Source organism: Desulfobacula sp., assembly GCF_030145145.1.
Lineage (GTDB): Bacteria > Desulfobacterota > Desulfobacteria > Desulfobacterales > Desulfobacteraceae > Desulfobacula.
Genome location: NZ_JAQYWD010000032.1, coordinates 1 through 57,671, shown reverse-complemented (window position 1 = coordinate 57,671; position 57,671 = coordinate 1). Strand labels below are relative to the sequence as shown.

The 57,671-nt window shown below is 45.6% G+C and carries 42 protein-coding genes and 1 riboswitch (1 of these 43 running past the window's edge); of the genes, 20 read left to right on the top strand and 22 right to left on the bottom strand.

The window, feature by feature from the left end; all coding sequences use genetic code 11:
- Positions 1-780: the 3' end of a tetratricopeptide repeat protein gene (locus Q1Q15_RS17840; protein ID WP_300462991.1), read on the top strand. 1,563 nt of this gene lie to the left of the window's left edge; the window shows 780 of its 2,343 coding nt (coding positions 1,564-2,343); its start codon lies beyond the left edge, outside the window; its stop codon occupies positions 778-780.
- A 38-nt stretch (positions 781-818) separates the two neighbouring features.
- Here Q1Q15_RS17840 and Q1Q15_RS17835 read toward each other — a convergent pair whose 3' ends face one another.
- From Q1Q15_RS17835 to tilS, 10 genes are all read right to left on the bottom strand, one after another.
- Positions 819-2,162, bottom strand: a complete 1,344-nt coding sequence (locus Q1Q15_RS17835; RefSeq protein WP_300462988.1) for an MATE family efflux transporter — start codon at positions 2,160-2,162, stop codon at positions 819-821.
- Entirely contained in the window at positions 2,155-2,391 is a 237-nt protein-coding gene (locus Q1Q15_RS17830) for a hypothetical protein (RefSeq protein ID WP_300462985.1), read from the bottom strand. Before Q1Q15_RS17830 ends, Q1Q15_RS17835 begins: the two co-directional genes overlap by 8 nt.
- Positions 2,367-3,077, bottom strand: a complete 711-nt coding sequence (locus Q1Q15_RS17825) for a nitroreductase family protein (RefSeq protein ID WP_300462984.1) — start codon at positions 3,075-3,077, stop codon at positions 2,367-2,369. The genes Q1Q15_RS17830 and Q1Q15_RS17825 overlap by 25 nt, the downstream gene beginning before the upstream one ends.
- A gap of 130 nt (positions 3,078-3,207) precedes the next feature.
- Entirely contained in the window at positions 3,208-5,148 is a 1,941-nt protein-coding gene (locus Q1Q15_RS17820) for a patatin-like phospholipase family protein (RefSeq protein ID WP_300462982.1), read from the bottom strand.
- Entirely contained in the window at positions 5,145-6,395 is a 1,251-nt protein-coding gene (locus tag Q1Q15_RS17815) for a TIGR03790 family protein (protein WP_300462980.1), read from the bottom strand. The genes Q1Q15_RS17820 and Q1Q15_RS17815 overlap by 4 nt, the downstream gene beginning before the upstream one ends.
- Positions 6,396-6,405: 10 nt before the next feature.
- Entirely contained in the window at positions 6,406-7,182 is a 777-nt protein-coding gene (locus tag Q1Q15_RS17810) for a type III pantothenate kinase (RefSeq protein WP_300462978.1), read from the bottom strand.
- 11 nt (positions 7,183-7,193) lie between these two features.
- Entirely contained in the window at positions 7,194-8,132 is a 939-nt protein-coding gene (locus Q1Q15_RS17805; RefSeq protein ID WP_300462976.1) for a CdaR family protein, read from the bottom strand.
- Positions 8,125-8,997 (bottom strand): dihydropteroate synthase, encoded by an 873-nt coding sequence (gene folP, locus Q1Q15_RS17800; RefSeq protein WP_300462974.1) that lies wholly within the window; start codon positions 8,995-8,997, stop codon positions 8,125-8,127. The genes Q1Q15_RS17805 and folP overlap by 8 nt, the downstream gene beginning before the upstream one ends.
- Positions 8,998-9,007: 10 nt before the next feature.
- Complete coding sequence (ftsH, locus tag Q1Q15_RS17795) at positions 9,008-10,999, bottom strand: ATP-dependent zinc metalloprotease FtsH (RefSeq protein ID WP_300462971.1); 1,992 nt, start codon at positions 10,997-10,999, stop codon at positions 9,008-9,010.
- A 156-nt stretch (positions 11,000-11,155) separates the two neighbouring features.
- Positions 11,156-12,274 (bottom strand): tRNA lysidine(34) synthetase TilS, encoded by a 1,119-nt coding sequence (tilS, locus tag Q1Q15_RS17790; protein ID WP_300462968.1) that lies wholly within the window; start codon positions 12,272-12,274, stop codon positions 11,156-11,158.
- Between the two features lie 141 nt (positions 12,275-12,415).
- On the opposite strand from tilS, the gene uvrA reads away from it, so the two are divergent.
- The 3 genes from uvrA (at position 12,416) to Q1Q15_RS17775 (ending at position 17,531) form a co-directional block, all read left to right on the top strand.
- A complete protein-coding gene (uvrA, locus tag Q1Q15_RS17785; protein ID WP_300462966.1) occupies positions 12,416-15,358 on the top strand; it encodes an excinuclease ABC subunit UvrA in 2,943 nt (980 codons plus the stop codon).
- Positions 15,359-15,364: 6 nt separating this feature from the next.
- A complete protein-coding gene (locus tag Q1Q15_RS17780) occupies positions 15,365-16,123 on the top strand; it encodes a phytochelatin synthase family protein (protein ID WP_300462963.1) in 759 nt (252 codons plus the stop codon).
- Between the two features lie 127 nt (positions 16,124-16,250).
- Positions 16,251-17,531, top strand: coding sequence for an FAD-binding oxidoreductase (locus Q1Q15_RS17775; RefSeq protein WP_300462960.1), 1,281 nt, complete (start codon positions 16,251-16,253; stop codon positions 17,529-17,531).
- A 27-nt stretch (positions 17,532-17,558) separates the two neighbouring features.
- On the opposite strand, the gene Q1Q15_RS17770 is transcribed toward Q1Q15_RS17775, so the two are convergent.
- Positions 17,559-18,719 carry an MFS transporter gene (locus tag Q1Q15_RS17770; RefSeq protein ID WP_300462958.1) on the bottom strand — a complete coding sequence of 387 codons (1,161 nt, stop codon included), beginning with the start codon at positions 18,717-18,719 and terminating at the stop codon, positions 17,559-17,561.
- A gap of 116 nt (positions 18,720-18,835) precedes the next feature.
- Between Q1Q15_RS17770 and Q1Q15_RS17765 the strand changes: the two genes are divergently transcribed.
- The 15 genes from Q1Q15_RS17765 (at position 18,836) to tnpB (ending at position 38,809) form a co-directional block, all read left to right on the top strand.
- Positions 18,836-19,222, top strand: coding sequence for a 4-oxalocrotonate tautomerase family protein (locus Q1Q15_RS17765; RefSeq protein ID WP_300462955.1), 387 nt, complete (start codon positions 18,836-18,838; stop codon positions 19,220-19,222).
- Positions 19,223-19,719: 497 nt separating this feature from the next.
- On the top strand, positions 19,720-20,913 hold the full coding sequence (locus tag Q1Q15_RS17760) for a hypothetical protein (protein ID WP_300462953.1): 1,194 nt from the start codon (positions 19,720-19,722) through the stop codon (positions 20,911-20,913).
- A 520-nt stretch (positions 20,914-21,433) separates the two neighbouring features.
- Complete coding sequence (locus Q1Q15_RS17755; protein ID WP_300462950.1) at positions 21,434-21,631, top strand: hypothetical protein; 198 nt, start codon at positions 21,434-21,436, stop codon at positions 21,629-21,631.
- A 730-nt stretch (positions 21,632-22,361) separates the two neighbouring features.
- Positions 22,362-22,739: a hypothetical protein gene (locus Q1Q15_RS17750; RefSeq protein ID WP_300462948.1), complete on the top strand. Its 378-nt coding sequence runs from the start codon at positions 22,362-22,364 to the stop codon at positions 22,737-22,739.
- A gap of 345 nt (positions 22,740-23,084) precedes the next feature.
- A complete protein-coding gene (locus tag Q1Q15_RS17745; protein ID WP_300462945.1) occupies positions 23,085-30,359 on the top strand; it encodes a type I polyketide synthase in 7,275 nt (2,424 codons plus the stop codon).
- Positions 30,356-30,550, top strand: a complete 195-nt coding sequence (locus Q1Q15_RS17740; RefSeq protein WP_300462941.1) for a polyketide synthase dehydratase domain-containing protein — start codon at positions 30,356-30,358, stop codon at positions 30,548-30,550. The genes Q1Q15_RS17745 and Q1Q15_RS17740 overlap by 4 nt, the downstream gene beginning before the upstream one ends.
- A complete protein-coding gene (locus Q1Q15_RS17735) occupies positions 30,547-30,768 on the top strand; it encodes a hypothetical protein (protein WP_300462938.1) in 222 nt (73 codons plus the stop codon). Before Q1Q15_RS17740 ends, Q1Q15_RS17735 begins: the two co-directional genes overlap by 4 nt.
- On the top strand, positions 30,752-31,051 hold the full coding sequence (locus tag Q1Q15_RS17730; protein WP_300462935.1) for an acyl carrier protein: 300 nt from the start codon (positions 30,752-30,754) through the stop codon (positions 31,049-31,051). The genes Q1Q15_RS17735 and Q1Q15_RS17730 overlap by 17 nt, the downstream gene beginning before the upstream one ends.
- A gap of 53 nt (positions 31,052-31,104) precedes the next feature.
- The gene (locus tag Q1Q15_RS17725; protein WP_300462931.1) at positions 31,105-32,715 is read left to right on the top strand and encodes an alkaline phosphatase family protein; all 1,611 of its coding nucleotides are present in this window, start codon (positions 31,105-31,107) and stop codon (positions 32,713-32,715) included.
- 23 nt (positions 32,716-32,738) lie between these two features.
- Positions 32,739-33,545, top strand: a complete 807-nt coding sequence (locus Q1Q15_RS17720) for an alpha/beta hydrolase (RefSeq protein WP_300462928.1) — start codon at positions 32,739-32,741, stop codon at positions 33,543-33,545.
- 122 nt (positions 33,546-33,667) lie between these two features.
- Positions 33,668-34,558, top strand: coding sequence for an SDR family oxidoreductase (locus tag Q1Q15_RS17715; RefSeq protein ID WP_300462926.1), 891 nt, complete (start codon positions 33,668-33,670; stop codon positions 34,556-34,558).
- A gap of 81 nt (positions 34,559-34,639) precedes the next feature.
- Positions 34,640-36,118: an MFS transporter gene (locus Q1Q15_RS17710; RefSeq protein WP_300462923.1), complete on the top strand. Its 1,479-nt coding sequence runs from the start codon at positions 34,640-34,642 to the stop codon at positions 36,116-36,118.
- A 106-nt stretch (positions 36,119-36,224) separates the two neighbouring features.
- Entirely contained in the window at positions 36,225-37,991 is a 1,767-nt protein-coding gene (locus tag Q1Q15_RS17705) for a fatty acyl-AMP ligase (protein WP_300462921.1), read from the top strand.
- Between the two features lie 103 nt (positions 37,992-38,094).
- The gene (locus tag Q1Q15_RS17700; RefSeq protein WP_300462918.1) at positions 38,095-38,667 is read left to right on the top strand and encodes a sulfotransferase domain-containing protein; all 573 of its coding nucleotides are present in this window, start codon (positions 38,095-38,097) and stop codon (positions 38,665-38,667) included.
- A 7-nt stretch (positions 38,668-38,674) separates the two neighbouring features.
- Entirely contained in the window at positions 38,675-38,809 is a 135-nt protein-coding gene (gene tnpB / locus Q1Q15_RS25525) for an IS66 family insertion sequence element accessory protein TnpB (RefSeq protein WP_363321014.1), read from the top strand.
- On the opposite strand, the gene Q1Q15_RS17695 is transcribed toward tnpB, so the two are convergent.
- The 10 genes from Q1Q15_RS17695 to Q1Q15_RS17650 form a co-directional block, all read right to left on the bottom strand.
- A complete protein-coding gene (locus Q1Q15_RS17695; RefSeq protein WP_300462915.1) occupies positions 38,789-38,983 on the bottom strand; it encodes a hypothetical protein in 195 nt (64 codons plus the stop codon). The genes tnpB and Q1Q15_RS17695 overlap by 21 nt on opposite strands.
- Positions 38,984-39,099: 116 nt before the next feature.
- A riboswitch (cyclic di-GMP riboswitch) is annotated at positions 39,100-39,183 on the bottom strand.
- Between the two features lie 19 nt (positions 39,184-39,202).
- The gene (locus Q1Q15_RS17690) at positions 39,203-39,772 is read right to left on the bottom strand and encodes a cohesin domain-containing protein (RefSeq protein ID WP_300462913.1); all 570 of its coding nucleotides are present in this window, start codon (positions 39,770-39,772) and stop codon (positions 39,203-39,205) included.
- A 112-nt stretch (positions 39,773-39,884) separates the two neighbouring features.
- Positions 39,885-42,902 (bottom strand): alpha/beta hydrolase, encoded by a 3,018-nt coding sequence (locus Q1Q15_RS17685; RefSeq protein ID WP_300462911.1) that lies wholly within the window; start codon positions 42,900-42,902, stop codon positions 39,885-39,887.
- Between the two features lie 771 nt (positions 42,903-43,673).
- Entirely contained in the window at positions 43,674-44,681 is a 1,008-nt protein-coding gene (locus Q1Q15_RS17680; RefSeq protein ID WP_300462908.1) for a sulfotransferase, read from the bottom strand.
- A gap of 100 nt (positions 44,682-44,781) precedes the next feature.
- The gene (locus Q1Q15_RS17675; protein WP_300462905.1) at positions 44,782-45,504 is read right to left on the bottom strand and encodes a nucleotidyltransferase family protein; all 723 of its coding nucleotides are present in this window, start codon (positions 45,502-45,504) and stop codon (positions 44,782-44,784) included.
- Positions 45,505-45,536: 32 nt separating this feature from the next.
- Positions 45,537-46,856 (bottom strand): nucleotide disphospho-sugar-binding domain-containing protein, encoded by a 1,320-nt coding sequence (locus tag Q1Q15_RS17670; protein ID WP_300462902.1) that lies wholly within the window; start codon positions 46,854-46,856, stop codon positions 45,537-45,539.
- A 56-nt stretch (positions 46,857-46,912) separates the two neighbouring features.
- Positions 46,913-47,953: a radical SAM protein gene (locus Q1Q15_RS17665; protein ID WP_300462900.1), complete on the bottom strand. Its 1,041-nt coding sequence runs from the start codon at positions 47,951-47,953 to the stop codon at positions 46,913-46,915.
- A gap of 131 nt (positions 47,954-48,084) precedes the next feature.
- Positions 48,085-48,264 carry a hypothetical protein gene (locus Q1Q15_RS17660; protein WP_300462897.1) on the bottom strand — a complete coding sequence of 60 codons (180 nt, stop codon included), beginning with the start codon at positions 48,262-48,264 and terminating at the stop codon, positions 48,085-48,087.
- Between the two features lie 64 nt (positions 48,265-48,328).
- Positions 48,329-53,926, bottom strand: a complete 5,598-nt coding sequence (locus Q1Q15_RS17655; RefSeq protein ID WP_300462894.1) for a type I polyketide synthase — start codon at positions 53,924-53,926, stop codon at positions 48,329-48,331.
- 27 nt (positions 53,927-53,953) lie between these two features.
- The gene (locus Q1Q15_RS17650) at positions 53,954-54,151 is read right to left on the bottom strand and encodes a hypothetical protein (protein ID WP_300462891.1); all 198 of its coding nucleotides are present in this window, start codon (positions 54,149-54,151) and stop codon (positions 53,954-53,956) included.
- Between the two features lie 257 nt (positions 54,152-54,408).
- Between Q1Q15_RS17650 and Q1Q15_RS17645 the strand changes: the two genes are divergently transcribed.
- Complete coding sequence (locus Q1Q15_RS17645; RefSeq protein ID WP_300462889.1) at positions 54,409-54,543, top strand: hypothetical protein; 135 nt, start codon at positions 54,409-54,411, stop codon at positions 54,541-54,543.
- Between the two features lie 1,257 nt (positions 54,544-55,800).
- Here the strand turns inward: Q1Q15_RS17645 and Q1Q15_RS17640 are convergent.
- On the bottom strand, positions 55,801-57,258 hold the full coding sequence (locus Q1Q15_RS17640) for a transposase (protein ID WP_300462886.1): 1,458 nt from the start codon (positions 57,256-57,258) through the stop codon (positions 55,801-55,803).
- Between the last annotated feature and the right edge of the window lie 413 nt (positions 57,259-57,671).

Here is a 57,671-nt window from a genome sequence, read left to right as displayed (position 1 = left end):
TTGGATCATGGCCCCGTCCAAGTGGAAATTGTGAAAATCATGACAGATATGTATATGTCAGAAAAAAAATATACACCGGCCCTGGAGTTGTTAAATAAATATTCGGCAGCGGCAAGTCCTGACACAGCCTCTTTTTTTGAAAATGTGAAAGGCGAAATTTATTTAAAAATGAACAAACCCAGTGTTGCCCTGGGGCATTTTGCAACGGCCAAACAATTAAAACCGGATTATATAAAACCCGCCATGCACATTGCCAATTTCCTGAACAAAGACAAACAATTTGACAAGGCGATTGAAGAATATCAGCGGGTGGAACACCTCAATCCGTCTTATCTCCCGGCACTGGTTGCCCTGGGGTTTATGTTTGACATCCAGGGCAATCTTCCCGAGGCAGAAGCGTATTATCGAAAAGTGCTCAAGATCAATCCGCATCATCCAAATGCAGCGAATAACCTTGCGTTTATCCTTTCTGAAAAACCGAACCAGCTGGAAGAGGCGTTCAACCTTGCTAAAATAGCCCGGGAAAAAGCACCCAAAGACCCCAATGTATTGGATACCATGGGATGGGTCTATTACCAGAAAGGCAGCTATCTGAACGCCATATCAGAGTTTGAAGACAGCCTGAACCTGAACCCTGGGAGTGCATTGGCCTGTTATCATTATGGTATGGCCTTGTACCGGACAAAAGCGTTTGAAAAAGCAAGGGATTATTTTAAAAAGGCCCTGGAAATTGATCCGCACTTTAAGGATGCCGCAATTGCCAGAAAAATGCTGAAATAGCCTTTATCGCCAAGGGAAAATCATGTTGATTCACATCGTTATGATATTTTTTCAATATCGATGGAATGCCTGGTTTTTGTATGGAACCGAAGCATCATGAACAGTCCGGAGGCTGTCAGGCTGATGAGAAGCCCGTACCATACCCCATAGATGCCCATGTTGACCTTAAATGCCAGAACGTATCCTGATGGAAGACCGATCAGCCAATAGGCAACAAGGGTGATCAGGGTCGGGATTTTCATGTCGGTGATACCCCTTAAAATGCCAAGACCCACGGTCTGGGTGCCGTCGGAGATCTGGAAAAAGGCCACAATCACCAGCAATGAGGCACTGATATCAATGACCGCTTGTTCAGCGATATAGAGGGTGGGCAAAAAAAACCGGAACAGGATGAACACCACACCGGCAGCGGCCATGAACCCGGCACACAAGATGGCCGCAGAAAATCCAGCGATCCTTGTCCCCGGGAGATCTTTTTTCCCCACGGCATTGCTGACACGAATGGTGCCGGCAGAAGCGATGCCCATGGCCACCATGAAAGAAATGGAGGCCAGGTTCAAGGCAATCTGGTGGGCAGCCAGGGCCACCGTTCCCATCCAGCCGATCATGATGGATGAGGCGGCAAAAGCACTGACCTCAAAAAAATACTGGCATCCTGCGGGGATGCCAATGGCCAGAAGGCGCCGGATCATGGGAAAATCAATTTTTTGGTAATTCAGGGTGGGGTCAAATCGGCGCATCTGGGGAGATCTTCTGATGACCACCATCAGCGCAATGGCCATAAATGTCCGGGAGCTGATGGTGGCCATACCGGCACCGGTCAGGCCCAGGGGGGGCACACCCAGATGGCCGTATATGAACGTCCAGTTGGCCAGGATATTCACGATATTGGCCAGGAGGGTGATGATCATGGCCGGTTTCAGGTAGCTCAGCCCTTCGGCAAACTGCCGGTAGCTTTGAAACAGCATCATCGGCAGCAGGGAAACGCCCAATACTTTCATGTAAAGGGATGCCGGGCCCACAATCTCTTTGGGCTGGTTTAAAAATTGAATGCACTCTGAAAGAATAAAGGTGACACCGCACAACAGGAGACCGAAAAAAAGGTTGACGATAATGCCCTGTCTCAGGATAATGCCGCATTCCTTGTCTTTGCCGGCGCCAAAGGCGATGGCAGTGAGAGGGGTGACCGCCACGGACAGCCCGAATCCCACAACCATGACCAGGAGAAACAGGGCGCTTGCCAGGGAGGCGGCTGCCAGGGGCTGGACACCCACTTTCCCCACCATGATCGTATCCACCACCGACATGAGCATCTGCCCCAGCTGACCCACAACAATGGGCAGAGACAACAGGAGGGTCTGTTTTATATCGTTTTTATACATGATCCCTCATCATTTGTTTTGCCTGTTTTTTGGCGGGGGTTACCATCTGAGCGATTTTTTCCGACTGCACTGCTTCAAAAAATTCATCTCCCAACACCTTGCTTTGCTCAACCACCATTTGCCATAGGGCCTTTCGTTCAGCATCTTTGCCTTTGAAAGTTATAAAATCTTTTCTATCCGGGATTTTGCCAAGGGGAAGCGATTTTACAAATTTATTTGATGGGGCCACTGGCCGGCCGCATAGTTGACATACCCGGCCCAGCAACTGCCAAGGCCAAAGGCGGGCAAGGCAAGTTCCAGGTAGGCAAGGGCCGTATGGCAATCTGCAGCCCCGCTGCCCTGTTCATCCGATCCATAGGCAAATACCAGCTGGGGGGCATCCCTGCAAATCCGGTCGATTCCATTATCCCATTGAGAGATCAACGTTTCTATGTTCATTGTCTGGGCAATCTTGGGATGGTTTTGTACCACATATCGCATCCAGTCAATCACATGACCGGCAATTTTCTGGACATCTGCCCGGCTATCGATGATTAGCCATTTGACGGTTTGCCGGTTACTGCCTGTGGGAGCACAGCAGGCAATTGACAGGGCCCGTTTAAATAATTCCCTTGGAATAGCCTTTTCCCTGTATCGCCGGATAGACCGGCGGGACCGTAAAAAATGCTCGGTGTGATCCACCGTGAGCATGCGTTCCTTTTGGATGGGCATACATTGGTCAGGCGCTAAAAAATTCAGACTGAAGGCCCCTTTGGGACAGATGGCCACACAATGACCGCACTTGATGCAGATCTCCTGGGCATTGGCTGCTGGAACCGGTCCTGCTTCGGTCATTTCAATAATATGGGCAGGGCATTCAATGGCACAAATCCCGTCTTTATCACATTTTTTTGTATCAACCGTGAATAAACTCATTTATTCTTTCCTCTTGTGTTAAAAGTCATCAAAATACCATGCCCGTTTTTGAAAGAAAACACCCAAGGCTAAGCCCCCTGGCAAAAGAGGCGCTGGGGCTTAGCCTTGGCAGGATCCGCCTGAATCTGGGTTATAGGATAAGGGTTTTGATATCGTCCAGCACTTCCTGGCAAGCCTGGATGCCCCGTTGCATCAGGACCTCTCCTTTATGAAAATCATCCCAGGCAAACCCCTGGACATCCGGATAGATGACCACATCGGATTTTTCAACAAAGCCGCTGGTGGCCCGGGAATGAACAATACTGATGGTTCGCGAGATCACCTCCATGATGCCGGGGGATCGGGTGACGGGGGGGGATGTTGACCGCTGGTTTTCCACACACACGGCAATGATTTTATCCGCCCCTTTTTGTTCCAGGATATTAACGGGTACCGGGTTTAAAAGTCCCCCATCCACCATCCACCGCCCCATGTGTCTGAACGGGGCAAACACTGCCGGCAGGGAAAGGCTGGACCTCACGGCCTTTGCAACGTCACCGGTTTCAAAGAGAATTTCCTCTCCTTTCCGGATATCAACCCCCACCAGAAAGGTGGGAATCAAAAGATCCATGAAATCCGCATGATCGATGGCGTCTGCCACGAGATTCATTGCTTTTCTCCCCTTTAACAATCCCTGGAAGGGAAGCGTATAGTCAAATATTTTTTTCCGGGCCTGGTGCCGTGTGGAAAACCGGTCGATGGTATGACGTCTTAACTGATCCACAGATCCCTTAGACGCAAAAATCGCCCCCACAAGTGCCCCCATGCTCGTGCCTGCAATCATGTCAATAGGTATGCCATTTTCCTGGAGCACCTTTAACACCCCAATATGGGACCATCCCCGGGCGGCACCGGCCCCTAATGCCAGCCCGATTCTGACACCCGCTATTTCCCTGGCAACGGCTCTGGCCCCCTTGATGGGAAATTGTTTTTGGGTATCAATTTGATCCTTTAAGGCTTTATCGGATCTGTCCACCCATATTTGAGGGGTTTCAGAAAGATTGAGGGCCTGTTTAAGATCTGCCCTTGCAATGCCGATGGACCCGCAAAGATGACTGACCCCGACCCGAATCCGGTCAAGTCCCTTACCCGTTTTTTCTTCCAGCCGGGCAAGCGTCTGTTTTACCCTTGGCAGTGCTTGTTTTGTGTTATTGATCAGCAACAGATTTTTATCGCAGAGTCTGACGGCCTGTTGTTCAAGTCGACCAGAATAGTGGGCAAGGCTGAAAATAACCAGGTCATACCGGGATTTGAAACTTTCCATCAAAAGGGGCAACACCGGCACCAGACCGTCATTAAACCCTTTGTTGACCTGTAAAACGGAAAAACCTGATGAATGATGGAACCATTTAAAATCACGGGGGGTATAGACGTTCGCCGGCAGCAGGCCAAACAGTGTTTCGTCCGGGCAGGGAATGATGTCAAGATCGAATTTTTGCATGATGCTGTCAAGTTCAAGATGGGGCTCCACGACCAGGACTTTCTGGGGGGACTCGGTTGAAATATGATAGGACATGGAATACAGGAAATGGGCGAGACCCAGGCCCGGATCAGTGGCGGAAAGGGTATAAAAAAAAGGCTTGGGTCGAATGGTCTCATTTTCAAAATTCATGGATAACCGCCGGGCATAGAGGCGGCTTAAATATAATCCAACATGTTTGTTTTTAGATAAATGCGTTTCAAAATCATTTTTTTTCAAATAGAAGAGGCTGGCATCCAGACTTGCGGTGACAGTTGCATTCCTTGGCAGATCGGACAATAATGCCATTTCACCAAAGAAATCTCCCCGTCTGAGTTCGGTTTGAAACAAGATCTCATTGTCCTTTTCAGAATGGATGAGAACAGCCCCGGAACGGATGATATACATGGCATCGCTTAAGTCTCCCTGCTGGAAAACAATGACATCTTTTTTAAATTCGGCAAAATGGAAGCATGCGGCGATGTCACTGATTTGTGAATCCGGGATGGAAGAAAACAGGGGAACCTTTTTTAGAAAATACTCAAGGTCTATTTGTTGGTCCGGGGTCTTCATGGGTTTAGATTTAACCTGTATAAGGGGTCACCAATCAGCACCATTTTCCAGGACAGGTAAGGCAGGCTGATGAGATAGGATTCAGCCAGCGTAAGATACCCTTCCGTTAAATAGTGAAAGAAAATTTCCGGTACGGGAAAGGATTGGACATAGGGTTCTCCCACAGGACCGATGGTGGCGGCAATGCCCTTATCCAGCATTCGTTTACACCAGACCTGGCTGGTTTCTCCCTTTAATGTGGCACATTCTGAACTGGCAATATGAAATCCCACGGACCCCTTTGCCCAGGAAAAGGCATCAATGTATCTGGCCAGGCTGTACCATCCGCAATAGAGTGCTGCATCAGGGCATTCGCCTTTCTGGAACAGGGTCGTATCGTCATTCAGGACAACCGTCATCTGATTTTTACGGGCCAGCCATTGGGATGCCTGATGAATGGATTTGTCGTAAAAGCCATATCCTGAAACGTTGCGTTCCCCTGGATCTTTCCACCGGGCATCAAAATACGCGGATCCGTTTAAGCCGGTTTTTTCAGCTTCAATACTATCGTTTATGATCCGTTTCACGATGGTCTCATCGGCACCGTCAAGACGGCTTGTCATCAAGACATCTGCTTTCTTTATTGCGGTTTTTTGGTTTTTGAAGCCCAGGTAATAGGGATTGGGCAGCCACATATTAAGGTCATAGGGGTCTTTTTTAATCAGGGATAATTCAGAATCAAATGAAGCCAGCTTGTCAATTTTCCGCAGGAACTCGGCCCTGTTTTTTTTCAGGGCTGATAATTCTTTCTGCTTTTCCCGTCTGGCGGTTGCATCCGTGAAGGAGGTGTCGTTCAACTGATCTTCCATGGTTTTTTTTTTCAATTCCATCTGCTGCAATTCTGCTTGTTCCCCGGGTGTTTTCCCTGGAGAAGAAATTTTTAACGGGACACCAAAGAGGGTGACCAAGGCCCGGATATCGGTGTTTTGATGGAGAAACCGCCGGATGGGCGGCAGGGCTTTTCGTTCATATTCGTCCCGTGTGCAGGTCTCTTTATCCGTCATGAACACTAACACCAGATTTTTTTTAGGGATCTGCCTTTTTTCCATGTAATAGAGTGCCAGTCCTTTGCTCTTGGCTGCATTCAAGTTGGCAATGACTAGGACCTCTTTTGGATCAAGGGCAAAGGCCCGGGGACACCCATAAAAAAACAGGAGGACAGTGAAAAGGATCAGCGTGTTCAGATATCGGTGTGGTATTGTGCGCATACTGGAACTATTACCCCATTTGGATTTTATTGCTGATGATTTTTAACCCTTCAAGGGTAAGGGATTGTTCCACGGCTTCAATGGTTTTGGATAATCCCGATATCAATGGTGCCAGGCCCCCCGTGGCCAGTATCCGGGGAGAAGCCTTCATCTCACTTGTCATCCGTTCCACCATCCCGTCCACCATTGCCGCATTGCCATAAATGATGCCGGACTTGATGCTGTCAAGGGTGTTTTTGCCGATGACCTTTTCCGGGGCCTTGAATATTTCGACCCGGGGCAGCCTGGACGCTTTTTGAGAAAGCGCCTCCGCAGAAATCATGACCCCGGGTACGATGGCGCCGCCAAGGTATTCACCTTTTTCGGAAATCACATCAAATGTGGTGGCTGTCCCGAAATCAATAATAATCAGACAGGTCTGATACTTTTTATAGGCAGCCACTGCATTGACAATCCGGTCTGCTCCCACTTCGTCGGGGTTATGATAGAGAATGGGCATCAGCTGCTTTACCGAATCGGCATTTATCCATAAGGGAGTCAAGTTGAGATATTTTTCACAAAAGGCATTCAAGATAGGCACGGCAGACGGAACAACCGATGAAATAACGGTTTTTTCAATGTCTGACCGAATGACGCCCTTGTCGGAAAAAAGGGCGTTGGCCAGCACGTTGAATTCATCTGCTGTGGAATCCCGGATGGTTCTTATCCGCCAGTCATATTTGAGGACATCACCGTCATAAATACCAATGACGGTATTGGTGTTTCCTACGTCAATCACGAGAAGCATGGGGGTCTCCTTTATTCTATTTTTACGGTAAATACTTGTGGAACTGCATCGGTCATCATCAGACCCACGGGTATGTTAATATGGGCATGCCGGGCATATACCCCCTTTTTCAAACCGTTAAGGTTGATAAACGAATAGATTTGATCCATGGTTTCCTTATGGTTCAACGTTTCAAAGGGGCCCTTGACCCGAATGGTTATATGGGACGGCTCGATGGTGACCCTGAAGGGTGAATTCCATACCTGGATGGGAATATTTTCAATGGATTTTGACACCAGCTGCTGCTGAATCGGGATGGTGACAATAATAATCGGATCTGATGAGGAAATGAGGGATGGGTTGTCCAGATCCAAAGGGATCTCTTTTTTGAAATTTTCATTGGCATTTGTAAGATCAATGGGTTTTGTCTTTAACTCCCTGATGGCCTCAATCAAGGGGGCAGCGCCGGTTAATTCGACACTGGAGGGCTCTGTGGCCGCATCCAGTGCGATATAGCCTTTGGCGGGTACGCCAATGTAAGGAACGGATATCTTAAAGGATTTTTTCATTTTTCGTTCAAGTTGAACACTCAGGTAAGAGGGGGTTATTGTCAGAATTTTTATGGCAGGGTTCATGGGAATTCGTTTCTCTTCCACCGGAATCAGATATGCACCGGGCTCAATGGAGTCGGAATCGCCTGCCGGATCAAATTCAAGGTCTGTATAGAGATCCACCGGGTAGCGGGTATTTTCTTTGTTCATGAGGTCTATGGATTTTGGGTTTGCCTGGATTCTGATTTCAATTTTATCGGTGTTGAAGTTGGTCAACACCATATGTTCCGGTACATTGGAAAAATCCACAGGCAGTAAAAGATCGGTCTCAACCGGCTCTGTGGTGCAGCCGGCGAGACAAAAAAGAAGGGGGATGAACAAGAGAATATATATGGCGCCACAAAGCGGAAGCTTATGCATTCCTGATCGAATCTAGGATACGGGTAAAAGCGGTCAAGCGCTCAACATCATGGACCCTGACAATGTGCGCCCCGTTCAGAATGGAAACGGCAACAGCCGCCAACGTACCGTATTCCACCTTGATATTATCCGGACCCACTGGGGCGGGATCTTCCTGGGTCAGGATATGCTGAATAAAAGATTTTCGAGACGGCCCCAGGAGAACCGGATAGCCCAGGGAGCAAATTTTATCCAGATGATTGATGAGAACCAGATTATGTTCAATGGTTTTTCCGAAACCGATTCCCGGATCAAGAATGATATTTTTTTTCTGGATACCCTTTTCCATGGCATAGGCGGCCCGTAGCGAAAGATAGCGGGTGATTTCCAACATTAAATCATCATAATCCGGGCTCACCTGCATGGTTTCAGGGGTCCCTTTCATGTGCATCAGCACCACGGGCACATCCTTTTGTGCGGCAAGATCCGCCATGGCCGGATCTTTTTCAAAGGCAGTGATGTCATTGATGATGGCAGCACCGGCATTGAGCGCCTCCCGGGCCACATTGGATTTTACCGTATCAATGGAAATGGGCACATCAATCCGTTTTGAAAGCGTTTCAATGACCGGTATGACCCGGTCCAGTTCTTCCTGCTCCGAGACGGGACTTGAAAATGGCCGTGATGATTCGCCACCAATATCAAGAATATGGGCACCCTCTTCAACCAGTTTTATCCCCTGGGCGACGGCTGTTTCATAGGTGTCGAATCTGCCACCATCGGAAAAAGAATCCGGTGTTGCATTTAAAATGCCCATAATGCAGGTTTGAGACCCCAGTTCCAGTTGGAATTTGTCAAATTCAAGTGTGTATGGCTGTATCGGCATGAGGAACCCCCTACTCAGATTTCCGGGTATCTGTGTCATCCGATGGTTGATCCTCTGCTTCAGAAGACGCTTGATTGTCTGAATTTTCATCTTCGTCAACACTGTCAACGCTGTCGTTGTCGTCTCCCCCGGATGCGGTTTGATTTTCGGGTTCAACCGGGGGTTTAGGCGTTGTAAAGACATTTTTTTTGCCGAAAAAATCAAAATTAGGTCGCAGGGAGGTGATGATAGCATCCAGTTCATGTCCTAAAATCGTTTCTTTTTCAATCAGCAGAACGGATAATTCATGAAGAATGTCGATGTTTTCTTCTAACGTCTTTTTCGCGGTTTGATATGCCCGGTCAATGATCAGGGAAACCTCAGCATCAATTTTTCTGGCGGTTTCTTCGGAATAGGCTTTGGCCTGGGTCATTTCACGTCCGATGAAAATGTTTTCATCATGGTTTTCATAGGAAAGGGGGGACAGATTATCACTCATGCCAAAGGTTCTGATCATACTGTTGGCCAGCTTGGTCGCCTGTTTAATATCATTGGATGCACCCGTACTGATTCGTTTGAAAATGAGGTCTTCAGCCACACGGCCACCAAAGGCAATGGCCAACTCATTTTCAAGCTGGTCCTTATATTTAAAGTCCCCTTCTTCAGGCAGAAACCAGGTGACCCCGGCAGCCCTTCCCCGGGGAATAATGGTGATTTTATTGATCGCATCTGTATAGGGCAGAAACCTTGCCACAAGGGCATGGCCGGCTTCGTGATACGCGGTGGTTTTTTTGTCTTCTTCCTTGATCACCTTGGATTTTCTTTCAAGCCCCATATACACTTTGTCTTTTGAGTCTTCAAAATCCTTCATGCTCAATTTTTCATGGTCACGCTTGGCTGCCAGGAGTGCTGCTTCGTTCACAAGGTTTTCAAGATCCGCACCGGAAAACCCGGGGGTGCCTTTGGCCAGGATCACCGGATCCACATCATTGGCCAGGGGCGTTTTTTTCATGTGAACCCGCAAAATACCTTCCCGTCCCTTAATATCGGGCATGTCCACCACGACCTGACGGTCAAATCGTCCCGGGCGAAGCAGAGCAGGGTCCAGAACATCCGGCCGGTTTGTCGCGGCCATAAGGATCACCCCTTCATTGGATTCAAATCCGTCCATTTCCACCAGCAGCTGGTTCAGGGTCTGTTCTCTTTCATCATGTCCTCCGCCCATGCCCGCGCCTCTCTGACGTCCCACCGCATCAATTTCATCGATAAATATGATACAGGGGGCATTTTTTTTGCCCTGGGCAAAAAGATCCCTCACCCTTGAGGCACCGACTCCCACAAACATTTCAACAAAATCAGACCCGCTGATGGTAAAAAACGGGACCCCTGCTTCTCCGGCAACCGCTCTTGACAAGAGGGTTTTTCCAGTTCCCGGATTTCCCACCAGCAACACCCCTTTGGGAATTCGTCCGCCCAGGCGTGTATATTTTGTTGGGTTTTTCAGAAAATCAACCACCTCGGTCAATTCTGCTTTGGCCTCATCAATCCCCTCGACATTGGCAAAGGTGACTTTTTCTCCCTTATCATCCAGGAGCCGTGCCCGGCTTTTTCCAAAAGACATGGCCTTACCGCCGCCGGCCCCTCCCTGCATCTGGCGCATAAAAAAGATCCACACACCAATGAGGACAATCATGGGCAGCCAGGAGACGATGATGGACATGAACCAGGAGTTTTCAGACGGTGGTTTGGCTTTAATTGCCACCCCTTTGGAACGTAGGATACCGATCAGTTCAGCATCATCCGGAGCAAAACTTTTATACCGGGCACCACTGGCATCGGTGAGATATAAATCCTTACCCTGGATCACGACACTCTGGACCCGGCCTTCCTCGACCATTGCAAGGAATTCCGAATACCCGACATCCGGTTGTCCGGTTTGCTGCTGATTAAAGATATTGTACAGCATGACCATCATCAGAACAATCACCAGCCAAAGGGAAATGTTTTTATAAAATTGATTCAAGGCTTTTCCTTTCCTTTTTTTTTAGAAATCCGAGCATTGTAAGGTTATCAGTACACGTGGGTTTGGTTTGCAAATTCCGACGATAAACTGATATCTGTTATATTTTTAAAACTACATAATATATAAACATAAAATTTGAATATACAAGAAAAAGTTTTACTGGTCTCTGGTTTGTTTTTTCCGGGTTATCTGCCTTGATTGCTTCTCTTTTCTTCCGATTTCCCTTAAGGGACGGTCCTCTTTTTTAATGATGATGACCTCTTTTTGTTTGTAAATTCTTATCTGGCCGGGCAGGTCCAGGCTGGTACCGGTGGAAGCATGAAAACAAAATTGCACCAGGTCATTGATATGGGTCAGGGAAATGCGCTTTAAATTATGTTTAACCTTTTCAATGGCCTTTCTGAATATCCGGTTTAAAAGGGCAGGATGAAGGGCGGCCATCCGGGGTTTTGAAAAGACAATGGCAGAGGTTTCTGTTTTAATCAAACACCGGTTAAATTGTTTGTCGGTTTCCGTGTTCCAAAACGCTTCTTCCTGTCTGAGGATATGGCTCAGTCTGTCAAGGGCATCAATGATTTTTGGATTGTATTCCGACTGGAGATGGGGTATCAGGGCGTACCGGATTTTATTTCTTAAATACGCCATGTCGGTATTGGACGAATCAAACACGTAGGCATGGTTTTCGACTGTTAAGAAATCCAGGATCTGGTTTTTTGTAACCCGGATCAAGGGCCGGATATATTTGCCGTCCCTCAGGGTCGGGATTCCGGAAAGCCCTTTGGGGCCGGCTCCCCTTAACAGGTTCATCAATACCAGCTCGGCATTGTCATCTTTGTTGTGACCTGTGGCGATTTTTGTGTATCCATGACGGTCTGCAACCTGTTCAAAGAAACGGTACCTGACGTCCCGGCCAGCCTCTTCAAGGGATAGTCGATGTGTTTTGGCATATGCCTTGACGTTAACTCGTTCACCGTGAAACGGCAGGTCCAGTTTGTCGGCAAGGGCTTGTACAAAGGTGTTGTCCCTCAGGGATTCTTCGCCCCGAAGCCGGTGGTTCATATGGGCAATACCAATGGTTAAGGCATATTTTTCCTTGAAGGCCAAAAGGGACAATACCAGGGCAACAGAATCCGGACCACCGGATACGGCAGCCAAAACCCTGTCCCCGGGTGCCAGCAGATGGAATTCCAGAATGGTTCGGCCAATGGCCTTGAAAATAGCGGTATCATTGGGGCAGCTTGAATTGGCCAGGCAGTCTGTCTGATTTGGTTTCATTGTGTTAATAGTATCAAATGCAGCACCCTAAAAGCAATTTGATTTTTACGATTCAGTAACTTTACTTTTATCCCTGCCATGCTTATTGTTTTGTGTCACGATAAGGATTAGAACCGGCAGGTCAGGAGTGTAAAAAGGCGTATGAAAAATGGCAGTTCAGTGTGTGTCTCAATGGTGGAAACAGCAGGTGACGGCGATGTCAGGACAGGGTCAATGTCCAGGGAACTTGACAGGATTATTGTCAAGGGTGCCAGGGAACATAACCTTAAAAATATTGATATCGATATCCCCAAGAAAAAGATGGTGATTTTTACCGGGGTATCCGGGTCCGGGAAGTCAAGTCTCGCCTTTGATACGATTTTTGCTGAAGGTCAGCGCCGGTATGTTGAGTCGCTTTCTTCCTATGCCCGGCAGTTTATCGGTCAGATGGAAAAGCCCAAATATGACACCATCCGGGGGCTTTCCCCCACCATTGCCATTGAACAGAAAGCCGCCAGCAAGAACCCCAGGTCCACTGTGGGAACCATTACGGAAATTTATGATTATCTGAGGGTGTTGTTTGCCCGGGTCGGCACCCAGTATTGCTATCATTGCGGGGAAAAGGTCGGCCGGGGCAATGCCCAGAGCATGGTGTCCCAGATCCTGACCCTTCCGCAAGCGTCTAAAATCCTGGTCCTTGCCCCCATTGTGGAAAACCGGAAGGGCGAGCATCGAGAAAGACTTGAAGAGTTGAAAAAACAGGGGTATGCCAGGGTCCGGGTGGATGGGGTTGTCCAGGACCTTGAAAATGTCCAGGCCCTTGCCAGAAACAAAAAACACCATATCGAAGTGGTGGTGGACCGTCTGAAGATTATCCATACCCCGGAATTTGCGGTGCGGCTGACCGATTCAGTGGAGGGTGCCCTCACCCTTGGCAGCGGGCAGATCATTGTCCATGTGCTGGGCAGAGAAGACCTTAAAATGAGCGAGGCAAGATCCTGCTGCGGGGTGGCATACCCGGAACTGGGCCCCCAGATTTTTTCGTTTAATTCACCCCTGGGCATGTGCCCGGACTGCAATGGGATTGGCACCCTGCTGTCCATGGATCCGGATAAGATTGTTCCCAAAACGGCATTGACGATCCGACAGGGAGCCGTTATCCCGTGGAAGAATTATTTTATCAAGCATCCCCGGTATCCGAATAACAATTCCTGGGGAATGAGCCAGCTCACGGCCATGGAGAAACAATGGGGCATCAACTTTGATGTTCCCTGGAAAGAATTACCCCAAAAAGACCGGGATCTGCTTCTGTATGGCTCAAAAGATCGAGAGATGACCGTCAACTGGCATTCCGTCAAGATCCAGGGGGAATTTACCCGAACCCATGAAGGGTTGATTCATACGTTGATGCGGCGATACCGGGAGACCCAGTCTGAAGGACAGAAAAAATACTATTCTGCATTCATGACCGCCAGCACATGTCCTGCCTGCCAGGGCAGACGTCTGAAAAAGGAAGTGCTCCATGTTCACATCCATGAACAATCCATTATTGATGTGACCGCCATGACCGTAAGGGAGGCCTTTGATTTTATCAATGGACTGCACCTGACGGGAAATAAACGGCTGATTGCTGAAGAATTGCTCAAGGAAATCTCAGACCGGCTTGGGTTCCTGGTAAATGTGGGGCTGGATTACCTGTCCCTGGACAGGAGCGGCCCGACCCTTTCCGGCGGGGAATCCCAGAGAATTCGGCTTGCCTCCCAGGTGGGATCAGAGCTTACCGGGGTCCTTTATATCCTGGATGAACCGTCCATTGGACTGCATCAGCGGGATAATATCAAATTGCTGAAGACCCTTCACCATCTAAGGGATATCGGCAATACCCTGATCATTGTAGAACATGACCAGGAAACCATGGAGGAGTCCGACTGGATCGTGGATATCGGTCCCGGGGCAGGCCATCTTGGCGGTCAGATTGTGGCCCAGGGAACGCCGGATCAGATTAAACAAAACCCCCTGTCCATCACCGGTAAGTTTTTAACCGGTAAAGAGCGAATAGACATTCCTGAAAAAAGGAAACGTCCGGCCAGTCAGGGGAACAAATGGGTCACCATTGTCAATGCCCATGAAAATAACCTGAAACATATTTCAGTGAAAATCCCCCTGGGACTCCTGGTGGCTGTTACCGGTGTGTCAGGTGCTGGAAAATCAACCCTGATCAACCAGATCCTGTATCCCGCCCTGGCGGTGAAACTGCATGATTCACAAATGACCGTGGGGCGGCATGGCACCATTAAAGGGCTCTCCCATTTGAACAAGATTATTAACATTGACCAGAAACCCATTGGTCGAACCCCCCGCAGCAACCCGGCCACCTATACCAAGGTGTTTGACCATGTTCGGGATTTTTTCGCCCTGCTGCCGGAATCAAAGGCCCGGGGATATAAGAAAGGAAGATATTCTTTTAATGTCAAGGGTGGCAGGTGCGAGGCCTGTAAAGGGGATGGTTATATCAAGGTGGAAATGCATTTTTTAGCGGATGTGTTTGTGCCGTGTGACCTCTGTCATGGAAAACGCTTTAACCGGGCCACCCTTGAAATCGTGTATAAGGATCATTCCATTTCCGATATTCTTGACCTGTCTGTTCTCCAGGCAAGGGAATTGTTTGCCAGCCATCCGAAAATTACAAATATCCTGGATACCTTAATGGATGTGGGGCTGTCTTATATCAAACTCGGACAGGCCGCCACCACCCTTTCCGGGGGAGAGGCCCAGAGAATCAAGCTTGCCCGGGAACTGGCCAAGCGGGATACCGGGGAAACCCTGTATATTCTTGATGAACCCACCACAGGACTTCATTTTCAGGATATCAAGCTGCTGCTGAACGTGCTCGCCCGTCTGACGGATTCAGGAAATACAGTGATCATCATTGAACACAACATGGATGTCATCAAAACCGCAGACTGGATTATTGACCTTGGGCCTGAAGGGGGCAGCAGCGGGGGAGAAATTATTGCCCAGGGTCCACCGGAAAAAATTGCAGGATCCTCTAAAAGCTATACGGGTCATTATTTAAAAAAAATATTGAATCCCAAGGGAAACTGAGAGACGATGATGGTTTTTTTGAAATGGGTGATCCGCCCGTATCTTTATATTCAGTACCTGTTCCAAAAATTTACGCAAAAGGGCGCTTTTGGGGGGGACCAGGCCGTTTATGTGAAAACTCCCTATCACCGTACCGGTAATTTCGTGAAAGACGGATTGTTCCGGCACCATGTCAAGCAATTCCATGATTCTGCCTGCTCTGTGGCGTCCATTGCGTCTGTGGTGAATACCCTTCTTGACAGACAATCGGCTGTAAAAGGGGTGCCCTTAAGCCAGCAGGACCTGCTTGAAAAGGTGAACATCGCTCACTGGAAGGAGCGGATGAGTGATACCGGCTATAAAGGCCGAAGGGGGCTTCCGCTTGCCCTGTTGAATCAGGTGGTGAAGGACAGCCTCAAGGCCTGTGGGATTCGATATCGATCCCTGGAGACCGTTCAGGCAACCCGGGATCCTGTCAAGTCAAAACAATTCAAAAGCCGGCTGCGGTCAAGGCTTGAACAGTTTGAAACCCAGGGCAATTGCCTGATCATTTCCCATTTTGACCAGGGCTGTTTTATCCAGGATCTTCACATCCCCCATATTTCCCCGGTGGGCGGGTTTGATGCGGTATCGGGAAAGGTCACCCTCCTGGATGTTGATACGACTCAAGCCTATCCCTATGACGTTTCCTTTGATGTTTTTTATAAAGGATTGTCAAGCAATTACAATCCGTTCTTCCGGTGGTTCGGATATGCTGAAGGCGGATATGTCTTTATCCGGGTTTGATCCACATGTGTGCATTAAAATTTTCCCCTGTCCATAATTTTTTGGTATACCATAAAAATAGTGTTAAAATTTAACAAAAATAGATCTGTTATTTAACAAAAAAACTTTCAAATTTTCAGGGGGCAGAATGAAAGACACCAATATCAATAACGGCCTCTGGGCTGCCACTGCATCGGGAAAACCCTCACTGACCTCCCTTGTGGGAGAACACAAGACAGAGGTGGCCATTATCGGTGGCGGATATACCGGGCTGTCCTCAGCCCTCCATTTGTCCCTGGCCGGGAAATCTTCCATCGTGCTTGAAGCCAATGATGTGGGATTTGGTGGGGCAGGTCGGAATGTGGGGCTTGTCAACGCCGGACTCTGGCTTATGCCTGAAGATGTGATCAAATTGGTGGGCCCGGATCATGGGCAACGTCTGATTGATATCCTGGGGGCTTCTCCGGACCTGGTTTTCGGACTCATTGAAAAATACAAGATCCCGTGTGAAGCGTGGCGGCATGGCACCCTTCACTGCGCTGATTCCAAAATCGGTTATAAGGCCCTTCAACGGCGGGAAAAACAATGGGTGGAACGTGGCGCGCCTGTCCGGCTCCTGGAGCGGGATGAAGCCGCGGAAAAAACAGGCAGCAAGGCATATATCGGAGCCTTGCTGGACGAACGGGCCGGCACGATTCAACCTCTGGCCTATGCCTATGGTTTGGCCAGGGCTGCCCTGGATGAAGGTGCCCAAATATATGCCAGGTCCCCGGTGACATCACTGGAAAGAGACGGCAACGCCTGGCGTCTCACAACCCCTGGGGGGTCTGTCCTTTCCAACGCCGTCATCATTGCGGTCCAGGGATATCCCGAGGCAGCCTTTAAACACCAGATCCGGAATATGGTGCCCTTTAATTATTTTCAATTTGCAACAAGTCCCCTTGGCAAAGAGATATTAGAGACGGTTTTACCCGGCCGGAATGGAGCCTGGGACACGAACTTGATTCTTTCTTCCTATCGCCTTGATGCCCTGGGGCGGTTGATTGTGGGAAGTGTTGGAAATTTGGAAGACTTTGCCATGGGACTGAACCGAGCCTGGGCCCTGAGAAGTATTAAAAAGGTGTTTCCCCAGATCGGAACGGTGGATCTGGAATATGCCTGGTATGGACGGATCGCCATGACCACCAACCATATTCCCCGTTTCCATATCCTGGGGGAAAATCTGGCCATGGTTACCTGTTACAATGGTCGGGGGATTGGCCCGGGCACGGTGTTTGGGAAGTTACTGGCTACATACATGATGGGAGGCTCACCTGAGGAGATTCCTTTGCCTGTGTCGAAAATAACCCCTGTTTTCATGCGGGGATTAAGAGGGCTTTTTTATGAGACCGGTTCCCGCATGTATCATTTGGCCCAACGTCTGATTTAATACCAGCGTTAGCTTTAATCGACCGGGTCAGGCTTTTTTTATGGTGCTTTCGGGTAAACTCATTGTGACCGCAAAGAATAATATCGGCAAACAGGCGACCAATGCAATGGCAAACCAGATACCATATAGATCCGCTATTCGCCCAATGACCGGTGTGGCAGCTCCGCCGATGGAGATAGCCAGTCCAAGGGTAATACCCGAAGATAATCCAACGCGATTCGGCAGAAAGTTTTGGCCCATTACAATGGAAGGGCTATAGGTGGAATATAAGATAAACCCGATGGGGATCATTAAAAATAAGGCCATCGGCGCAGTATCAATCGAGATAAAGATGGGGAGCAATAGTGTTAAGCCCAAAAAACCTGACAGGATAACTTTTTTTTGTCCCCATCGATCGGCCAGTTTCCCCCCGGTTAAATTCCCGAGTATACCCGATCCTGCAAAAATCGTGAGCGCCAGTGATCCCATTACTTTTGACTGGTTCAGGTGATGAATCCAATAAATGGGAATAAATGTATTTAACCCATAAAAAATGATGGACCGACCAATGATCACAACTGTTAACCGTATAAATGCCCACCAGTTTTCTTCCTTAGGAGGAGACCCGGATCCCTTCGTTTGATCCGTTTTGATGGCCGTGAGTTGTTTGAGCTGTGGAAATTGAGTTGTCATCACTATTGCCATGATGGAAACCGGTAAAATAAGGAGGAGTGTACCGTTCAACCCCCATTGCAGAAGTGCTGTTGTGATTAAAAGAGGTCCGATGGTAAATCCAACGGTTCCCCCAACGCCAAAAAAACTCATGGCGGTATTTTTCTGATGACCAGCAGCAAAGTTCACCAACCGGGCTGCTTCCGGATGATAGGCTGCAATGCCGATCCCACTGATAATCGCCAGCATCATTATCAGGGGATAGTTCGTACACAATCCTGTCATGCCAATCCCTGAACCGGCTAAAATCAAACCAATGGATAACAACCATGGTTTTGAGAATTTATCTGCAGCATGGCCGAATATGGGTTGAACAATACTTGATGAGACATTGGCTGCAAAAACAATACTGGCAGCAGCTGTATAGGAAAGATCATAACTTGCAATTAAAAACGGTAATATGGCGGGTAATGCGCCCTGGTTTATATCCGTTACCAGATGGCCTGATGACAATAACCAGATAAGTCTCTTGTTCATTATGGATTCCTTGTTGATGTTTCGGTCTGCTAATTCTATTGATTATAGCACAAAAGCCGAATATCATATTTTTCCATATGAAGACAATAAATATTGAGGAAGGAGAAAAAACGCTGATGCCGTACATTAATATTAAAATCACAGATGAAAATGTTACAAAAGAACAGAAACTGAAACTTATTCAAGGGGCAACACAACTGCTGGTGGATGTGCTGGATAAAAATCCTGCCACGATAGTTGTGGTTATTGACGAGGTCAGTACAGATAATTGGGGCATTGGTGGAGAATGTGTGACGGCGCTTAGGAAACAAAAGTTCGGTCCCCCGATGGAGGGATACAGTTATCGTTGTTCTCGGTGTAATTTTGAAGTGGTTATGAACGAAGCAATTATTGATTTTGAGATAGGAATAGCAGAGTTTGAAGGCAGATATTTTGAAAAATTTATGCCTGTTTTGGCTTGCCCGGGTTTTAATCAAGAGACACTGGAATATGTTCCAGACTAAAAAACCCGCGCGATAGCGCGCTAAGTTCATAAGAGAAAAGACTTGATTTTTCTAGAATAAAAACGTTGATAGTAAGGTTTGTTTCTTATATCGTTTGGGTTATAAATCGGCATGGACGGAATGTGGTATTTGTCCTTGCCTGAAACGAAAAAAAATTTATAATTTCAATACATGTGGTTGGTATTTTATATAAAAAAATACTTGCAAAATCGGAGGAGCCTGTCATGAAAAAGGGGATTCTTTTTAAAGGAAGCCATAGAGACTTGCGCAAGGAGACTGAAAAAAGACAATTTGGAGGTGAATGAAGACCAGCTTTTTTCAGAAATCGACTCAGCAATAAATGAATTTAATCAAATAGATTATGAATGCGGCGGCTAACAACGGGATGAACTAGACGGGAAAAACTCTGCGAATTTACGTATAATTCCTTGGTGTATTGAAAGACCTCGCGCCCGCTGGTTATCCGCATTAGCACTCAAAGACAGGAGTTCCTTTATATGTACGTTAAACATTTCCATCACAAGATTATTACAACGGACATCCTACAAAGCAGGCATTCTTTAAAACAGCTATCTCTCATACTGATTGTCATAGGATTATCATTTTTATCTGTATGTTTCGCACCGAGTTCTGCCAATGCCGTTTCTATTCAATCTAAAAAGGTTACTGTCAGCGGCGGGCGATTGGATTGGTACAAGGGCGTAAAACACAATTTGGTCGCTTTCGATGCTATTGTTGATGACACCACGAAGAACACGGAACTGTATACTATGCAGCCGGACGGCAGCGACAGATTTTGTGTTACCTGCAATGCGCCTGTGCCCAAAGGCTTTGTCGGCCAGCCCGTCTGGCATCCGAACGGAGTGCACATCATATTCCAGGTAGAAAATGAAAATTCTCTGCATATGCTCTTTAATCACCTGGCATGGGGAATTAACAATGATATATGGATCATCAAACGCGACGGCAGCGGAGCCGAATTGATTTATAAGACAAAACTGAACCATGCCGCACTGCATCCCCAGATCAGCCCGGATGGGAAAACAATTATCTTTTCCGCTCGCACACCAACCGGTCGCGTGAATCCCAAATGGAAAAACCGCACGCCAGGCGGAGAAAATCATTGGGAGGGCTGGAGCATTGTCTCAGGAATACTGGACTTGAGGAAATCGGGAACAGCGAAGATTTCAAACCCTAAAACCCTCATTGCCGATGATCGCGGCTTTTTCGAAACCCACCAGATTTTGGAGGATGGATCCATTGTATTTTCTCACACAAAAAACGGCGCACCGTATGTGGATGATATTTATTTGATGAATGCTCGCGGAAGGAATATTCGTAAGTTAGTGGACAGCCCCAAAACATGGGATGAGCACGGGCTTTTCTCTCCAAATAGGAAATTTCTGGCGTTTATTTCCAGCCGTCATGATGCTAGCTGGCAGGCACCTAAATCTCGTGCCAAAGATTTACAAACAGAACTCTACATCAAAAGAAATGCCGATGGTGTTCTGCGAAAAGTAACAAGTTTCAATAACGGTCGTAGGCGTTATCTTGCCTCGGATTTTTCATGGAGCAAGGACGGAAAGGCCATCATGATCCAGGCCGCTCCGTTTCGCAAGAGGTTGATCGGCGGCTACGAAGCCCTCTCCCCTGAAATATGGTTGATTGAATTTGTGCCTGAAGGAAGATAGGGGAACATTCTCAGTAATGAATAACCCTTTATTGTGATTGCTAACAAGGCTAATTCAGCCGACGCAAAAAGCAGCGCGGCTGATTAGCGGCGTTAAACTATAGGAATCTGAGATAGCACCAAACGGCATTCTTCCAAATTCTACTCAATATATAAAAAACATTTTCACACTTAAAGACTTTATGATAAGCGGTGTTTGTGCAGAATTATTAAACCAATTAAATTGTGACTATTTTCAATGTTTTTTAATGATATTAAGTTTTGTTAAGTGACATCTAAACTTCAACAGTATTAAAGGGTGTTGAAATCGACACTCCCATATTTAGCATAAAGTCAATAATATCATAGCTTTGTATTGAAAAAACCTCTGTTTTAGTGTGTGGTTTTTTAAGAGACTAATCGAAAAAAATAACACAAAAACAGAGGCCTTATGCACAGAAAAAATATCAGATTGATAATAAAAAAACAATTGAAAATTGAACATCCTCACTGGAAAAAATGACCAGGAAATCCAAAAAAAGTTGCTCAAACAAATTATGGATGAGGTAGTTAATAATTATGATTACTCTCAGACTCTGGACATCCCTATTGAGAAGCTTACTGGAGTTGAAGATCAAATGCCGTTTGGAGGAATCCGCAGTCTCCCGGAGATGGCCGATTATATAAAAAATTTTTCTGAAATAACTGCTCGGACTGTTCTGGTATTGCCTGAATTATAAAAAGGGCCGCTCTAATATGAGATTTTAAAAGGCTAAAAACAAAATCAGGTGATAGACCAAACAATTTGAGCAAAAAAAATGATTGGAAGATGACAGGGATACTATAATTCTGTCAGATTTTGGACGGTTTCAATACCCTTTAATAGCCCTTTAAACTAAAAATAAGGGCAAACCATTAGGAAAGTTTTTTCCTAAAATATTACATTTAAGGAAAGTTTTTCCCTAAACTATTACATTAATTGCAGAGAAAAAAAGTACATAATAATGCGGTAAATACTTGCTGGCAATGTATTACAGGTTTTTAAAAAAAATGGCTCCAAAATTGCATGCACAAAAAAACATGGTAGGGTGTAAATTGTATCAAAAAAAATTAAGTAAAATTGGTCTTGACATGGGGGGGAGTCTTTAAAAGTACAAAATATAGTAATCTGCATTCACTCATAGTTTTCAGTTCTCAAAATGATACACAATAGCAAGCTTCTGCTTCTGCTTCTGCTTCTTCAATACAAAATATAGCTGTAGTTATAAAACTATCCTCATGGGTATAGAAATAAAGATATCCACATAAGTAGGAATTGTGTGGTTTGGCACAAATCCTGGCATTATATTTGGATTGTTGATCATCAAAATTAAACCGATTTTTTTAGGGGCTTATTTTTTTTCTGTGTCTCTTAAGTTCCAAATAGAATTACTATCATGAATTTTTGCATCAAAAACAGTAGGTTAGATTATGGTAAGGCACTTATTTGCAGTTCTGGCAACCCTTTTTATCGTCAGTCACACGGCTTTCGCCGCAACCTATGATGCAACAGGAAGCTGGCTGATAACAACGGAAGAAACTCAACTTGCGGTTGACCTTGTTTTTTTAGGAAATACTCCGGTTAATGTGGCGGCAAGTTCGGTCGAGGCTGAGATATCGCAAGTTCTGGAGCATTTTGATTTTAATGCCGATTCAATTGATATAGCAATTGATTTCACAATTGCTACTATAACATTCAACCCAACTTTGTTTATATCACTAAACGAGGGAGGAAATGTCAATGGGGATGAATATGATTTTACCCCCCCCCCGAGCCAATGGATACTGAATTTATTCCATTTCCAGTAGGGGATCCCGCTATCGTTGTAACCGCAAAGTTGGAAAGTTTCATCCTTTATTCGGAAAAAGAAATGCACGGCCAATTAAAATTTAATTTGGAACATAACCTAATAAAAGCCGGACCAACCCCCGACTTTCTCAATTTTAACGGGACAGTAAATTCTGTTCCCGTCCCGACTAGCTTATGGCTTCTATGTTCCGGAATCATTGGAATCCTGGGATTCAGAAAAATGACGAGGGCGTGAAATAGAGGAGAAAAACACAATGAAAAAAGCCTGACCTTTTCCATAAAAGTTAAAGTCCGAAAGTTGAGTTAAGTATTGTGACTTCTACTTAAATGCTGGAGTAAATAGTATGTTTTTAAATAGACCGACCTATTCCTGTGCAGGCGACAGCCTTCAAATCTCCATGGATAAATTTCAAATCGCGGTTCTTACCCCGGCAGGATTCATTGACCCGTCATTGGCAATTTCCGCAAGCCGTGCAGGTGTACTGGGAATTCTAAATCTTGAATATACAGCTAACAAAAAGAAAATGCTGACCGCTGTTAATAAGCTTGCACAATATGCTAGAGGGGAGTTTGGGATAAAACTTGACTGGCAGAACCGGAAATTTTTTCTCGAGTCCCCATTGAATCTATTTAAACACCTCAAGATAGTCATTCTGACTTGCGATCATACTGAAAATTTGAAGAATGATGTTCAAAATTTTCAACAAAAGGGGCTTGCCGTTGTTCTGGAGTGCATCAGTCTTGAGCAGGCTCGCCTGGGGAATCGAGCAGGTGTGGACGGGATAATTGCCAAAGGAAATGAGACGGGAGGACATGTCGGAGATGAAACAACCTATATTCTGCTGCAGAAATTGTTGCAATCGTTTTCTCTTCCGATCTGGGCACAGGGAGGCATCGGGCTCCACACAGCGGCGGCCTGTTATGGAGGGGGGGCGGCCGGCATAATTCTGGATTCACAGCTTTCATTGACACGCGAATCTCCTTTTTCCAAAAGGACGAAGGCGATAATATCCAGGATGGACGGTAGCGAAACAGTGTGCCTTGGTGATGAAATCGGGAAAAACTACAGGCTATGTTCAAGACTGGGTGCTGCCGGAGTGAAAGAATTGCGGCGGAAGGAAAAATTTCTTGCCGATAGTGATCTTCCTCAGGGGGAGATTGTTGAGACGTGGCAAAAGGAGGTTTTTCGGCTCGTGAGCAGGGATTCGTCTCAGGGGTGCTTATATCTTTTGGGGCAGGATATCTGCCTTGCTTCGTTTTTTTGTGAGAGGTTCGTTACTGTTAGCGGGGTTATCTCTGCGATTCGTGATTCCGTTGTTTCACATTGCAGTACAGCATCCAGCAGCCCTCCTTTTGGGGAGGGCTCACCCCTTGCAAAATCACATGGAACCCTTTATCCCATTGTTCAGGGCCCAATGGCACAGGTCAGTGACAATGTCGCCTTCGCCGGGAAGGTCGCCAGTGAAGGCGCACTGCCGTTTATAGCCGTATCCTGGATGGAGGGAAAAGACCTTGACATACTGCTTCAACAGACACGGGATCATATAAAAAATCATCCATGGGGGGTTGGCCTTTTAGGCTTTCTTCCTTCGGATATATATAATGAACAGATAGATATCATTAAGTCACATTCTCCTTCCTTTGCCTTGATCGCGGGAGGGCGGGCGGATCAGGCCATTGCTCTTGAAAAACAGGGGATTTCTACATATCTCCATGTTCCTTCCCCCGGCTTGTTAAAACTGTTTATCAAAAGCGGTGTCAGGCGATTCATCTTTGAGGGACGTGAGTGTGGGGGGCATGTTGGACCCCGTTCCGGTTTTGTGCTCTGGGAAACCATGATCAATATTCTTCTTGAACTTATCCCTTTAGGTCATGGAGGCGAGGCGTATCATCTGCTGTTTGCCGGAGGAATCCACGATGCTGTTTCTGCAGCGATGGTAGGCTTGATGACGGCTCCTCTTACAAACCGGGGGGTCCGTGTGGGAGTGCAGCTTGGCAGTTCATATCTTTTTACCAGGGAAGCGGTTTCCACAGGGGCGATACTCAGAAAATACCAGCAAGAACTTATCGGTTGCGATGGCACGGTGGTTCTGGAATCCGGCCCCGGCCATGCGATCCGTTGCGTACAAACACCGTATGTGAATTTTTTTAGAAATGAGCAACAAAAACTTATCCTCGAAGGAAAGTCTGCTGATGCAATAAGGGAAGCCCTGGAGGAGTTGGGTCGCGGAAGGCTGCGTGTCGCTTCCAAAGGGGAAGAAATAAATCCTGAACACGGAAAAAAAGACCATGTAGCCCTATTTTTAAATGTGCCTGAAATGCGGCAGCATTCCAACGGGATATATATGACGGGACAGCTTGCCGCACTTCACCATCGGGACTTTACGATAAAAAGGCTTCATCGCAACATTTCTCTGGGAAGCACTGAAATAATTAAATCCCTTGGAGAAAAAATAATTAAACCGGCGGTCAATAAAGAGGAAAAACCTTCGGACATAGCCATTATCGGAATGGGATGCATACTGCCCAAGGCGCCTGAACTTTCGGCATACTGGGAAAACATTCTCAACAAGGTCAGTGCCATCCGTGAGGTGCCTAAGGAACGCTGGGACTGGAAACTTTACTATGACAAGAATCCAGATGAAAGGGACAGGGTCTATTCAAGATGGGGGGGGTTTATCGATGATATTCCATTTGACCCTTTGAAGTACGGGTTTCCACCTAAGACGCTGTCATCCATCGAGCCTTTGCAGCTTTTAACACTTGAGGCGGTAAGCGAAGCGTTAAAAGATGCCGGATATTCAACACGCCCCTTTGCGCGCGAACGCACTTCGGTAATCCTTGGGATCAGCGGAACTGCTGAACTGGGACAGAAATACAGCATTCGATCTTCATTGCCCATGCTCTTTGGTGAGTCTGAGAAAGATATCATCACCGGTCTTGACGGGAATTTACCGGAATGGACCGAGGACTCCTTTCCGGGAATATTGATGAACGTTACTGCCGGAAGGATCTCCAACCGGTTCAACCTTGGGGGAACAAATTTTACCGTGGACGCGGCATGCGCCTCATCCCTTGCAGCATTGCACCTGGCTGTAAAGGAACTTGAATCGGGCAGCAGTGATATGGTTATCACCGGCGGTGCGGATGCGATGCAAAATCCTTTTACATATTTATGTTTTTCCAAGACCAAGGCATTGTCTCCTACAGGGCAGAGCGCACCACTTGATGAAAATGCGGACGGAATTGTTATTGGAGAGGGCGTTGCCGTGATGATTCTCAAGCGTCTTGAGGATGCTGAACGTGACGGCGACAGAATCTATGCGGTTATTAAAGGAATCGGTGCGGGCAGTGACGGAAGAGACAAGAGTTTAACTGCACCAAGCAGGGATGGCCAGATCAGAACCCTTAAGCGCGCTTATGACAAAGCGAAAATTTCGCCCTCAACTGTTGAGTTTGTTGAGGGCCATGCAACCGGTACCCCCGTGGGTGATAGTGTTGAACTTGAAGCGTTGAATCGTTTTCTCTGTGATGCAGGCTCAACCCCGAAAAGCTGCGGTATCGGATCTGTAAAGTCCATGATCGGACATACAAAATCCACTGCAGGAACGGCGGGCCTTATAAAAACAGCGTTATCTCTGTATCATAAGGTATTACCCCCTACGCTTGGCGTGGAAAAACCAAACAACGAAGTTGACGCCTCCGATAGTCCCCTTTATGTAAATACGGAAACTCGCCCATGGATTTGTTCTTTTAATGAACACCCCCGCAGGGCAGGTGTCAGTGCCTTCGGGTTCGGTGGGACCAACTTTCACGTGGTGCTTGAGGAATACACCGATGGATTTATGCCTTTGGCATCCCGAACCGTTTCCCATAAATGGCCCATGGAACTTTTTATCTTAAGCGGAGATTCCCGTAAAGAGATTATGGAATCGATAAAATCGTTGGAAGATGCCCTCTCCAAAAGGATGGATCATTCCATTGGGGATCTTGCATATACGATAAACCAACAATACCTGTCTGGTTTTTCAGAAAAAGAGGATTCAAAACTGAAACTCTCACTGGTTGCGGGCTCACGCGACGATTTAAGGCAGAAACTTGTACGGGCAGGGGAGTTGCTTGCGGGTTCAGACATGGTGATTAATGATCCCCGCGGTATCTATTTTTCGGAAAAACCCTTTGCAAGAAGCGGCGGGATAGCTTTTCTCTTTCCCGGTCAAGGCTCTCAGTATGTCGGCATGCTTTCAGATCTGGCAGTGGCATTTCCGGAAATCCGTAAAATATTTGAACGAAGTGATTGCATTCTAAACGGTAAGTTTTCCAGGCCGCTCAGCAGCTTTATCTTTCCACCGCCCGCCTTTGCAAAAGAGAAAAAGGATTCGCAGAAATCTGCTCTTGCTGAGACTAAAATTACTCAACCTGCAATGGGAACAGCCTCCCTTGCACTTTTTCATCTGCTTAAAGATCTGGGAGTACAGCCTGATATGGTAGCCGGTCACAGTTATGGTGAATACTCGGCCCTGTGCGCTGCCGGGGTTTTCAGTGAAGAGGAGCTTATTGTTCTGTCCGAGGCAAGGGGACGTTTTATCACTGAGGAAGCCAACTCGGATTCAGGGACAATGGCTGCCATCAGCGCAAGTCATGATGATGTAGCAAAAGTTATCGACCATATGGATAATATATGGATAGCCAACCTGAATGCCCCCGGACAGACAATTATTGCCGGAACCAAACAGGTGCTGGAACTGGTTCTTGAAAAATTCAGGGATTTGAGAATTCCGGCACGTTTGATTCCCGTTTCCGGTGCATTTCACTCCCCCCTTGTTTCCGGAGCGTGTGACCGTCTAAAGGCTTTCCTTACAGGCATTGATATGAAAGAACCGTCTATAACGGTTTTTTCCAATACCACAGCCTCTGTCTTCCCCGATGATTCAAATGCCATTGCAGAGTTATTGGGACGGCACCTTTCAAGTCCCGTAGAATTTATTCGTGAGATTTTGGCTATGTATGATACCGGAGCAAGAATTTTTATTGAAGTGGGGCCGGGCAGGGTGCTCAGTGGACTCACGGATCAGATACTCAATGATCGCCCCCATCTCACAGTTGCTTCGGATCAGGCTGGAAGAAATTCCCTTGTTCAGCTCACTCATCTGCTGGCAGAACTTGCAGCCAATGGTGTGCAGTTTCAGATGGAAAAACTTTATAAGGGAAGATCATTAAAAAATTTTAATCTAAAAAGGCTGAACAATAAATTTTTATACGGAGATCTGCCTCCCACAACATGGCTTGTAAACGGTGCCAGAGCCATGCCTTTAAAGGAAGCCGGCATGGAACAGCCGGTTAAACCCATCACCCTTTCCATTGGTGGGAAAATGTCATCCATTAAAGACGTTAAGGAAGTTAAGCCGGTTTCAAATGCGACTCTTTCACTGTCCAGAGCAGGTGTTTCCGAAACCATGATTCGGCATCAGAAATTGATGAATCACTTTCTTGAAACCCAGAAGAATGTAATGCTGAGCTATTTTCAAGTTTCCCCGTCGCAAAATGAAAATCTGTCCGCTTCTTTTAAAAAGATTGAGGAGCGGTCAGACATTGATCCTCCTGATCCTGAACCTATAGAAAAGATTGAACTTGGATCCGGGGTTGATTCGGCCAGAGAGGAAACCAATTCTTTACATTATGGCCTTGAATCTCATCTGCTCAGGATTGTAAGTGATCGTACAGGATATCCGGAAGAGATGCTCGACTTTGACCTGGACATGGAAGCCGATCTGGGCATTGATTCCATAAAAAGAGGCGAAATTGCAGGTGTCTTCCGAGGGGAGACATGCCCTGCACATGGGAAGAAGATGGGAAAAGAGATGGAGGATCTGGCAGGGATCAGAACCCTGCGCGGAATCATTGAATGGGCAAAGGAAATGATCGGAGCCCATGTTCAAAACGAAGATCCCGTAATTACCCCTGAGCCGAAGGCCGGGGAGCTCATCACTGGTGAGAAAGATGGTACCCCGGCAAAAAATAATTCTGTCCGGCGTTTCACCGTCTCAGCCGTGGCAGCACCTTTAGAGGGGCCGCCAGCATCCTTGCCGGATCATGGCGTAATGCTCGTTACCGATGATGAACGGGGGATTGCCCAAGCTCTTGTAAAGAGTTTAACCGAGGCGGGGCAGTCTGCGGTTCTTGTACGGTTGTCCGATAAAAAAAATGTGACGGCAAGCGATTGCCTTATGATTTCAATTGATTCCCAGGAGGATGCAACCCGGTTCCTTGAAAAGGTCAACCGGGAATATGGCCCGGTTTCAGGCCTGGTTCATCTGTTACCTCTGAAAGAGTCGAGGCCTTTTAATTCCATGGACCTTGTCGCATTTAAACACCGGTTCAAGCTGGAGTTCAAGAGCCTTTTTTACCTGATAAAAGCGCTTGAAAAGGATTTTGGGCAGGCCGCCCAAAAAGGGGGGGCGCTTCTCATTGGGGTTACAGCCATGGAGGAAAACTTTGCAGACAGGAATTTTGAAAAAAAAGAGACGTTTTTCCCGGGCCACGGCGCCATAGCCGGGCTTTTGAAATCCCTGGCCCTTGAATGGCCGGATGTAAGGATAAAGACGGTGGATCTCAAACCGGATGAAAATGTATCTGAACTTGCAAAATACCTGATGAACGAAATCGGGTCGGAGGATCAACTCGTAGAGGTGGGATACAACGGTTCCAATCGTTTTACTTTAAAACCCAGGATCGCTTTTCTGGACCCGGAAAGGGAGCGGATGAACCATATGGATTCATCCTGGGTTATCCTTATCACCGGGGGGGCAAAAGGTATCACAGCGGATGTTGCATTTGAACTTTCAAAACTTTATAAGCCGATTATCATCCTCACAGGACGTTCTGATCCGCCGCCTGCACAAGAGGATACTGAAACAGCCGGACTCCATACGCTAAAAGAGATAAAAGGGGCCCTGATATCAAGGATGAAAAGGGAGGGACAATCTTTCAAGCCTGCACATGTTGAGCCCGCCTACAATCGTTTGCTGGGTGAGCGTGAGATCCGGAGGAACATAAATGCCATGCAAACTGCCGGAGCCGTTGTGCATTATTACCCGGCGGATGCCCGGGAGGAAGACTCGTTTGGGAAACTCATCGATCATATTTATGCAGAACATGGGCGGATAGACGGTGTAATTCATGGGGCCGGCATTATAGAAGATAAGTTGATGAGGGACAAGACAGAGGCCTCTTTTGACAGGGTTTTTAATACAAAGGTTGACAGCGGTTTTATTCTGAGCCGCAGGCTTGATCCCGGATCATTGAAGTTTCTCATATTTTTTGCATCGGTTGCAGGCAAGTTCGGTAACATCGGCCAGGGGGATTATGCTGCAGCCAATGAGGTCCTTAATAAACTGGCAGTTTACCTGGACGGACTGTGGCCTGCACGGGTGGCAGCCGTAAACTGGGGGCCCTGGGCAAAATCCGGAATGGTCACCCCTGAACTGGAAAGGCAGTTTGAACAACGAGGGGTGGAATTGGTTCCTCCGGATGTGGGTGTGCACATGCTTGATCAGGAAATATGTTTTGGCGCAAAGGGAGAGTCCGAGGTGATACTCGGGGGTATCGGCTGGACATGAAAACAGGACAGGCTGCTGGTCAAAGTTTTTCTTTAATCAATAATAGCAAAAGGGCGAACACGAAAAACGGACAGGAGGTTGAGATCGCAAAGACGTTTGAGCCGGACCAAGATATTTACCTTAAAAACCATACCCTGGACGGTAAACCCGTACTGCCTGCTGCAATGGCCATGGAACTGATGAAGCCTTGAGAAAGGCACTTACCCTTGGGTCGACTGCAGCCGAAAACCTGGTGGTTGAGGAGATGGATGTTCCCGTAGGCATGGTGAAACTTTCACTTCAGGGAAAATTGGTGCGGGAATTTCCAGCTCTGGCCGGAGAGAAATTTTCCGTGCAAACAATTAACGAGCAAAATTGCATTGTGGCAACTATCTTTTGCCAAAGGAACGATTATGAACAAAGAGAATAAAGAAGCGGTCTTTAAAGTTGTTGTGGGGATATTGAATAAAATGTCCGAGGATTGGGACAGCTGCAGGGAAGAAATTAGTCTGGAAACGTATCTCATCGAGGATCTAGGGTTTGAATCCATCGACATAGTGGTTCTGTGTACCACTATTGAAAGCCATTATAAGGTGCAGTTACCGTTTGCGCGTTTCCTTGCAGAAGTCGGTCAAAAAAATGTTCGTGATATACGGCTTGATGAACTGACGGACTTTGTGTGTCATTACCTGAGTGCTAAATGCCTATCATGATTTTTGTAAATTGTCAGATATAGATTTAATTTCACATTGAAGGGAGGAAAAAAATGAAGAACCGGAGTATTTTAATTGGATTGGATGGTGCCACGTTTCATCTGCTTGATCCCCTGATGCAGGACGGAACCATGCCCTTTCTGAAAGAATTTGTGGAATCGGGTGTCCGTGGAAACTTGCTTTCTGTGATCCCGCCGCTGACACCTCCGGCATGGACATCTTTAATGACAGGAGTCAACCCCGGAAACCATGGTATTTTTGATTTTTTTCAAAAGGAGAAAGGGGGGCTGCATATTCGTTTTACCACCCATCACGATGTCCGATCTGAGACGATCTGGTCCATTGCAGATCGACAGAATGCCAAGATTACGACATTGAATTTTCCCCTGATGATGCCGCCGCCTGAGATCAACGGCTATGTTATTTCCGGAGGCTGGATGACCTGGCGGCAGATACGGCTGGGTTGTCATCCTGAAGATCTTTACGAAAGGGTCAAGGCTCTCCCCGGTTTTAACGCGCGGGAACTTGCCATGGACATGTCCCATGAGGAAAAGGCACTTGAGGGGTGCCGACTGGATGAATATGAGGAGTGGATCAGGATGCACATTGGCAGGGAAGAACAGTGGATGAACATCCTAAAGTACCTTATGCGTAAGGATCCTTGTGAATTAACCGCCATACTGTTTGACGGCGTGGATAAAATTCAGCACCTGTGCTGGCGTTTTCTATCGCCGAAATACCTGAACGGGGATATGTCCGTCCAGGAACAGCGCATTCGAAATCTCTGTCTTGAATATTTTTCAAAACTGGATCGCATACTCCTGGAGATTAATGAACTGGCCGGACCTGATGCTAGGATTATTATGGCTTCGGATCATGGTTTCGGCGCACAGACACAAACCTTTTTTGTCAACTCTTGGCTTGCGCAAAACGGTTATCTTTCATGGGCTAAAAAGGGGAAATCCAAAGAAAACCGGTCAGGGGGTCTTGGCATGAGTCAACTGTCGAAACACGTTTATATGATTGACTGGGAAAAAACCCTGGCATATGCCTCTACACCGAGCAGCAACGGCATTCACATTGTCATGGAGGATAAAGACCATAAAAACGGTGTAGCATTGACGGAATATAAGCAATTTCGTGATGAATTGGTTGAAAAATTGTACGGAGTTACTAACCCGGTTACGGGAAAAGCAGTGGTATCAAGAGTCTGGACAAGAGAAGAGGCATTTAACGGTCCTTACACGGAACTTGCTCCGGATCTTACCATGATCCTTGGGGACGGGGGGTTGATATCGATTCTCAATTCTGATGAGCCGGTAAGACAGCGGGATGAAACTGCCGGCACCCATAGAATGGAAGGGGTGATTATGGCAAGGGGGCCAGGTGTTTGTCAGGGTAAGAGTGTGGATGCTGTTTCAATCCTGGACGTTGCACCCTTGATTCTCTACACCCTGGGGATGGAAATTCCAAAACAGATGGAAGGACGCATGCCGTCTGAAATCTTTGAGGTTTCCTATCTTCAAGCAAATCCGGTTAAAGATTCCGGAGATTTTGAGATAAGAGAATCGGTCCACTGGGAGGAATCTGAGCGGATGGTGTATGATGAAGAGGCCGAGGCTGCGATGGCGGAAAGGTTGAGGGCGTTGGGGTATATAGAATAATCATTGCCTTTAAAGGGGATATTATGACAATAGCTGATGTGAAGGGTGTTGGTATTCATTACTTGCAGGTAGGTAAAGGTCCGGAATTATTGCTTATTCATGGCCTAGGCGGAAACCTGGCTGTCTGGTTTCTGCATGTTGTCTCCAGGCTGCGAAGCGATTTCAGGCTTACTGCATTGGATTTGCGTGGTCACGGCAGGAGTGATGCGCCTCCCACAGGTTATACCACAGCAGATATGGCAGAAGATGTCAAAGGGCTGCTGGATGTTACGGGCATTGAGAAGACGAGTATTTTTGGGCACAGCTGGGGAGCTGACGTGGCAATGCATTTTGCGTTACTGTATCCGGAAAGGGTGGATAAAGTGTTTGCCATAGAACCTAATATCGCTGCCTTGATCGATTGGCGGAAAAGCAAGAACTGGGAGGGGTGGGCATACTGGGCAAAAAGACTGGAAGAGTTCGGGATCCATGTACCCCGTGATAAATGGCATGATATTGATTATATGCTCAGGCAGACCGTTCATATTCCAATTGTTTACGGCCCCTGCAAGGGACGTCCCCGTCAGAATAACTCTATTCTCAGATTGCTTGATAAAACCACCATCGTTAAGGATTACGAAAAGGTAGCGGGAATGACCATTGACAAGGTAAAAAAGATCAAACGCCCTACCCTTGCCCTGTACGGTCAAAAATCTCATTTCCTTGTAACATACAAATATCTGCGGGATCATGTTCCCCGCGTAAAAACAGCTCTCCTGCCGGATGACGATCATTACGGTCCCCTGGAAAATCCGGAAATGGCACTGGGATATCTGAGGGAATTCTTATAACGGCCGTGTGCAGCTTGGCCTTCCAGGTAGTTGCGTACAACAAAACATGAAATATGATGCTCATACCGGAGCAGTATGTCATATAAAGCTTAAATTATAATGGGTTGGGGAGTATAATCCACATGGTTAAAAATGAAACGGGTCACAGAAAAAGTGTTATTGTTACGGGTGCTTCCACAGGGCTTGGATTGGAAATCACCCTCTATCTTGCGGAACAGGGATTCAATGTTTATGCGACCATGCGTGATTTGAGCCGTCGGAACCTTATCGACACGAAAGCCATGCAACGTGGGCTTAAAATAGAGGTCCTGCAGCTGGATATTACAGACCGGAACAGTATTAGCACGGCCCTTGAAACGATTATAGAACAGACCGGTGAAATTTTTGCCCTGATCAACAATGCTGGCATTGGGCTTCGGGGGTATTTTGAGGACCTTTCCGAAGAGGAAATACATAAGGTGTTTGATGTGAACTTATTCGGAACAATGGCTGTAACCAGAGCAGTGCTGCCTTACATGCGGTCTGCCGGGAAGGGGCGTATCCTGATTATTACCTCCGTGGGCGGCCTGATCGGATCATTGGGTGTCAGTGCGTATTGCTCAACAAAATTTGCCCAAGAAGGGTTTGGAGAATCTTTGTCCCAGGAGCTCTCTCCTCTGGGAATTCATGTCAGTTTGATCGAACCGGCCATTATAAAGACAGAGCGCTGGGGCATAAATCGGGGCAACGCAAAAGGCGCACATGATTCTGGGAGCCTTTATTCTGAATGGTTTCGTAAGTCTGAAATACTTGCTGATAAATTAGTGGAATCCTCACCGACAACACCTGAACATGTTGCAGTAAAAGTTTATGACGCATTAACCGCCAGGCGCCCGTCATTAAGATACATGGTCGGGTATCGTGCAGGCCTGGTCGTTTTGCTGCGGCGCTACCTACCACATAAACTTTTTGATAGGCTTTATTTTGGGGAAGCGGTACGTCGAGTGACTGGATATCGTAAGGCATTCAGATAGTTATAATTTTGGGAATTTCTTGCATGGCATTGCATACGGCCGGCTACGCACAACAAAGGATGAAAGATTCTATAGGCTTGCATGGTTCTTTCATATATAAATAGTAAAAACGAAGATATGAAACTAAAAGTTACAAATAACCCATCCAGATCGGTTACCCAACTTGGCCTTTGGGTAAAAATTCTGCATGGTATCGGTCAAATCCCCAATTCTATCAAGACAATTCTATTTGGGATTTTTTCCCTTTATTTCTATAATACGGTAATGGGCCTTTCAGGAACATTAGTGGGAATTGCTACCGCAGTTGGGTTGTTGTGGGATGCGGTTATTGACCCTGTTATTGGTACAATGTCGGACACTTCCCAAAGCCGGATCGGCAATAGACACAGCTTCATGGTGATTGGTGCGGCTTTTATGGGTATCTCTTTCTGGGCTTTTTTCAGCCCACCTGCCGCTCTTTCAACCGGAGCTCTGTTTACATGGCTACTTGTAACAAATTTAATGGTGCGTACCAGCACATCCATTTACAGCATACCCTATTATGCTTTAGGGGCAGAATTGAGTACAGATTATCACGAACGAACTTCGGTTACAGGTATCCGAGGTATGGCCGGGTTATTGGGTACCGTTACAGTTGTGGTACTGTCATTTTCACTTTTTTTTCCCCAAACTTTGCAGGGCGATCCAAAGATGAACGTGGACGGCTATTGGGCAATGGGATTATTTTCGGGGCTTCTGATGACCTCACTTGGGCTTCTCAGCACGTTCGGGACCCTTTCGTATAAAAAAAATAATCCTGTGTTACAAGCACAGAACAAAAAACTGCGTCATTTTTTTGATAACTGCTTAATTGCCTGGCAAAATAAATCGTTTAGAATTATTTTTATTTCTTATTCAATTATTTTTATCGGAATTGTTGTTAACGCCACTCTGTCTATCTATTTTTTAACATATTATGTGGAAATAACCGGAAGTACGGCGATAAGCATCTTTCATTTTTCTTTTTATATCGGAGCATTGGCGGGGGTTGTATTTTGGATGAACATTTCAAAAACCATCGAGAAAAGCCGATTATATTTTTTAGGCACTCTATCCACTGCAATGGTTATGAGTTGTGCATTTCTTTTCCTCGGAGACGGGCACCTTTTGGGCACAGGCAGCATGCCTCCTCTTTGTGTTGGTAATGGTTTAGCCGGTTTTTTTGCCAGCGTTTTCTGGACCATTCCTGCATCACTGATTGCCGATATTGCCGATCAAGATGAGTTGATAAGCGGCAGTCGCCGGGAAGGCATTTTTTTTGGGCTTTTCAATTTCGGAGAGCAGATCGCAGCCGGTGCATCCATTTTTATCACAGGTTTCTTAATCGATTGGTTTGCCGGTTTTGTTCCGGGGCTGCAGCCATCTGCCATAACCGTCAGTCGCATAGGAATGATTTATAGCCTGCTGCCAGCATTTTTGCTGGCAGCGGCGGCATTCATTATTTTACGTTATTCACTTGATCGACACAAGGTCCTTTCTATCCAGTTGGAACTATCGAAGGATGGCATGTTAAAAAAATAATTTTTTGGATAAACCATGGAGAATAACAACAAGCAGGCACATGCTAATTTCACCATTTAATGGTCGTTCAATCAGCTTTAACGTTTCAACCACTTGGAGGGAAATTATGTTCGACCCATTGCCAAAAACAAAAACATTGAATGAATTCCTTAGAAAAAGGGTGGAACTGTCTGGAGGTTCAACCTGGCTTACTCTTTATTCAAAGGATAAAATAGCCTGCAAGCTGACCTATGCGGAACTTTTGGAGGGAGCAATTTGCTGGTCTGCAGAACTCTTGAAGACAGGCGTACGCCCGGGGGACCGGATCCTTTTGATACTCCCCACGGAAAAAGCTTTTTACGAGGCTTTTTGGGGGATACTCCAGGCCGGTGCCATACCGGTACCTCTTTATCCCCCCATGCGATTGGCACGGATAGAAGAGTACCTGAAAAGCCTTGGAAACATTATCCATAACTGTGGCGCCTCAGTCCTGGTCACCAATGGGTTAATCCGACCCTTGATCCGCCCGGTTGAAAGGATAAACGGACACCGGATTTCTTTTTTGATTTCCCGAAACAACTATTCTAAACCGGTCAAACCAGATCGATCAGCCAGACCTGATGATATGGGGCTCCTTCAGTATACATCCGGCAGTACAGGCAGCCAAAAAGGGGTGATGCTGACCCATGCAAATCTTCTGGCCAATTTGCGGGCAATTGGAAGGATGCTCAGACCATCTTCCGAAGATGTGGCAGTCAGCTGGCTTCCCCTGTACCATGACATGGGGCTGATCGGCCTTATGATGGGAACCCTCTACTGGGGTATTCCCCTTGTGGCAATGTCTCCTATTGATTTTTTAAGAAAACCGGCCAGATGGATACGTATCATGTCAAATCATCACGCTACGTTCACCGCAGGCCCTAATTTCGCTTACAACCTTACGGCCCACAAGATCAGAGATGTCGATCTTGAAGGGGTGGATTTGTCCAATTGGAGAATCGCACTCTGTGGTGCCGAACCTATTCATGCCTCGACAATTGAAAACTTCAGCAACCGCTATGAACCTATGGGGTTTTGCCCACAGGCATTTTTGCCGGCATATGGGCTTGCGGAAAATACCCTTGCGGTTTCGTTTCCAGACCTGGAGACCCCTCCCACAATAGAGAATTTTGATAACCGAATGCTCGAAACAGAGGGCAAAGCGGTCTGTACAGATTCTATAGAAAAGGGAAGGAAGATTGTAAGTATGGGGTGCCCGCTTGAGAGTGTTGAAGTGGCTATCATGGGTGAGAAATTTGTACCCCTCGAAGAGGGCGGGCAAGGAGAGATCGTTATACGAGGCCCTTCAGTAATGGCAGGATATTTTAATAATCCTGTGGTCACAGCGAATGTTTTTCGGGATGGTTGGCTTTGCACTGGAGACATGGGCTTTATGCGGGGGGGACAGCTTTATATCTCAGGCCGTAAAAAAGACATGGTTATTAAAGCGGGACGGAATTATTTTGCGGAGGAACTTGAGGCTGCTGCATATTCAGTATCCGGAGTCCGGCCCGGAGGCGTATGTGTCTTTAGTATTAATGACCCGGAAAGAGGAACTGAATGTGTCATCCTTGTCGCTGAAATAATCAAGGGGCTTTCAACCAAAGACCTTTCCAATCAACTGATAAAGGTTGTCGCAAAAGAGACAAACTGCAAACCGAACAAGGTCGTGCTGGTTCCTCCCCGTACGCTTCCCAAGACATCCTCCGGTAAAATTCAGAGATTTCAAACCCGACTCTGGTATCTGGATGGGAGTATTCAGTCCCGGGGTAGAGAACGAAAAATTATGAATTATTGGGGATACGCCAAGGCATTTATGAGGGATCGGTTTTCTATGAACAACGAGATGGAATAGGCGGATCTCTAAGTGATTGTCACCAAGATCAATACATCCAACCAAATAGTGCTGTACAAAATTAATATCACTGCAAACGGTCCAGATATTAAGGAGAGATAAGATGATACCCGATAATATAACCGTTGTTTCCGGAATACCTCGATCCGGTACCTCGATGATGATGCAGATACTTGAAGCCGGAGGGATGGAAATTTTTACGGATAAAATGAGAAAAGCTGATGAAGATAATCCCAGGGGTTACTATGAAGCTGAAAGTGTAAAACGGCTTAAGGAGGATGACTCTTTTCTTAAGGAGGTCCGGGGGAAGGGAATTAAAATAATAAGTAAACTTTTAAAAAAATTACCCAATAAATTTCAATACAAGTTGATATTTGTGCACAGAAATATGGATGAAATCCTTTGTTCACAACAACAGATGCTTATAAGGAGGGGGGAAGTAACAGACAGTATAAGTGACAAAAAACTTGCAACAATATTTCAACAGCATCTGAAAGAGATCCAAGGCTGGATAGCCTCGAATCCCTCCATGGATGTTTTGTATGTAAATTACAGCGATATTTTAGAGGATTCTATCAATCAGGTGGAGAGTATCGAGCAATTTCTGGGCAGAACTCTTGATATTCATAAAATGGCAGGGTGTGTCGATAAAACGCTTTACAGGCAGCGTCGTTAATACCTGATTGTGTCGAACGGTTTTAAATTCAAATCCATTTTCAGGATATCTCTTTGTATTTTTAAATCGCCGGAAAACCGCTATTAAAATCTTATCCTATGACGGACAAGCCTGTGCAGGTTTACCGAAGGGACACAAATAATTCACGCAGGCTCACCGGAAGGACACAGTATATTGAAAGCCCTTCATCGGGGACAAACATTACCTCTAAATCTATTTTTTCCAGAGCGGTCGCAGAAGTAATAAATGAAATGATTAAAAGAAACGAAACTGACAGTATTACGCCTCTTTTTTTCAATTTTTTAATGTCCATCATTTTCTCCTTATTACAATAAAATTTAATGGTTTGACTTATTATTAACATGATTCCCTGATTTTGATGGTTATGAAAAATAAGTTACTTATGTTGAAATTTAAAAACCGAGTTACCTCAAAGGCAACCCGGCTTTCTCTTAAACGTCTTTAAGACCCGTGGCTTTCAGTCCCAGCTTTTCAACTGGTTTGGCTTTTTCTACACTACATCAACAAATTTAAATTATAGAACCCTCTTGTTACGACTAACACCCGCAAGACCTAAAAGACCAATCCCAAAAAGCAGCATAGTAGTTGGTTCTGGTACGACATCAATGCTTCCACCATTAACGCCTGCTGATATCGGCTCTAAATTGTCGTTACCAAGAACGAGATTGGATATAGATAATGCACTTGTTCCAACACCCATTCCATCAAATGAAACTGTAGCAAGAACGAAAGCGTCTGGTTGCAGGCTGAAATCCATCAACCAAGATAATTCAGAAATGTTAATAAGTCCTCCACCCTTATCACCGTCACTCCAATCATCTTGTCCCCAAACAGGATCAATAAGTTCAGTTCCAAGGGAGTATCCTGTGAAAGAAAGGATAGCTTCATCATAATTAACATCAAGGCTGAAGTCTGCAAGATTATCAGTATTTAATCCTGAAATAACAATATCAACATCAATAGATCCACCCAACTCAATAGATGCCGAAACGGGAACAAAATCAATCGTTGTCGCATACGATGAGCCATAAAGTAACAATACAGCTAAAAATCCAGTTAGAATTAGTTTGAGAGCATTTCTCATACATTTCTCCTTTTAAAAAAGTTAAGTCAAAAAACAATATCTACAGAATATAAGACCACTTAAAACCAGTGCTAAAAAAACAAAATTTTGGACAATAGTGTCAATTAATGATTTATGGTCTAGCACACCTGGGTAATGTGCAGTCCATCATTAACATTCTTGCATCCATTACTGTAATAATTCCATCACCGTCTATATCCGCATCAGGATTAGCACTTGCTGGCTGGTTTGCGAGCGTTTTAATGACATTAATATCATCAATGTCTATATCTCCGTCACCATCAAGATCTCCTTTTGCTATTACATCAGAGGGGTTTGCCTTGGACGGTGCTGCGACTATATTAGAAGGTACTGATAAGTCACCCACGCTATTTTCAGCACGAACAAAATAAATGGATTGAAGATCTGTGGGTGCCGATTCGGAATAAGTTGTGTTTTCGGTAACCGCAATGAGCTGGTAGCCAACGGGGAATAGAAATGGATGCGTGGCAACTGTGACAGCCTCTTCGCTGACTGGCATCGTCTGAAGTTGCTGTAATGCCGCACATGCCGTCGTATCACCCACTATACCATCGCACAGGTAATCATATTTCCCTGCAACGATATCATCGAGCGTTGCATTGACTACATCTCCATTCTTATCTACAAGTTCTACATTGGCGTCGGACTGTTTGAAAAGTTCCTCCAATGCTATTAATGTTGTACGATATAGAAAATAACGTGAAGCACCCGGCACGCTATCCCAAGTAAGTTGAGTGGCCTGTCCTACTTCAGATATGGTGGCGGCCTTTAGTTTTTCCGGGGCAGGAAACGCCCCGCCTTCCCCGCCTATGTTTTGAAAAACCGAAGCACCGAGCCGATTCCCGCCGGCGGTGCCCAGCATCATGCCATAAGGCGTGGGCTCAAGGCTCCGGACACCAGTTGAATCCGGAGTGGTCATCCCCGATAGGCTCATCATATCCCAGTGAATCCCGTCCGCAGACCGATATAGATCAAAACCATATTGCTCTGTAAAAGCACGGTTTAGTAAAAATAAAGGTGCTGTCCCCATAAACATTGTGCTCCAATCCCAGGTGCCCAGGTATAAATAGTCATCATCACTTGCCATGCGCCAAAAGTGACCGTTAAATCCATTGCAAAAACCGTTACCAAAACCGCTGATCGGGGATTTATGGCCGTCAGGTGTGTCCCGCGGTTCACCGACGACCAGGTCCCAGGTATCATCCGGGTTGATACGAATCAGTTCCGTTGGCCGGTTTGTTCCCATGTAAAGCTGACCATTAAATTCAGCTATGCTCAAACCATTCGGTGACCGGAATGCCTCTTGGCTCTGGTACCCACCATTTTCCACAACGGGGATGAATGTGTATGGGATCTCTCCGCTGGCTTTCGTTTTGTAGACCCCATACCCTGGATTGGTTGGGTCCTGTTGTTCAGTTAATCCAGTGGCTACATAAAGATAATCGTTGAAAACTTCCATTATCCAGACAGGAAACTCTTCTCTAGGTGGGCTAACCTGTTGCCACGCGTCGTTTCCCGCTGACGGGTTTGCGGATGCGATAATAACACCGGATCCAATGAAATCGGATAGTGTTGCAAAGAGGGTTCCATTATATACCCTTAGTGAACGAAAGGAACGAAATTTCGTTTTTTCGTCGATGAGCGTATTGCCGATTTCCCCCAAGAATGTGTTCGGGTCCTGGGGCACCTCGGAAAAGTTTATACCATCGGTCGTCCGAAGAAGACGGGGAGGAGGAAAACCGTCCTGACCGAATGGATATGGATCGAATACAGCGCCGGATGTAACTCCACCAATATACAGAGCCGTCTCTCCATTTTCTTCCTCGAACACGGCCATGCCTCGGTAGCCAATGTCCCGTGCGGTATTATAACTTATCAGGTTGCCTTGGGGATCCGTATTCGAAATGCTCAAATTCGGAGATTTGTACACCCTTCTCCATTCCCCATCGCTTGGCGTGTACCGCCAAATTTCAGCCTGCAGGGAATTCAAGTACGTATTGATATCCGGACAACTTCCACCTAAAACTTTCAACGTATACCAGGAGGTTCCGGTGTTGACATCGGAAACAAGTAGGCTTGTACACTCGATTTCGCGTCCTGTCCCTACGTATAAGGCACCATTAAACCATTTGGCCGACCAGATCCATGAATTATGCGAGTCACCTCCAAAATCTGAAAAACCGGCAGAAGCAACCCGGTCAAACTCTTTAAATGCAAATTCAAGCCCCCGAATCCTCCCCTGGATTTGCTGAAAGGTGGTTCCTCCCGAGTCCGTGTGGAAGTGATTGAACGGGATGGCATCCAATTCCGAGGCGTATGTGTCCGGCAGCCATGTGCGACTAACCGTAACAAAACCATCGTTACTTTTTGATTTTATTACACCAGGTACCAGCGCTTTTAGGATTTTGCCTGTAATTTCCGTAATAGGGTGGCCTTCGTAAACAGTGCCACTAATAGTGTAAAATGGTATTCCGTAATTATTGAGAATAGGATCTACCTTGGACCTGAATGCTGCCATGTTCTCCGTTTGTAGATCTTTAACTGCTGGGTTCAACAGGTTCAGAGGTTCGGAGATGACCGGATTATCATATGCCCAATCTGCCAGTTCCGTGCCCTGATGGGGAGAAGATATGGTAAATACGGCCCGTACCAAGTCAGCAATGCCCGGATCCAGCATAGCGCCTTGAATATCCACTCCACCTTTGGAATGACCAATCACATACATTTCCTGAACACCGTAATGCGTGGCGATGTGTGGAAGAAGCGTTTGCAACATCGCAGCATTTGATGCAATGCTCTCCTGGTTCGGCGTGTTGTCTGGGTTGAGGCTAATAAACACTGTACGAAAACCCCCATCATAAGCTTTCTGATACATGTTGTTATTTACCCACCATGACATAGCCGTACCGCTGACTCCGTGGATAAAAGCCAGCACAGGAGCGTTTAAGCCTACATCCGCTGGTAAATGGGATTGTGCGGGTATCGACCCGTAAAAGACGTTAGGATATGTTGAATCTTGAGTTGGATTTGGGACCGCTCCCACCGTTCCGGTCATGACAACGGTGAAAAGAAGTAGGCTCATGTATACAGCTGCTTTGAATCTAAACATTGGTACAGTCTCCTATGGTTTTATTTCAGGTGAAGAGGGATAGTGGACCGGATCGAAAACGGCCAAAGATCCTCAAAATGGCTCTCGCCCATAGCCCCGTTTTACCTAATAAAAAACCCGCGCATTGCGTCAAGATAAAACCGAAACATTGGGAAGGAGGGTAAACGAACCCCAGTAATTTGTTACCCAGTGGATGCAGATTCCACCTGGTCAAAGCATAGTCAGCAGATCAGTAGAGAAGTCCGAGGGTAAACCCGGCAACGGGAGTCATAAGCCGGGCATGATCGAGAGTGCAGGCCCTGTATAGAGCTTCGAAAATTTTATTATTGCGGTTTTCCTATACCAGGGCATGTACCTGTATATCTATGCCTTTTCTCATGGCTTTCGCCCTGGATATAGTCAGCATCAAGCAATAAAGGAACTGCGGGAAAGTTGCCTAAGGAACAATACGAATTGGGGATAGTGCAAAGGAAGAACAGCTCATCTGGTTCAAGAAAAAGATAGAGTCAGAAGGGCTTGCACTCAATGAGAAGAAGACACGAGTGGTAAATATTGGCAGGCATCTGGCCGAGTTTGACTTTTTGGGATTCACCTTTAAACGAGTTCCCTGTTTTTGGAAAAAGGGGCGTTGGTATTTGAAGGTTCAGCCCGGAAAGAAGAGCCAAAAGAAGGCCAAGGACAGAATACGTTACTAGTGTAAAACACAGGGCATCTATAACGCTGACAGAGGTTACTAGCGGAGGTAAATCCTGTTATTATGGGATGGAAGAACTATTTGCATTCTTTATCGGCCGGCATTGATAAGGGATCATGGCAATTATAACCGAATTCGTTTAAATAAATTTTTGTTTTCTGACATATTTTTTTATGTTTTTTTTTAATGTCCGGTAACAACGGTCCATTGCGACTCATTATATAATCCCCGAAAGAAACATGGGTTCGTTGGTTTAACTGAAGCCAATTCAAGATCCCACCGACTATTTTTTCAGGCGTGGCGCATAAATTCTCATAGCAAATATTCGTGTAGTCAGGTGTTGGCAGTTTTGAGATATTAGACAGGTAGTATTTGTTCGCTTTGCAGATGTGTTTAAGTGTAATTCGAAGCCCCAAATCAAATAGTGATGAAAACATGAGTTTAAAAAAATACCGTCGAATTGGTTGATGAAATAATTTGTCATACCAGCCCACGACTAAAGCAATGTATTCATTCCGTTTGTCGAAGATTGCCCGTGTAGCCTTAAGCTGAGAGTTCGCGGTACGAATGGGGTGCCTGTGTATAAATATAAAGCGACTGTTCGGGAAAGCTTCTTTTACATACATAAAATTAAGATAATCCCAAGGGTTTTTGAGTAGTACGGGCCGGTCAGCAGCACCAGTGAAGGCGACTTTTTTGCACAATGTCAATAAGTCAACGCGATTATTCGGATTCAATTGTGGCCGATAACCTGTCTTTTCAAAGATGAAACTATATTCTTCCGGTGTGTCCGGGGTAATACGAATTGTGTCAATGCCTCTTTGTTGTAATCCTTTTTTAATAAATAGCTTGGAAAGTTTATTCTTCTCTTCATCAACCGTTTGTGTTTCATAATTATGAAGAAGACGATTGGAATTGAGCACATGATAAACCGATATCGTATTAAAGCATTGTGTTGCTTGCAGTAGTTTCGTTAAGATCGTTGTGCCGGTCCGATGATCTCCCATGATGAAGACAGGTTGGATTTCTGCATGTTTCAGCTTTGAGATCCATTTTCTATCTAAGTTCCGGTTTTCACGATTCATGAATGTTTGTATCCCTCATTGTTTTGAAGCAAGCAAGTTTTATTCTGAGTCTGTGCTTATTAACGTGCAGTTGTTCGTTATATGTTTATTCTTTACTGAATTAAGAAGATATCAATTCAAGATGCATCAAGTCTTGATTGTTGTTAACATTGATATAGTCACCACCAATATCAAAAAATTTAACGGGTTTTCCATCGTCGATTGCACATTGAATCATATCTGGTAATTCCTTTTCTTTTCTTTGTTGGTTAATTGGTGTTGATTCGATGTAATCAAAAATCTCATTTTTGAAGACACAATTTCCTGTACCCATCATCTGATTGAAAGGGTTCTTTGGTTTCTCTATCAAGCGGTAAATTCGTTGGCTATTTTCATCATAAATCACACTGTAGGTGTTTTTAATCCTATCAATTTTGTTAACCCAGACCACACCACATGATGCAAATAGTTCCTCGGTGTTGAAAAAAGTGAAAAATTCTTTATGCTTGGGGTCAATCAATATTTCATCGGCCAGAAAAAGCATAAAATTCGAACCTTCAATTGTTTCCCTGCTACACTCGATGGCGTGAACGACACCTTTCCGTTCCCATTGTATAACATATTTAATTGGTGTGCCGTTGAATTTATTACCGTATCGATTGATGATCTGCTCTGCTTTATAACTAACGACAACTATGATTTCATCGACTCCTGCACGAATAGAATTATTAAGACTGTATTCGATTAATGGTTGTTTATGAAAATTATACATGGATTTGTTACATTCGTTTGTTACTTCTTTAAGTCTCCTCCCTCTACCCCCTGCCAAGATTAAAGCCTTCATGTAATTTCTCCGATTCTTATTGAGTATATGGATTAACTATTTTTCACCATTTTTTCTAATAAATCCCCTCCACGTCCAGGCCCGCCCCTTTTAGCCAGGGCGTTGCCTATTTTTTTTGCATTTAAGCGGAATTTAGGATTATCGAGTATCTCAAATACAGCGGATCGAAGGCGCTTTATTGTACACTTTTCCGGTTCAATCCTTATCCCGACACCAGCCTCGACCACTCTTTGCGCATTTTCCGGAAGATCCCATCCTGTGGGAACAACGATGAGCGGGATCCCTAAAAGCAGGGCCGAGAGTATCGTTCCCGTACCACCTGTTGTAATGACGATATCTACGAAGGGGAAAAGATCTCCATGTGCAACATATTGCTCTATCCGAATATTCGTCGAGCCAGGATCCGTTTTGATATCTTTAGGAGCACGATGTTTTCCTGTTGTCATTATCAGTTTTAATTTTTCACCTGCCAAGGCAGCAGATGTGGCTTCTAATAAAAAAGGCTTTTTTACATGAATAGTTCCTTCAGTAGCATATATGATCGGCTGCTCTTTAGATAAGGTAGAAATCCAAGATGGAGGCAGCTCATTATTTGGGCGGTGCCATAGACACGGCCCTACATAATGGACTGATTTGGGCAGATCTCGTCTGGAATAGTCTAATTCCGGAGTACCGACAACCATGTATAGTGGTAACCGTCTAACATATTCCATTGCTGGTACATAAATGGGTGGTAACCCGTATCTGGAACGCATTTTGTTCAGTTCATTTTTAAACCCGGTTAAAGCAAAGTGTTTTATTTTTTTTTCTAACAAAGATCTCAGGCGAGAAATGAAAGAGTTCGGCAGTGGCAATCCTCTTCCCCATGTCGGCGCATCCGGCCCCGGAATAGAACAAGCAGGAATTACGCAAAAAATTGCTGTTGGAATAGATACCATCTCAGACAAAAATAGTGTCGGTCCAAAAAGTGCTATATCCGATACAATTGCATCAGGCGACCATTCATCTATAATTTGGGTAATATCATCAACCTGATAAGGGATCGTCTCTATAAACCAACGCTGAAGTTTTTTATTAATTTGCTTGAGGTGTAGAAGGGGGAATCGATCTGTTGAAATATCGGAAGTTACAGTATCTTTGGAGGGCAAGGGCAATAGAACTGAGTTGATGATCTCATTCATCTTTTTATGGTAGTAAAAATGCTTCAATTCAACCGAGGCCAGCGTTTTCTTTGCGTTGTCTCCGGAGTATACGGCCACTTCATGGCCGCGCGAAACCAATTCCTGCGCCAATGCGATATTCGGATGAAGATGTCCTGCAATTGGATAACATGTGATTAGATATTTTGACATAATCGATTCCATGCCATCAAAAATTTTTGATTGGTAGATAAATAAACTTTATCACTCTAAACAAAATTCACGTGGCTTGGGTTGTTTGTGAGTAAATATTCGATAAAAAGATTGGTTTCATCGAACCAGCAAGGAGGGCAAAGGTCGACATCTAATTTGCTCAACCAATCTTTTCTTTTTTCTCCTTGCCATACATTGACGAATGTATCGTTCAAAATGCTGCCAAGAATGTGGCGATCATAATATTTCAACAAACAGCATGGATAAATATTCCCATCCGCTCCAATCAATGGATGGATTTTTTGTTTGTAACAATACGAATAATTTTTTTTATTTTTTTTCAGCGAGTTGAACCGTTCCTTCGTAATAAAAACATGAAACTGATCATCGATTAAACTTAAACTTTTCTGTAAAAGAGAATCACACTCACCAAATAATTGCTCATAGTCAATGTGATCCGTTGCGATGACCGGAGCAAAGCGGATATACTTTGCCCCTAATTTTTTTACTAATCGAGCAGCATCGTATATCTCCGAATAATTTTCCGGCTGAATAAGAAAGTTGACACCCAAATCAATCGAGTCATTCTTTTTGATGATCGAGCTGATGTTTTCACATACCAAAGAGAAGGCATTCTGGTTTTTGGGACGGTGAACTGTTTCGTAGATTTTATGACTTGCGGCATCCAAACTAACTCTGACCCAAATTGCTTTCGAAAGCAGGCCGGTATCAATTTTTGTGGAAAGATTTGTAATGACACCTATCTGGATCCCTGAAGTTAAAATGTGGTCAATGATCGATTCAATCTTTGGATAAATTAACGGTTCTCCTCCTCCGGAAAGTGTAATCGCCTTAATACCGATTGTTTTCAATTCGTCAATTAAATCTAAAAATTTATCATATGGGAGTCTGGCATTTTGTTTATGGATGATATAATCGCGTTTGCCATCAATGTTCTGTTTGTACGAGCATCGAATACAATCTTGCTGACAAGTTGAGGTTGGATCGATTTCTACATGAATGGGAAATTTCTGATCAATATTATGATGTATAATTTTAAAGGGGCTCAGCTCATCAAATTTTTTTTTGAATTTCATTCCGTCATCCTTTTTTCGGATCGGCTCTCATCCTTATTGAAATATTGAGACACTATGTCAACAAGCTCTTGGACTCGAATATCTCGTTCATAACGCTGTCCAACTTCAGCAAGAAACAGTGAGAAAGGGAATTATTGTTGGAAGTGGGTTTCGATGGTGGTACACAAAATGACGATATCGATGGATTCAAACCCAAGGTCTTCAATCAAGCGTGAATTAGGAAGAATTTCATAAGAGAGAATCAAATCGTCATCCATTTTTTTTAAAATGCCGTGGATTTCTTCAAATATCTGTTCGTGTTTGATTATCATTTTGTTTTCTCCGTTTTTATAAACGGTACTTGGGATGTACACACATTGACTTTGGAAACACCGGTCAAGATTCTTCTCTCTCTGTCGAGACGGCCTGCTGACATGCTGGTCGTTTTGTTGAAGGCGGCCGAATGCAGGCATACGCGATGATGAAATCGCCATATGAAGCGGTTGCCACCGGTATTGTGTTTGTTGATTCCGTATGCAAAGGGATATTGGTCGCCTGCGTGACGCGAAGGACCACCAGTCCATTTTCAACGTTGATGTTCTGCACGGAGAGTTGCCCCTCATCGATTTGAAGTTGTCGGTCGAAGGCATTTCGTGCCGCGTTTTTTGCCGTTGTAATACGGGCCCACCAATCTCGTCTGGTTTCTTCTTCCAGGTGGCTGATATCAAAACCATCTTCACCGGACAGCTTGGTGAATCTGTCATCGGATAACCCGTCTTTTTTAAGGATGTTGATGCCCATGTCTGGTTTCTCCTTGGCACTTTCAGCCACGGCAGCGACGATCCCGTCAGTGGTTGTGCTGCACACGAATACCGAATAGGCGTTTTGTGGGGATCGGATTGATGCAACACCAGTTTGACCTGATTCAGATTCATTGATCTCGATATTTCCGGGATCAAATGTTTTTCCGTATTTTTGTCGAACCAATTGCCGAACCGCATCCTTGGCTACCATGCGTTCGCACAACCATCCGGTGAGTTGTCGAGGTGACAGATTTAGCTGGTTGACCTGATCCTGCTCCTTCGGCGTTAAAATAAGTTTTGTAAAAAGTTGGTTCCAGAAAATTTCATCGCGGTCGAACAGTGCTTTATTACGGATTTGGGCCGTCACATTGCCATTGCTCGACGTTACTGTCAGTTCGTTAGCCGGTTTGCTGGCTATTGTTTCAAGGGGGGACATCCACAGGCCGTGGACCTCGTGTGGCAGATGAAAACGTTTGTCCGCCCATCCCTCCAAAAGCATCCAGAGCCGGCCGTTTTCATCGACCATGCGAATATCCGATACCAGGTGGTGATTCCCCTCTTTTTGAATACGGGCTTGACAGGTGACACGTTGTCCGACCGGTGGTGCAGGGCGATAGATGTGCAGTGCCTTGGCACCATTTGGAAAAACGATCACGCTGTCTGGCAGTCCTTCCTGAGCCCAAAAACCAACCGCTTGACCGGCTGCATCGAGAATGATCGGGTCGGTTAGAAAGTCAGCATCGGGGGTTGATTTTAGAAATTCAGAAGTTGGTAAAACCTTGAACGTGGAGATACAACCATTTTTTGCCCATTGATCCATCGTTTTAACCCCCTGCCAGAGGGGGCCGTGAAACATGCCGTTGCGATAGAGTTTGTCCGACTGCCAAGAGGACGGTCTGGCATCCATTAGGCTGAATTCAGTTGTTTCAGGTGTTTCAGGTGGCGCAGGATAGAAATCGGCGAATCGTATTGTCGCTTCAGCCACTGGGCTGGTATTTGATGTGTCCCGCTCACTTTGATTGAACAGTTGAACGTCGACGGTTGATGTTGAGCTGGGTTTGCATCGCGCCTCCAGCCGGATATCCACTGCGCGATCTTGGACAACCATCCATCGGTATCCGCGCAGGTTCTCCATGCCGACCACAATTTTTCCCGGCATAAGCACTGCACCGGCTTCCGCCAGCATTTCCATGGTGATCGTTAAGGGCATTACCGGGAGCTCACGCTGCCACCCATCTCCATTGGATAACGGGGGAATTAGGCTGTGATGATGGAGGTAATGATGCTCTTCTATATCGATTCGGGTTTCTAAGACGGCGGTTTTCCCCGGTATAAAATCAATAATGGTGTGAATTAGTGGCGGTAAGGAGGCCGGCAGCAACATTGTATTTGAAGATTGCGCTGGAGCTTCACCCCCACCGGCTTGAACGGTATTACCGATTTCAGGCGGTGTGACCAAATGGTCTAAGATGGCATCCAGGGTTTTCAGCGTCGCAAGCTGCTGAGGATCCTCAAACATTAAATCAGGAAAGATTTCTTCGAGTTTGGTGAAAATTTCAACGCGTTTTATCGAATCAATGCCCAGATCCGCCTCCAAATCCAGTGAAGGTTCGAGTGCCTCCGGGGGATATCCTGTTTTGTCGCTGATGATCGTGAGAAAATTTTCCATCACCTCGTCTTTGTTCATTTTTTTGTAGGGTGACTCTTTACTGGGCGGGCCTGATAGGATCTGTTCTTTTTCCTCTACGGCGCCAATTTCAGCTTTCCCAATGGATGCATTCTCTTTTTTAAAAGGCTTGTGAAGGTCTTGATCCGGAGCTATCTCTACATTGGCAGATGATGCTCTAGTTTTGGCTTCCGGCCCTGTGGAACTCCAATCTTCTTGCTGGCTTTCCGGGGTAACTTGGTTCTTTGGGCCTTTTGTCCCCAGATAAGCTCTCATCACATCCCGCTGCGTGTCCAGGAATTGCTCCATTGTATTCAGATAGGCATGAAGCGAAGCATCGGCTGTCGGGGGATCAATCCCGAAAGAACTTGCGAAGATGTTGGACTTTTCCAATGTGGGCGGCACCGGCTGCTCTTTACCGTCCGAATTTGTTGTATGAGATAAGTCAAGAGCAGTTTTCCTTGGAGTGGTTGGGGCTTTTTTGTGCGAGGGAATCTGATGGGGGGCGATATCCATCTTAGGAAGGGTTAGAGACAAAGCCGTATGCCGACCGGAGGAGGCCGTAGCGGCATCTGAGTTGTTTTTTCCCTCAATGGAGATTGTTGTAGGCTGCCGGCGTTGAAACAGTGGTAAAAGATTCATGTCCAACCCCTGGGCAGCCAACATGCCAACAGCATGATTGAGTTGTTCGATATCTGAACGCGCTTCTAAATTCGTTGCAACAGCGAGATAATCACGCCCCCTGAGGCAATCATCCACAAAACTGGTGAGCATGCCCCTAGGTCCGATTTCCACAAACACGCGAACACCGTCATCATACATGGTTTCTATCGTCTGAAGAAAATCCACCGGCCGAACCCAGTGGTCAACGGCCAATTTTGCGATTTCGGGTGGATGCGCTGAATACGGTGCACATACGGTGCAACTATAAACCGGCAGGTTGGGCGGAGACATTGCCTCTGCCTTGAATAGATCTCGTATGCCTCCGGTATAGGCTTCGAATAGTGGTGTGTGGTAGGGCCGATCGAAGGGCAGGTGCTGATAAATCAGACCTTTTTTCTGAAGGACGCCTATGAAGCGTTTCATTTCCGGCTCTGCACCAACAACCACCGTCTGGTGAATACAATTCTTCATTCCGATAAAAATCGGTACATCCAATTCACGAATCAGTTTCTCGATATCTTTTGGGGGGGCTCCGATGCTGAGAAGGCTTGCTTTTGGAATCTTTCCAGAAGCTGCCAAGGATTCATGCCGGCGGTTCAGTTGCTCAACACGCCCACCGTCATCCGACGCATCCAATAGGTCAAACATGCCGGCTATCCGCATGGCAGAATACTCTCCTGTACTATGACCTACCATAACGTCCGGAGAAATATTGAGTAACTGCATCAGGTGATACAAAGCGTCATTGGCAGTAAGGACCGATTCGATTGCACTGTCCATTTGCCAAATTTTGTCGTCAAGATCCTTTTTTTCCTGTGATAGTAAAAGTGGCGGTGGATAGATGAAATCGCTTGGTACATAGCCACGAGAATGATTGATAAAAAAGCGGTCCATCAGATCGAAACGGGTTCGGACCTCGGGAAAGTGAATGCACAATTCGGCAAGCATGTTCGTGTACTGGGATCCTTCACCGGGAAACATAAATGCCATTTTTCCATGGGGCAACAATCTTTTTTCAAAGAAATAGATGCCTTTACGATCCTTTATTTTCAGGCATTGATCATCTTTCAATCGGTCGAGGGCCCGAGACAGTTTTTCGGCCAGGTCCTTGAAAGACTTCGCTACGATAGACAAAGAATAGGGCTTACGTTGCAGCGGGCAGCAGAGTGTGTAGGCCAGATCCTTTAAATTAATGGAAGGCTGGAGATCAAGCATTGTGCTTATCTTTCGAAGATGTGCAATGAGGTCTGCCCGGCTTTCACCTTGAAAAATGAAAACCTCTGAATCCCAAATGTGTTGACAGCTTCCCTGGCTCTCAGGTGATAATGGCTGGGCTTCTTCAAGGATGATATGAGCGTTGGTCCCTCCGAATCCGAACGCATTGATACCTGCGCGACGCGGTTCGGTATGGCCATGAACCCATGGTCGTGTTTTCGTGTTGATATAAAAGGGGCTATTTCCCAAATGGGCTTCAAGAATGGGGTGGCTACAATTCAAAGTGGGCGGCAATACCTTGTTGTATACCGCCAGTGCCGTCTTGATTAAACCGGCTATGCCGGCTGCTCCCAAGCTATGACCGATCATTGATTTGACGGATCCGATGGCGATGCTGGGCAAACGTTTTTCGCGTTTGCCAAATATCCGTTGGAGTGCATCCAGTTCCGCCACATCGCCAACCGGCGTACCGGTCCCGTGGGCTTCGATCAAGCCTACGGTGTCCGGTTGTATATTTGCACGGTCATAGGCACGCTTCAGACAAAGTGCCGCCCCATCGGGTCTTGGCGCCAATAATCCCAGGGCACGCCCATCGCTAGCCGTCCCCACTGCTTTGATTAAAGCGTAAATACGATCCTGATCACGCTCTGCGTCCGCTCGACGTTTTAGAACCACCATGCCTAAACCTTCTCCGAGAATTGTGCCGTCAGCCTTTTCATCGAAGGGTCTGATTCGACCACTTTTGGACATTGCGTTAATCAGACAAAACATTCGATAGGATAATGCGGTGTTGCCTCCCTGCATACCGCCTACAAGGGCTATCTCGCATTCGCCCAATCGAAGCATCCGAACACCGTCTTCCACTGCGAGCATTGATGATGAGCAAGCTGCGTCCACGAGGTAGCTCGGACCCATCAGGTCAAGCCGGTTAGCGATACGGCCTGCTGCAATGTTGGGAACAAGTCCCGGTACGGTTTCGCCTTTGAACGCTGGCAAGCTTTGTATCAGGCCCTCTTTGATTCCCCTCAACTCTTCTGTTGTAAAATTCGGTTGAACTTTTTTGATGATGTCAATGGTTTGGTCGACAACCCATCCATGCTGAACAAGGTTCATCAACCCTGCATTGACATACGATCCCCTCCCCAGGATAACGGCCGAGTCCTTTCTATGTGGGTTGATTTCGAGATACCCTGCATCTGCCAAGGCTTGGCTGGCAATTTTGATGGCCAGGAATTGGTCTGGTTCAGCTCCTTCCAATCCCGAAGGGATTACACCGAATTCCAAGGGATCGAACTGTTTCTCCTTTTCTTGAAGAAACCCTCCCTTTTTGCAATAAATTTCGGGGTTGTCCGCATCCGAAAGTCCTGGGAAAGACCAGTCTTCGGGGGCATCCGATATGCAATCGATCTTATGTATGATATTTTGCCAAAACGTGAACAAATCGGGTGCGCCTGGAAAAACACAGGCCATTCCGATAATTGCGATATCAGATTTGAAGTTTTTTTCTTTCAAGTGACACCTACTTTTCTCAGCCGTTCTTTTGAGTAATTCGGTTCTGGCGGTTAACTGTCCACATTTTTCGAAGCCGTTTGATTTGGGCGGTTTGCGGTTGAATTGTCCATTTTTTGCAACCGGGACAAGATCCAAAAAATCCTGACAGCCTGCCGAGTTTTATCAATAAGTTGAGGGATAAGAATCAGTCCCAGGATTTTCAGAAACAGGCTTATTACAGCATCCTTTTATATTACGACATGTCGGCTGTCCGTCCAGGGTGGTTGGATAACCAATCGGCACAACCTTTTGTCCAAAAAGAGAGTCTTGTTTATAGAAAAAACTTTTTAACCCATCTTGCCGTTGAACGGCATGTTTCATGTCTCGTCTCAAAATCAGTCATTTAATGCGTTGTTATTTTTTTTCGGCACGCCCTGGGAAAAGAGTTCGGAAAGGTTGACGGGGTGGTCAGGGCGAAAAGAAAACCCTATATTCATGTTGTATTTATTGTCCCGGGCAGAGATTGATCTGATTATTTCAAAGTTGAGGTATCCTTCTGATTTTGTTGTACAAATGCTATACGGGTGTGGATTACAGAATGCATGAATATCAGGAATAATTTTAATTTGGATGTGGGTATGTTAACCATACTTGATGGAAAGGGGAGAAAGAATCGCTCTTTGCCGCTTCCTGAAACGAGTTTGCTGGATATCCGTCGGCAGATAGATGGGAAAGGAGAATTCACCGGCAAGACATTGGAGAAGGGACTGTAGGTGTGTTTATGTTTGATGCTATGGAAAAAAATATAAGAATGCCGGGCCGGAATTTCCTTGGCAGTGGTTTTTTCCTGCCAAAGAGGTGACATGGGTTCCTGAATCCGGTGAGACCTTTGCACGACTATAGTGTTTTTGGAGGGCCAGGTCGGTAACCGCGCTGGATTTTTCTCCTCCGACATCCACCATGTGATACTAAATGTTACTCCCGCTTAAGTGGATAGGTGTGCCCGGATACCGAAACCCTGGGAAAACAGCCTCCCAAAGAGGCAAAATCAAGCCAGAAGACACTGGCACAGCGACAAATTTGATAGCCCGACCGCCTCCACCAGCTTCCAAACTGTGAAAAATTTTTCCCAAAATGCTAAAACTGGAGAATATCCTAATCATGCAAAGCTCTCAATCTTCACCTGTGATTCCTGTAATAATTGCTTTTTTAGTAGAATCTTTCTATATAAACGAAGAAAGTAGGGAGGATAGCTTCGCCCTGTCGCTTACAAGGGCAACCAATGTAAACTTCTGATTTAAAACATTTACCCTTACGAAATGCATGCAAATTCTATACCTTTATAGCAACCCGGCTACCATTTATAACCCGTGGCTTTACGTCCCAGCAATAGGTGATTAATGTTATAGGGCTGGGGGGAAATTTTCCCATGTGGAAATTTGAGGGGTAAACTCTTCAAACAAAGAATCAATATCAATGCGATAAAATCGCTACCTCTTTAAAAGCAGCTTGTAAACCATTCAGTTCTGACGATAACGCAGCATTAAAATCAATTGAGAACCCATCAAAACCGCAAAACAGATTGGACTATCCCCTTCACAGGATCCCATCCACATGAAGGATGTATCCTCCCCTGCCCGTGTTCGGCCATGACATCCTGATTGCTGCGGCAATGGACAAAAAGCGCCCCCACCTCAGTGAGATATCAAAACCTAAAGAATAAGGGATAAAATTTAATAAGGGTTATTTTTTTTAATCTTTTTTAAAAAATAGCCGGATTACCCATTTGGGCAAAAATAGCAGCCGGCCGATTTTTAAAGAAAATCAGAAAACGCCTCAAATTATAGCTATTTAAAGAACTATATAATTTATGAAAATCAGAGAAGTGCCCTATAAATTTTTCTCAAAAACAACGGGTAGGAAACTTTTTTTAGATTCTTGGGCAAAATTTTTCATATTTATAGGTAAAATATTACCTAATTAGGGTTTCCTGAATAAGTCAGAATGGTCCAGCCCTTTCAAGGTAGTACTCATTTGTTTTTCCTCCGGGCAAGTATTTTTGCAGTGGAAACATGGGGTTTTGTTTTGTGACTTACCCGTTTTGGTTGCGGCTTTTTCGGGCCTCTGGGGTGCTTCTTCAAAGTGCCAAGATCAATTTTTGCTGAAAGTTCCTTAACTATCTCGGCTAATTCAGAGGATGTCATATGCTGAAAGACTCTCCAATGGCTGTGGTCAATTACTATCATCATTCCAAGATATACACCGGATATCTCGTTGGCAATGTAATAGCCGGATACATTTTTATCGACAAAATCAGCTCCATTTACACTGCCTATAGCAGCCAATACTACAGACATGATAGAGTATGCCACCAGGGCAATACAAAAACCGAACAATGCAGCCCGGGGATAACCCAATGTATTTATTTCAGAATTCAGATTTTTTTCCAGATATTGAAAAGCCGTTTCTATGGTCCAGCGATCTCGATATAATCTGGCAATTTTTTTAGCATCTACCTTACTCTTTGATAAAGATGATATTATGAATATTTCATCGTCACCGTTACGGGTCTTTTTTTTGAGTTTCACCCGGACACGTCTGAATGTATATTCTTTGCTATCTGTACCGCGCACTAATATGGCCTGCTCATATACCGAACCGGTTTCTATCTTGCCGATATATTTTTCTTTGCCAATCAGCCCAAAAGGATAATTTTTATGTTCGCGGATAATAAAATCTGCTCCTGAATTTGCTATGCCACAGGTAAAATCGACTACACAAAAATTGCGATCTGCAACCCATACGTCATCTTTTTCAACGGTTTGAAGCACCTTACTTAATAATGAACGCTCTTGAGCATGCCCATCTTCACAGGGAAACACATCAATTGGCAGGCGTAACACGGGATCATAAACAACCAGAGATTTTCCTGGAAGTGGACCTGCTGGAATGGACCTGAGTTCTTGGATTCGATGTTCAGTTTTCTCGATGCAATTACCGTCAAGTTGTTTAATTCTTTTGCCGGGCAATGGAGAGTACACGGTACCGCCAAGTTGTTCAATGATTGGCGACATTTTTTCTGCAGCATATCGAACCAGTCCCGCTGATATATCCGGCTCAATTCCTTGGAGTTTATTGTAAATGGATGTGATTGATACGCTAATGTCTTTTTTAGTTGCCTGGTAGGCTGAATGAACCGAATGGTAACTGCCGCGGACCACCATGCACATAAGATTGAAGATCGTTGAAAACAACAGATCTTTTGTATATTGTTCTTGAGCGGTCGAATCGAACCAGTCATCCAGTTGGTCCGTGCTCAGTGCATGTTCCAGCAGGCCACGGGCGATAATAGATATGGGGCTTTTCTCAATAAATGGTTTAAAAATGGGATCTAACATGATGCTGGCACCTTCTATATTATACAGTTTTTCCTTTTTACTGTATCTTTTCGAGGTGACGTTGTCTACAGTTTTTATCAATTCAATCAATTAATCCATGCCAGCTAGTATGACCTTGAAAGGGCTGGTCAGAATGGTCCTGTCGTTTTGATCATAATTAGATTTTGCCATCAATTACCTGCAATGGCCTAAGCCATACAGCATGAATTTAACTCCCGTTTTTAGATAAATTGGAGTAAGTTCAAACTGATTTCAGAAAAAGATAGACAGCCATGAATTTCTGTGGTATCCCAAAATGTAAGATTGTTCTAATAAGGATACCGCATGATAACAAAAGACACGATCAAAACCTTCTTCAAATGGACCAAGATTGCTCTTATCGGAGCGCTTGAACAGCTTCGAAAGAAATATCAGGAATTAGAGGAACAAAACAAAAAACAGCGGGAAGAAATAATCCGTCTCAAATCGGAACTGGAAAAGATCAAAATTAAGTCAATAAATTT

Bases quoted from the DNA above. Each gene is read 5' to 3' on its own strand.
- Q1Q15_RS17835 (WP_300462988.1), bottom strand. From the start codon at position 2,162: ATGTATAAAAACGATATAAAACAGACCCTCCTGTTGTCTCTGCCCATT.
- Q1Q15_RS17825 (WP_300462984.1), bottom strand. From the start codon at position 3,077: ATGAGTTTATTCACGGTTGATACAAAAAAATGTGATAAAGACGGGATT.
- Q1Q15_RS17820 (WP_300462982.1), bottom strand. From the start codon at position 5,148: ATGAAGACCCCGGACCAACAAATAGACCTTGAGTATTTTCTAAAAAAG.
- Q1Q15_RS17815 (WP_300462980.1), bottom strand. From the start codon at position 6,395: ATGCGCACAATACCACACCGATATCTGAACACGCTGATCCTTTTCACT.
- Q1Q15_RS17810 (WP_300462978.1), bottom strand. From the start codon at position 7,182: ATGCTTCTCGTGATTGACGTAGGAAACACCAATACCGTCATTGGTATT.
- Q1Q15_RS17805 (WP_300462976.1), bottom strand. From the start codon at position 8,132: ATGCATAAGCTTCCGCTTTGTGGCGCCATATATATTCTCTTGTTCATC.
- folP (WP_300462974.1), bottom strand. From the start codon at position 8,997: ATGCCGATACAGCCATACACACTTGAATTTGACAAATTCCAACTGGAA.
- tilS (WP_300462968.1), bottom strand. From the start codon at position 12,274: ATGAAACCAAATCAGACAGACTGCCTGGCCAATTCAAGCTGCCCCAAT.
- uvrA (WP_300462966.1), top strand. From the start codon at position 12,416: ATGAAAAATGGCAGTTCAGTGTGTGTCTCAATGGTGGAAACAGCAGGT.
- Q1Q15_RS17780 (WP_300462963.1), top strand. From the start codon at position 15,365: ATGATGGTTTTTTTGAAATGGGTGATCCGCCCGTATCTTTATATTCAG.
- Q1Q15_RS17775 (WP_300462960.1), top strand. From the start codon at position 16,251: ATGAAAGACACCAATATCAATAACGGCCTCTGGGCTGCCACTGCATCG.
- Q1Q15_RS17770 (WP_300462958.1), bottom strand. From the start codon at position 18,719: ATGAACAAGAGACTTATCTGGTTATTGTCATCAGGCCATCTGGTAACG.
- Q1Q15_RS17765 (WP_300462955.1), top strand. From the start codon at position 18,836: ATGCCGTACATTAATATTAAAATCACAGATGAAAATGTTACAAAAGAA.
- Q1Q15_RS17760 (WP_300462953.1), top strand. From the start codon at position 19,720: ATGTACGTTAAACATTTCCATCACAAGATTATTACAACGGACATCCTA.
- Q1Q15_RS17750 (WP_300462948.1), top strand. From the start codon at position 22,362: ATGGTAAGGCACTTATTTGCAGTTCTGGCAACCCTTTTTATCGTCAGT.
- Q1Q15_RS17745 (WP_300462945.1), top strand. From the start codon at position 23,085: ATGTTTTTAAATAGACCGACCTATTCCTGTGCAGGCGACAGCCTTCAA.
- Q1Q15_RS17740 (WP_300462941.1), top strand. From the start codon at position 30,356: ATGAAAACAGGACAGGCTGCTGGTCAAAGTTTTTCTTTAATCAATAAT.
- Q1Q15_RS17730 (WP_300462935.1), top strand. From the start codon at position 30,752: ATGAACAAAGAGAATAAAGAAGCGGTCTTTAAAGTTGTTGTGGGGATA.
- Q1Q15_RS17725 (WP_300462931.1), top strand. From the start codon at position 31,105: ATGAAGAACCGGAGTATTTTAATTGGATTGGATGGTGCCACGTTTCAT.
- Q1Q15_RS17720 (WP_300462928.1), top strand. From the start codon at position 32,739: ATGACAATAGCTGATGTGAAGGGTGTTGGTATTCATTACTTGCAGGTA.
- Q1Q15_RS17715 (WP_300462926.1), top strand. From the start codon at position 33,668: ATGGTTAAAAATGAAACGGGTCACAGAAAAAGTGTTATTGTTACGGGT.
- Q1Q15_RS17710 (WP_300462923.1), top strand. From the start codon at position 34,640: ATGGTTCTTTCATATATAAATAGTAAAAACGAAGATATGAAACTAAAA.
- Q1Q15_RS17705 (WP_300462921.1), top strand. From the start codon at position 36,225: ATGTTCGACCCATTGCCAAAAACAAAAACATTGAATGAATTCCTTAGA.
- Q1Q15_RS17700 (WP_300462918.1), top strand. From the start codon at position 38,095: ATGATACCCGATAATATAACCGTTGTTTCCGGAATACCTCGATCCGGT.
- Q1Q15_RS17695 (WP_300462915.1), bottom strand. From the start codon at position 38,983: ATGATGGACATTAAAAAATTGAAAAAAAGAGGCGTAATACTGTCAGTT.
- Q1Q15_RS17690 (WP_300462913.1), bottom strand. From the start codon at position 39,772: ATGAGAAATGCTCTCAAACTAATTCTAACTGGATTTTTAGCTGTATTG.
- Q1Q15_RS17685 (WP_300462911.1), bottom strand. From the start codon at position 42,902: ATGTTTAGATTCAAAGCAGCTGTATACATGAGCCTACTTCTTTTCACC.
- Q1Q15_RS17680 (WP_300462908.1), bottom strand. From the start codon at position 44,681: ATGAATCGTGAAAACCGGAACTTAGATAGAAAATGGATCTCAAAGCTG.
- Q1Q15_RS17675 (WP_300462905.1), bottom strand. From the start codon at position 45,504: ATGAAGGCTTTAATCTTGGCAGGGGGTAGAGGGAGGAGACTTAAAGAA.
- Q1Q15_RS17670 (WP_300462902.1), bottom strand. From the start codon at position 46,856: ATGTCAAAATATCTAATCACATGTTATCCAATTGCAGGACATCTTCAT.
- Q1Q15_RS17665 (WP_300462900.1), bottom strand. From the start codon at position 47,953: ATGAAATTCAAAAAAAAATTTGATGAGCTGAGCCCCTTTAAAATTATA.
- Q1Q15_RS17660 (WP_300462897.1), bottom strand. From the start codon at position 48,264: ATGATAATCAAACACGAACAGATATTTGAAGAAATCCACGGCATTTTA.
- Q1Q15_RS17650 (WP_300462891.1), bottom strand. From the start codon at position 54,151: ATGAAACATGCCGTTCAACGGCAAGATGGGTTAAAAAGTTTTTTCTAT.
- Q1Q15_RS17645 (WP_300462889.1), top strand. From the start codon at position 54,409: ATGTTAACCATACTTGATGGAAAGGGGAGAAAGAATCGCTCTTTGCCG.